The sequence below is a fragment of the Azospirillum oleiclasticum genome, assembly GCF_013423485.1.
Classification (GTDB): domain Bacteria; phylum Pseudomonadota; class Alphaproteobacteria; order Azospirillales; family Azospirillaceae; genus Azospirillum; species Azospirillum oleiclasticum.
In genome coordinates this window covers 1-41,583 of sequence record NZ_JABFFR010000063.1, presented here as the reverse complement: position 1 = coordinate 41,583, position 41,583 = coordinate 1, and the positions used below count along the sequence as shown (strand labels likewise).

General features: G+C 72.0%; 29 protein-coding genes. 15 read left to right on the top strand and 14 right to left on the bottom strand.

Going from position 1 to position 41,583, the window contains the following annotated elements; translation table 11 throughout:
- Nucleotides 1-153: 153 nt before the first annotated feature.
- Nucleotides 154-528, bottom strand: a complete 375-nt coding sequence (locus HL658_RS34940; protein ID WP_180285958.1) for a hypothetical protein — start codon at nucleotides 526-528, stop codon at nucleotides 154-156.
- A 444-nt stretch (nucleotides 529-972) separates the two neighbouring features.
- Between HL658_RS34940 and wecB the strand changes: the two genes are divergently transcribed.
- The 9 genes from wecB (at nucleotide 973) to HL658_RS34895 (ending at nucleotide 14,478) form a co-directional block, all read left to right on the top strand.
- Nucleotides 973-2,073 carry a non-hydrolyzing UDP-N-acetylglucosamine 2-epimerase gene (gene wecB, locus HL658_RS34935; protein ID WP_180285959.1) on the top strand — a complete coding sequence of 367 codons (1,101 nt, stop codon included), beginning with the start codon at nucleotides 973-975 and terminating at the stop codon, nucleotides 2,071-2,073.
- 13 nt (nucleotides 2,074-2,086) lie between these two features.
- On the top strand, nucleotides 2,087-2,971 hold the full coding sequence (locus tag HL658_RS34930) for a dTDP-4-dehydrorhamnose reductase family protein (RefSeq protein WP_180285960.1): 885 nt from the start codon (nucleotides 2,087-2,089) through the stop codon (nucleotides 2,969-2,971).
- Between the two features lie 90 nt (nucleotides 2,972-3,061).
- Nucleotides 3,062-3,814, top strand: coding sequence for a sugar phosphate nucleotidyltransferase (locus HL658_RS34925; RefSeq protein ID WP_180285961.1), 753 nt, complete (start codon nucleotides 3,062-3,064; stop codon nucleotides 3,812-3,814).
- Nucleotides 3,811-4,809: a GDP-mannose 4,6-dehydratase gene (locus tag HL658_RS34920; RefSeq protein ID WP_180285962.1), complete on the top strand. Its 999-nt coding sequence runs from the start codon at nucleotides 3,811-3,813 to the stop codon at nucleotides 4,807-4,809. The genes HL658_RS34925 and HL658_RS34920 overlap by 4 nt, the downstream gene beginning before the upstream one ends.
- Nucleotides 4,809-5,735, top strand: coding sequence for an NAD-dependent epimerase/dehydratase family protein (locus HL658_RS34915; protein ID WP_180285963.1), 927 nt, complete (start codon nucleotides 4,809-4,811; stop codon nucleotides 5,733-5,735). Before HL658_RS34920 ends, HL658_RS34915 begins: the two co-directional genes overlap by 1 nt.
- On the top strand, nucleotides 5,732-8,335 hold the full coding sequence (locus tag HL658_RS34910; RefSeq protein WP_180285964.1) for a glycosyltransferase: 2,604 nt from the start codon (nucleotides 5,732-5,734) through the stop codon (nucleotides 8,333-8,335). The genes HL658_RS34915 and HL658_RS34910 overlap by 4 nt, the downstream gene beginning before the upstream one ends.
- An 11-nt stretch (nucleotides 8,336-8,346) precedes the next feature.
- Complete coding sequence (locus HL658_RS34905) at nucleotides 8,347-9,411, top strand: polysaccharide biosynthesis protein (RefSeq protein WP_180285965.1); 1,065 nt, start codon at nucleotides 8,347-8,349, stop codon at nucleotides 9,409-9,411.
- Nucleotides 9,405-9,869, top strand: a complete 465-nt coding sequence (locus HL658_RS34900) for a hypothetical protein (RefSeq protein ID WP_180285966.1) — start codon at nucleotides 9,405-9,407, stop codon at nucleotides 9,867-9,869. Before HL658_RS34905 ends, HL658_RS34900 begins: the two co-directional genes overlap by 7 nt.
- Nucleotides 9,870-9,888: 19 nt before the next feature.
- A complete protein-coding gene (locus HL658_RS34895) occupies nucleotides 9,889-14,478 on the top strand; it encodes a glycosyltransferase (RefSeq protein WP_180285967.1) in 4,590 nt (1,529 codons plus the stop codon).
- 30 nt (nucleotides 14,479-14,508) lie between these two features.
- Here HL658_RS34895 and HL658_RS34890 read toward each other — a convergent pair whose 3' ends face one another.
- The 12 genes from HL658_RS34890 to HL658_RS34835 form a co-directional block, all read right to left on the bottom strand.
- On the bottom strand, nucleotides 14,509-17,052 hold the full coding sequence (locus HL658_RS34890) for a glycosyltransferase (protein WP_180285968.1): 2,544 nt from the start codon (nucleotides 17,050-17,052) through the stop codon (nucleotides 14,509-14,511).
- Between the two features lie 369 nt (nucleotides 17,053-17,421).
- Nucleotides 17,422-19,680 carry a glycosyltransferase gene (locus tag HL658_RS34885; protein WP_180285969.1) on the bottom strand — a complete coding sequence of 753 codons (2,259 nt, stop codon included), beginning with the start codon at nucleotides 19,678-19,680 and terminating at the stop codon, nucleotides 17,422-17,424.
- Nucleotides 19,681-19,813: 133 nt separating this feature from the next.
- Nucleotides 19,814-21,652, bottom strand: a complete 1,839-nt coding sequence (locus tag HL658_RS34880) for a methyl-accepting chemotaxis protein (RefSeq protein WP_180285970.1) — start codon at nucleotides 21,650-21,652, stop codon at nucleotides 19,814-19,816.
- Complete coding sequence (locus HL658_RS34875) at nucleotides 21,637-24,408, bottom strand: chemotaxis protein CheA (RefSeq protein WP_180285971.1); 2,772 nt, start codon at nucleotides 24,406-24,408, stop codon at nucleotides 21,637-21,639. The genes HL658_RS34880 and HL658_RS34875 overlap by 16 nt, the downstream gene beginning before the upstream one ends.
- Nucleotides 24,405-25,493: a chemotaxis protein CheB gene (locus tag HL658_RS34870; protein WP_180285972.1), complete on the bottom strand. Its 1,089-nt coding sequence runs from the start codon at nucleotides 25,491-25,493 to the stop codon at nucleotides 24,405-24,407. The genes HL658_RS34875 and HL658_RS34870 overlap by 4 nt, the downstream gene beginning before the upstream one ends.
- A complete protein-coding gene (locus HL658_RS34865; protein ID WP_180285973.1) occupies nucleotides 25,490-26,374 on the bottom strand; it encodes a chemotaxis protein CheW in 885 nt (294 codons plus the stop codon). The genes HL658_RS34870 and HL658_RS34865 overlap by 4 nt, the downstream gene beginning before the upstream one ends.
- Nucleotides 26,371-27,186 (bottom strand): CheR family methyltransferase, encoded by an 816-nt coding sequence (locus HL658_RS34860; protein WP_180285974.1) that lies wholly within the window; start codon nucleotides 27,184-27,186, stop codon nucleotides 26,371-26,373. The genes HL658_RS34865 and HL658_RS34860 overlap by 4 nt, the downstream gene beginning before the upstream one ends.
- Nucleotides 27,183-27,677, bottom strand: coding sequence for a response regulator (locus HL658_RS34855; RefSeq protein WP_180287729.1), 495 nt, complete (start codon nucleotides 27,675-27,677; stop codon nucleotides 27,183-27,185). The genes HL658_RS34860 and HL658_RS34855 overlap by 4 nt, the downstream gene beginning before the upstream one ends.
- Complete coding sequence (locus tag HL658_RS34850; protein WP_180285976.1) at nucleotides 27,674-29,260, bottom strand: methyl-accepting chemotaxis protein; 1,587 nt, start codon at nucleotides 29,258-29,260, stop codon at nucleotides 27,674-27,676. Before HL658_RS34850 ends, HL658_RS34855 begins: the two co-directional genes overlap by 4 nt.
- A 34-nt stretch (nucleotides 29,261-29,294) precedes the next feature.
- On the bottom strand, nucleotides 29,295-29,684 hold the full coding sequence (locus HL658_RS34845) for a response regulator (RefSeq protein ID WP_180285977.1): 390 nt from the start codon (nucleotides 29,682-29,684) through the stop codon (nucleotides 29,295-29,297).
- A gap of 142 nt (nucleotides 29,685-29,826) precedes the next feature.
- The gene (locus tag HL658_RS34840; protein ID WP_180285978.1) at nucleotides 29,827-30,579 is read right to left on the bottom strand and encodes a GntR family transcriptional regulator; all 753 of its coding nucleotides are present in this window, start codon (nucleotides 30,577-30,579) and stop codon (nucleotides 29,827-29,829) included.
- 153 nt (nucleotides 30,580-30,732) lie between these two features.
- Nucleotides 30,733-31,389, bottom strand: coding sequence for a glutathione S-transferase family protein (locus tag HL658_RS34835; RefSeq protein WP_180285979.1), 657 nt, complete (start codon nucleotides 31,387-31,389; stop codon nucleotides 30,733-30,735).
- Nucleotides 31,390-31,504: 115 nt separating this feature from the next.
- Between HL658_RS34835 and HL658_RS34830 the strand changes: the two genes are divergently transcribed.
- The 6 genes from HL658_RS34830 to HL658_RS34805 all read left to right on the top strand — a co-directional run bounded on the left by HL658_RS34830 (nucleotide 31,505) and on the right by HL658_RS34805 (nucleotide 40,296).
- The gene (locus tag HL658_RS34830) at nucleotides 31,505-32,749 is read left to right on the top strand and encodes a polyhydroxyalkanoate depolymerase (RefSeq protein WP_180285980.1); all 1,245 of its coding nucleotides are present in this window, start codon (nucleotides 31,505-31,507) and stop codon (nucleotides 32,747-32,749) included.
- 171 nt (nucleotides 32,750-32,920) lie between these two features.
- On the top strand, nucleotides 32,921-33,436 hold the full coding sequence (locus HL658_RS34825; RefSeq protein WP_180285981.1) for a sigma-70 family RNA polymerase sigma factor: 516 nt from the start codon (nucleotides 32,921-32,923) through the stop codon (nucleotides 33,434-33,436).
- Nucleotides 33,433-34,401 (top strand): FecR family protein, encoded by a 969-nt coding sequence (locus tag HL658_RS34820; protein ID WP_180285982.1) that lies wholly within the window; start codon nucleotides 33,433-33,435, stop codon nucleotides 34,399-34,401. Before HL658_RS34825 ends, HL658_RS34820 begins: the two co-directional genes overlap by 4 nt.
- Nucleotides 34,402-34,520: 119 nt before the next feature.
- The gene (locus tag HL658_RS34815; RefSeq protein WP_281378942.1) at nucleotides 34,521-37,007 is read left to right on the top strand and encodes a TonB-dependent siderophore receptor; all 2,487 of its coding nucleotides are present in this window, start codon (nucleotides 34,521-34,523) and stop codon (nucleotides 37,005-37,007) included.
- 163 nt (nucleotides 37,008-37,170) lie between these two features.
- Nucleotides 37,171-39,672 carry a carbohydrate-binding domain-containing protein gene (locus HL658_RS34810; RefSeq protein WP_180285983.1) on the top strand — a complete coding sequence of 834 codons (2,502 nt, stop codon included), beginning with the start codon at nucleotides 37,171-37,173 and terminating at the stop codon, nucleotides 39,670-39,672.
- A 426-nt stretch (nucleotides 39,673-40,098) separates the two neighbouring features.
- On the top strand, nucleotides 40,099-40,296 hold the full coding sequence (locus HL658_RS34805; RefSeq protein WP_180285984.1) for a hypothetical protein: 198 nt from the start codon (nucleotides 40,099-40,101) through the stop codon (nucleotides 40,294-40,296).
- A gap of 272 nt (nucleotides 40,297-40,568) precedes the next feature.
- Here HL658_RS34805 and HL658_RS34800 read toward each other — a convergent pair.
- On the bottom strand, nucleotides 40,569-41,583 hold a 1,015-nt coding region (locus HL658_RS34800), incomplete at its 5' end, for a cellulase family glycosylhydrolase (RefSeq protein ID WP_180287728.1).

Genomic DNA, 41,583 nt, shown 5'->3' with positions numbered 1-41,583 from the left:
CCTGCTGCGCGGCGGCGGCGGCGCGGTCGGCGGCGTCCGCCGCCTGCTGGGCGGCGCGATGGGCCGCGGCGGCGGCGTTCCGCTGCTGCTGGGCGGCGGCCCCCCGGGCCTGCTGCACGCCCTGCGCGGCTTGGTCGAGCGGGTTGGACGGGCTCACGGCGCGGTCTCCCCACCAAAGCTGTGGCCGCGGCGCCGCGCCAGGACGGCGAGGCGGCCGAGCTTCTGCTCGGGTGTGAGGGCGGCATCCCCGAGCACCGGGGCGGTCCAGCCCCGGTGGGGCGGCGCCAGCAGGTCGTCGCCGACGATCACCGACAGCCCGACGTAGCGCGCGACCTCCGCCCCGGTGGTGAAGCCCAGGAGCTCGGTCACCGCGATTCCGCGATCGGCGATCGCGTGGACGCGCCCGGTCCCCAGCGCGCGGACGCGGTCGGGGAAGCAGCGGGCGAGATGGTCGAGAAGCCGCGCCCGGTATCCGTCCAGATGCCGGGCGGCCATATGTTCGATCGTCCGATCCCTGACCACCAGCATCCCGCACCCCCCGCTTCCCGCATTCGATCCCATGGAACGGTGCCATAGAAATCGATGGTGGTAATGCGGCTTTTTCCGACGACGCGCGGCGACCGGAAACCGGCAGCCCGTCGCGGTCATCCATGTCGGAAAGGCGAGATTCATCGTTTCATTTCAACCGCGCTTCACGGTCTCAGAAAGAAAATCCGCCGCTCAGGACGCTATTGACATCCAACTTTGATATTCGTACACCGACGAATGTTGATTTCGTGGCGCAGCCGGATTACCGCTCACAAGTCACAGTTTGATACATTTTGCTGAAAATCGCTCTATTTTCTGTGACAATGGCATGGATCGGCGCAGAGCTTGTTCTGGAAAGCGAGGAATATTGGATATGATCTTCGATGAACGCAGTTATTTGGAAATTCGATCTTGACTGGGCTGGCTTGATCCTGGTGTGAGTGAATGAAAATCGTCACCGTGTTGGGCACGCGCCCGGAGATCATCCGGCTGTCCCGGCTCATTCCGCTGCTCGACGCCCATGCCGGGCACGTGCTGGTGCACACCGGGCAGAACAGCGCGGCGAGCCTGTCGGACCTGTTCTTCGCCGAGCTCGGCCTGCGCGCGCCGGACCACAGCCTGGGCGTGGCGGAGCCCGATTTCGCCCGGCAGATCGGCCGCATCATGACGGCCTGCCACGACCTCCTGCTGGCCGAGCGGCCCGACCGGCTGCTGGTGCTGGGCGACACCAATTCGGCCTTCGCGGCGGTGGTGGCCCGCCGGCTCGGCATCCCGGTCTTCCACATGGAGGCGGGCAACCGCTGCTTCGACCCCCGCGTGCCGGAGGAGGTCAACCGCCGCATCATCGACCATTCCAGCGACGTGCTGATGCCCTACACGGAGCGCAGCCGGCAGAACCTGCTGCGCGAGGGCTTCGCGTCGGAGCGCGTGCACGTCACCGGCAACCCGATCCACGAGGTGATGCGGGCGCACGCCGACCGCATCGCCGCATCGCCGGTGCTGGACCGGCTCGGGCTGGCGCCCGGCGGCTATCTGCTGGCGACGCTGCACCGGGCGGAGAATGTCGACCGGCCCGAGCGGCTGGCGGTCTTCGCCGAGGCCTTCCAGGCTCTGTCCCGCGAGCACGGCGTGCCGGTCGTCGTCAGCACCCACCCGCGCACGCGCGGCCGGCTCGCCGCCGCCGGGATCGAAGGGGACGACGCCGTGCGCTTCATGGAGCCCTTCGGCTTCCTCGACTTCGTGGCGCTGGAGACGCACGCCCGCTGCGTGCTGTCCGACAGCGGCACGGTGCAGGAGGAATGCTCGATCCTGCGCGTGCCCAACGTCACCCTGCGGGACGTGACCGAGCGGCCGGAGACGGTCGAATGCGGGTCCAACCTGCTCACCGGCTGCGACCGGTCGGCGATCCTGCGGGCCGTCGCCATCGCCACCGCCAAGCCGCCCGCTTGGCAGCCGCCGCCGGAGTATCTGGCGCCGGACGTGAGCGGCACGGTGCTGCGCATCCTGACCGGCCACCACCACGGCCTGCCGCAGCCGGCCAGCTGAGGAGGACGCGGCGATGAAGGTGCTGATCCTCGGCGGCAGCGGCATGCTCGGCCACAAGCTGGCCCAGGTGCTGACCGCGTCGGGCGTCGAGACGGTGGCGGCCTTGCGCAAAGCCGCCACACCCTGGCCGGGATGGCTGGCCGGGGTGCGCCGTGTCGCCGGACCCGAAGCCGCCGACGAGGCGGGGCTGGAGCGCCTGCTCCAGGCCGAGCGGCCGGACGCGGTGCTCAACGCGATCGGCGTGATCAAGCAGGTGATCGGCGGGGACGATCCCTCCGAGACCATCCACCTCAACGCCCTGTTCCCGCACCGGCTGGCGGCGCTGTGCCGGGCGCAGGGCAGCCGTCTCGTCCATTTCAGCACCGACTGCGTGTTCGCCGGCACCGAGGACGGCCGGCGCGGCCGGCTGGGCTACCGCGAGGAGGATCCGGCCGACGCGCGCGACCTGTACGGGATGAGCAAGCTGCTGGGCGAGCCGGCCGGACCCGGCTGTCTGGTGATCCGCACCTCCATCATCGGCCACGAGTTGCGCGGGCGGCACAGCCTGGTGGAATGGTTCCTGGCCCAGGGGGACCGTCCCGTGCGCGGATTCCGCCGCGCGCTCTTCAGCGGGCTGCCGACCGTGGCGCTGGCCGAGCTGGTGTCCATGCTGCTCCGGGATTTCCCCGGCCTGGACGGCGTGTGGCACGTCGGCGCCGACGCGATCAGCAAGCATGATCTGCTCGCCCTGGTGAGCGATGTGTATGGCCTGTCGACCGACCTGCGGCCCGACGATGATTTCCACTGCGACCGCCGTCTCGACAGCAGCCGATTCCGCGAAAGGACGGGATGGCGGCCGATGTCGTGGGAAGGTCTGGTCCGCCGGATGCATGACGATTCGACGCTCAATCGACGGTAGCGGGATATTGTTGAGCTTTTCTTCGCGGCACTTGGAACCGGGGGCCGTGGGCCATAGGGTTGCCACCGGCGGGCAATGGGGGGTGGAACGATGACGATGCGGGGTCTGATCATGGTCGGTGGGCAGGGGCAGCGGCTCTACCCCTACACCGCCCATCTGCCCAAGCCCCTGATGCCGATCGGCGACAAGCCGATCCTGGAATACATCATCCGGCGGCTGTGCCATCACGGGATCCGCGACATCACCCTGGCGGTGAGCCACATGGCGTCGCTGATCCAGGCCTATTGCGGGGACGGCGCGCGCTTCGGGGCCGCCATCACCTACCTGCACGAGAGCCGGCCGCTCGGCACGGCCGGGGCCATCGGTCTGCTGCCGGAGCCGCGGGGCACGCTGCTGGTGACCAACGGCGACATCCTGTCGAACCTCGACCTGGACGCCATGGCGGGCGAGCACCGGTCCAGCGGTGCCATGATCACCGTGGCGTCGAAGATGCAGGTCACCGACATCAGCTCGGGCGTGCTCGACACCGACGCCGACGGCTTCGTCACCGACTACCGCGAAAAGCCGCAGCTCCGCCACCGTATCGGCATCGGCACCTATCTGCTGGAGCCGGCGGCTCAGGCGCTGCTGGCCGCCGGCGAGCCGGCCCATATGCCGGACCTGATCCTGCGGGCGCTGCGGGCGGGGCAGCGGGTGGCCTCCTACGACCACGGCGGGGACTGGATCGACATCGGCCGGCCGGAGGATTACGCGCGGGCGCAGGCGGACATGCACCGCTACCTCGTGGGCGGGCCGGACCCGGACGCCGCCGCCCCGGTGCTGGCGCTGGGAGCCGCCCGGTGAGCGGCGGTGCGGGTGCTTCGCGGCCGGCCCTGGTGACCGGGGCCGGCGGCTTCATCGGGTCGCATCTGGTCGAGGCGCTGGTGCGCGGCGGCTGGGACGTGCGCTGCCTGCTGCGCTACGGCTCCTCGGGCGACACCGGCTTCCTGGGCGAGTTGCCGGCGGAGATCCGGGGCGCGCTCGACATCCGGCGCGGCGACCTCACCGACGCGGAGTTCGTGGCCGACTGCTGCCGCGGCATCGACACGGTGTTCCATCTCGGCGCCCGCATCTCCATCCCCTATTCCTACGTGGCCCCGCGCGACACCTTCCAGGTCAACGCGCTCGGCACGCTGAACGTGATCGAGGGGGTGCGCCGCGCCGATGCGCGCCGGCTGGTGCATGTGTCGACCAGCGAGGTGTTCGGCAGCGCCGTGCGCGTGCCCATGGACGAGGACCACCGGCTGAAGGCGCAGTCGCCCTACGCCGCGTCCAAGATCGCCGCCGACAAGCTGGTGGAAAGCTACGTCTGCAGCTTCGGGCTGCCGGCGGTCACCGTGCGGCCCTTCAACACCTTCGGCCCGCGCCAGTCGCCGCGCGCCGTCATCTCCACGATCATGGAGCAGGCGCTGCGCGGCGGCGTGGTGCGGCTGGGCTCGCTGTGGCCGCGGCGCGACTTCACCTATGTCGGCGACACCGTGGGCGGCTTCATCCGCGCGGCGGAGGTCGCGGAGGCGGCGGGCGGGGAGTTCAACCTGGGCACCGGGCGCGACGTCGGCATCGGCGAGCTGGCCGCGATGATCGGCGACCTGATCGGCACACCGCTGGAGATCGTCGCCGACGACCGCCGCGAGCGCCCGGCCGACAGCGAGGTCAGCCGGCTGCTCTCCGACAACGGAAGGGCCCGCCGCGTCCTCGGCTGGGAGCCGCGGGTGTCGCTGGAGGAGGGGCTGCGGCGGACGCTGGACTGGTGGCGGAGCCGCGACGCGTCCTTCGGCTGGGCGGACGACGCGCTCTGATGGACCGCGGGCTTGCCCTGGTGACCGGAGCCGGCGGCTTCATCGGCTCCCATCTGGTCGACCGTCTCGTGGCACTCGGCCGGCCGGTGCGCGGCCTGCGGCGGCGCGCGGCGGCGGCGACGGCCGATGCGGTGGAGATGGTCGCCGGCGACCTGCGCGACGCCGCCGCCGTCGGCGCGGCGATGGCGGGTGTCGACACGGTCTACCATCTGGGCGGCGTCGCCTCGGCCGACGCGGTGATGGCGGCGCCGTTCGATGCGATCGCGGTCAACGGGCTGGGAACCCTGAATGTGCTGGAGACGGCGCGCACCGCCGGGGTGCGCCGCGTGGTGCTGATGTCGAGCGGCCATGTCTTCGGCCGGCCCCGCCATCTGCCGGTGACCGAGGAGCATCCGCTGGATCCGGCGACGCCCTACGCCGCGTCCAAGATCGCCGCCGAGGCGCTGGCCGCCGGCTACCACCGCGGCTTCGGGCTGCCGGTGGTGGTGTTGCGGCCCTTCAACGTGTACGGGCCACGCCAGACGGCCGCGGCCGTCATCCCGACCATTGTGGGGCAGGCGGTGGCCGGCGGACCGGTGCGCGTGCGCAACACGGCGCCGCGCCGCGATTACCTGTACGTGTCCGACATCGTGGACGCCCTGCTGCTCGCCGCCGGGGCCGACGGGCGCGCGGTCGGCCGGGCCTTCGTGCTGGCGTCGGGACGGGCGGTGTCGGTGGCGGGTCTGATGCGCCGGGTGCTGGCCCTGACCGGCAACCCGATGACACCGCCGGAGGAGCCGGCCGACGGGGAGGACAGCATCCTCGGCGACGCCGCGCTGGCGCGCGACCTGCTCGGCTGGATGCCGCGGGTGGCGCTCGAGGACGGGCTCGCCCGCACCGTGGACTGGTGGCGGACGGAGCGGCCGGCCGGGGCTGTTCCGGCATGACCGCGCCGCCCGCCCCGGACGGCGCGCCGCTCGTCTCCCCGCTCGTCTCCGTCGTCATCCCCGTCTACAACGGCGCCAACTACCTGGGCGAGGCGATCGACAGCGTGCTGGCGCAGACCTACGCCGACACCGAGATCATCGTCGTCGATGACGGCTCCACCGACGGCGGCGCCACGGCGGCCGTGGCCGCCCGGTACGGCGACGCGATCCGCTACCTGCACAAGCCCAACGGCGGCGTCGCGACGGCGCTCAACCTCGGCATCCGGTCCATGCGGGGCACGCTGTTCAGCTGGCTCAGCCACGACGACGTCTACAAACCCGAGAAACTGGCGGTGCAGGTCGAGGCCTTCCGGCGCTTCGGCCGCGACTGCGTGGTGGTCGGCGACTTCGAGACGATAGACGCGGACGGGCGGCCGCTGGCCTTGATGTCGGCCGGCGCCAGCAACCTGCTGGCGCGCCCGCTCGACGGGGTGTTCTACGGCCTGCTGAACGGCTGCGCCCTGCTGATCCCGCGCGCCCTGTTCGACCGCGCCGGCCTGTTCGAGCCGGGGCTGCCGACCACCCAGGACTATCATCTCTGGTACCGGATGGCGCGGCTGGTCCCCTTCGTGCACAGCCCGCAGGCGCTGGTCCGGCAGCGGACACACCCGCTCCAAGGCTCCCGCCACATGCGGCATCTGGAGGAGGCCGACCGGATGTTCGCCCATCTGGTCGACGAGACGCCGCCGGCGCTGATGCGCGCCTACGACGGGTCGGAGCTGGCGTTCCTGACGCCGTTGCGGCGCAACTGGCGCCCGGTGTACCGGGGCGCCAGCGCCCATGTCGGCCACCGCATCGGCTGGCTGCTCGACCGGCTGCCGGTGGCGGTGGTTCCGCTTGGCGACGGGCCGGGATCCGCCGGCCGGCCGTCCTGGGCGGACGGGCTGCCGCCGGCCTGGACGGTGCTGGCGGACCCCTGTCCGGGCGGCACGGCGGAGGACACGATCCGGGCGGTGCTCGCGTCCTCCCCGGCGAACGTCCTGGCCTTCATCCCGGACGCCCATCCGAACCCGCGGGGGCTGTTGCGCACGGCCCTGGAGGATCTGTTCCTCTACGACCGCGAGCTGGTCCGTCCGCGCCCGGTCGACGGCGCGGCGCCGGGGGACGACCGGCGGTCGGTCCTCGACGGGCTGCTGCTCCGCCGCGCTGCGGGCGGTGCCGTGCTGGCGGCCTGCACCGGCAACCGCCTGGACGCAACGGGGCTGCGCATGGCCCCCTACGATCCCAGCGTCGCGCTGGCCGTCCAGACGACCGGCAAACCGGACCCGGCGTCCGGATCGACGTTGGGTCCGGCCGACGGCGACCCGTTGGACCGGGCGCTCGGCGGCGCTGCCGTGCTGGACTACCGCGACGGCCTCCGTGACGCGGTGCTGGCGCGGCTGGCCCGCCATCGGCGGCCGGGGCTGCCGACCATCCTGTTCCTGTGCCATCGCCATGGCGGCGGCACCTGGACCCACCTGCGCGACCTGACCGCCGCCCTGGCGGGGCGGGCCAACGCGCTGATCGCGCATGGCGGCCCCGACCGCCGCCTGATGCTGTGCCTGCCGTCCGCCGGCACCATGGACGGGGAGGGGAGGGGGCTGGCGTTCCGCATGCCCGGCCAGACCGGCGCCTTCGCGGCGCTGATGCGGGCGGCCGGGGTGGCGCGGGTCGATGCGGTCCACACCATGGGCTACGAGGACGACGCGCTCGCCGCGCTGGGAGCGCTGGCGCTGCCCTACGACGTGACGCTGGTCGATTACCACACGCTGGCCGCCGAGCCGCACCTGTGCGGCAACGACGGGCGTTTCGTCGGCATGGAGCGGCTGCGCGACCGCGATCCCTGGATCGTCCGCTCCCGGCCGCTGCCGGTGCTGGCGGGTGCCGACCGGGTGATCGCCATCTCCCGCCATGTGGCGGCGACGGCCGGCCTGCTGTGCCCCGGCCTGCCGCTGGTCTGCGCCGCCCATTGGGCGCGGCCGGCGCCGGAGCGGCGGCACGTGTTCCGGTCGCGCCTGTGGGAGGGCGAGCCGCTGCGGGTCCTGCTGATCGGCCGGATCAACACCAAGAAGGGCAGCGCCGTGGTGGCGGAGGCGGCGCGCATCCTGCACCGCCGCAACCTGCCGGTCCGTCTGCACGTGCTGGGCGACATCCATCCGCTGCCCGACGAGGCGCGCGAGGCCGAGCGCGCCGGTTTCCTGGTCCGTCACGGGCGCTACGCCGACGGCGGGCTCAGCGAGGCGGTCGGCGGCATCGCCCCGCATCTCGCCTGGCTGCCGGCGCAGGCGCCGGAGACCTGGAGCTATGTGCTGAGCGAGATCATGGAGCTGTGCCTGCCGCTGGCGGCGGGGGCCATCGGCGCCATTCCCGAACGCTGCCGCGACCGGCCGGCGACCTGGCTGCTGCCCTGGGACAGCCCGGCCGACGCGTGGGTGGAGCTGTTCCTGCGCCTGCACGCGACGGGCCTGCGGGCCCCTCCTTGCACGCCGCCGGCGGAAGAGATGCCGCCCGATGATCTGCCGGAGGCGCGGCCCTTCTATTTCGACGAGTACCTGCTTCCCCTCGACCGACACGAAGTCTGAAAGGCCCGTTCATGGCGATCTTCGACGGCAAACGCATCCTGGTCATCGGCGGCACCGGCTCGCTGGGCAAGGTCCTGGTCGGCAAGCTGCTTGCCGGCGAGGCCGGCCGGCCCGACCGCATCGTCGTGATGTCGCGCGACGAGGCCAAGCAGCACCAGATGCGCGTGGACTACCACAACCTCCGCTCGCCCACGGACGAGGTGGTCTACGAGAATTTCCGGCGCACGCTGCAGTTCCGCATCGGCGACGTGCGCGATTACAACAGCGTGGCGGCGGCCCTCCAGGACGTCGACATCGTGGTCAACGCCGCCGCCCTGAAGCAGGTGCCGGCCTGCGAGTATTTTCCCATGCAGGCGGTGCAGACCAACATCCTGGGGCCGGAGAACATCGTCAACGCGATCCGCAACCTGCGCCTGCCGGTCGAGACGCTGGTCGGCGTGTCCACCGACAAGGCGGTGGCGCCGGTCAACGTCATGGGCATGACCAAGGCGCTCCAGGAGCGGCTGCTGATCAGCGCCCAGCTCGCCCTGCCCGACACCCGCATCCTGATCGTGCGCTACGGCAACGTGCTGGCCTCCCGCGGGTCGGTGGTGCCGCTGTTCCGCCAGCAGATCCAGGCCGGTGGGCCGGTGACCATCACCGACGAGCGGATGACCCGTTTCCTGCTGAGCCTGCCGGAAGCGGTCGATACCATCGTCGCCGCGATCGCGTCCGGACGCCCGGCCGAGACCTGGGTGCCGGAAATCCCCGCGGCGCGCATCACCGACCTCGCCCGCGCCATGATCGGCGACCGCCCCATCGAAACCGTCGTCACCGGCATCCGCCCTGGCGAGAAGATCCACGAGGTGCTGGTCTCCGCCGAGGAGAGCGTGCGCACCGAGCGCCGCGGCAACTACTACGCCATCCATTCCCTGCTGCCGGAGATCGCCGCGGCGCGGCCCCCGCAGACCGGCGATTACTGGGAATACACCTCCGGCACCAGCCCGATGGATTTCGAGAGCCTGCGGGCGTTGCTCGACCGGCGCGGGCTGCTCGCGGCATCGGCCGGCTCGCCGGAGATGGAGCTGCTGTGCTGACCGGCCGGCCCGTCATCCTGGCGCTGGACGGGACGGAGGGGATGGAGGGTCGGGCGCTGTTCACCCTGTCCGCCCTGACCTTCGCCGGCGGCTGGAGCGCCGGCGTCGCCATCCGGATGATCGACGTCACCGACGACAACGTGCTGCTGGCCGCCGAGGCGCTGGCCTGGGACGAGGGCATCGCCGTCGAGATACGGCGGCCGGGCGACGAGGAGGAGCGCGGCTCCCCGCTGGAGGGCGCCGGTCTCTACGCCGGTGCCGCGTTCCGCCACGCCCGCCATATGCGGCTGGAGGAGGCGCGGCGGCGCGGCATCCCGGTGCTGGCCGCCATCCAGTACCCGGATCCCGCCGACGCCCTTCCGCCGCCACCGGGCGAGCCGGACGCCGCATTCGACCCCCGGCGGTTCGCCGCCGCGATCGGCCGTGCCCTGCGGGGCCGCGCCGGCCCGGTCCGCTGATCCGCCGCCCGAACCCGCCATGACCGCAGCGACGACGCCCCCGCCCCAAAGCCCGACCATGCCGCCCATCGACCGCGACCGGTTCGCCGGCACCGTGCTGATCACCGACATCCCGCCCTGCGCCAACTACAGCGGCGGGATATTCCTCGACCAGATCCTCGCGTCCATCGATTACGGCGTGCGGCACGCGGTCGTCATCCTCAATCCGGAGCTGAAGCCGGAGGTCACGCCGCGGGCGGCGGCGTCCATGCGCATCGAGCGGCTGTCCAAGCCCCACGAGTTCCACGATCCGACGGTCCTCACCACCGGCGCCGTGCGCGAACGGGAGCTGGGCGCGGCGGCCACCGTCGACACGGTGATCGTCCCGCAACTCGTGGCGAAGCTGAAGGCGATCGGCGCCACATCGCTCTGGGTGCTGCTGGAAGGGCAGACCCTGATCCGCGTGGCCCACCAGCTCCAGCGGGTCACGTCGCTGCCGATGACCGTGCAGGTCATGGACCCCCCCACCAACTGGCTGCGCGCCCACGGCGTCGATCCGACGACGACGGCCGAGCTCCTGGACCAGTATGACGCGGTCATCCGCGGCGCTTCGGCCGTCGCCGCCGCGTCGTGGGCGATGGCGGAGCTCTATCAGGAGCGCCACGGAACGCCGTCCTTCGCGGTGGTGCCGTCCCTGTCGCAAGAGCTGGCCCGGCCGCCGGCAGCCTTTCCCTCCGGGCAGCGGCCGTTCCGGATCGCCGTGGCCGGGCAGATCTACGCGCGCGACGAATGGTACGCGCTGACGCGCGCGCTGGACCAAATCGAGTGGCGGGTCGATGGCCGGACGATCGAGATCCACGCCTTCACCAGGGATCCCATCGCCGCAGACCTGATCGCGCTCGGCCATGTCGTCTGCCGGCGCTGGCTGCCGACGCCGGATCTGATCGGCGCGTTGCAGGACATGGATCTGGTGTACTGCCCCTACCGCTTCGGGGAGCCGTTCCGGGAAGAGGCCACGCTCTGCTTCCCGTCGAAGCTGACCACCTATCTGGCGTTGGGCCGGCCGGTCCTGTTCCATGGGCCACGCTACGCCTCCCCTGCCAAATTCCTCGCCCGGGAGGATGCCGCCTTCACCTGGCATTCCATGGACCCGGACGAGCTTGGCGGCATGCTGGCGGGCATTCTCCGCGATCCGGATGCCTATGCCAGGGTGGCGGCGGCCGGGCGCCGCCTGTTCGACGCAACGCTGACCGACCGGCATCTGGCCTCGGCGATCGCGGGGGCGTTGCTCGCCGCCGTGCCGCGGACACCGCATGACAACACGGACATGCCGGCGGCCGGCCGCCCGCCGGTGATCCTCGTCGTCGCCTTCGGCAGCAGCGTCCACACCGCGCGCTGGATGAACATGGTGACGCGCAGCGGCTTCCGCTTCGTGCTGTGCCCGACCGTACGGCTGCCGCTGTCGGAGGATTTCCGCGCCGTGCGCACGGTGCGCGACGCCGCCAACCTCGACGGCATGGCGCCGGGCGAACTGGGCTGCTTCGACCTCGACAGCGTGGATGAGGACGAGATCGCCGCGGTGGAGCGCGGCATCGGCTACCAGGCCTTCGTTCCCAGCTTCGCTTCCTCGCTCCGGCTGGCCAGCCCGGCGCATGTGGTGGCCGCGGTCCGGCGCTTCGCCCCGGTCGCCGTGCATTCCATGGAGGTGCAGTTCGCCGGCTACATGACGCTGGGGGCCAAGGACGTGCTGGGGCGGGCGATGCCGCCCTGGCTGCTGTCGAACTGGGGCAGCGACATCTACCTGTACCGCAAGCTCGCCGCCCACCAGGATCGCCTCGCCCGCATCGCCCGCTCCATCGACGCCTATCTGGCCGAGTGCGAGCGCGATGTGGGGATCGTGCGCGCGATGGGGTTCGCGGGGCCGGTCGGCCCGACCATGCCGGCTTCCGGCGGCATCGACTTCGCCGGCTTCCCGCCGCTCGACAGCTTCGAGCCGCCGTCCCGCCGGCGCGAGATCCATGTGAAGGGCTATCACGGCTGGTCCGGCCGCGGCCTGCACATCCTGGCCGCGGTGCATCTGGCGGCCCCGGCGCTGGACGGCTTCCGCATCCGGGTGATGCTGGCGGGGCCGGAGGTGGCGGAGATGGTCCGGATCATGCGGGAGCGCGACGGGCTTGACATCGCGTGCGAGCCCTACCTGCCCACCTATCTGGAGTCGATCCGGCGGCTGGGCCGGGCGCGGGTGGCGATCGGGCTCGGCATCTCCGACGGCATCTCCACCACACTGCTGGAATCCATGGCCGTGGGCGCCTTCCCGATCAAGGGAAGCTCCTCCTGCGCCGACGAGTGGATCCGCGACCGCACCGGCTTCATCGTGTCGCCGCACGACACCCGCGCCATGGCCGACGCGCTGGTGCGGGCGGCCACCGACGACGCGCTGGTGGACGCCGCCGCCCCGGTCAACCGCCGGATCGTCGAGGAGCGGTGGGACGGGGCGCGGAACAGCGGGGTCTTCCTGCGTTTCCTCCAGGATTTCCTGGGGATCGAGGCGCCGCCGGCTCCCGAACCGGCGGCCCCCGAACCCGTCGCCGCCCCGCCCGCCGCGGTCTGGCCGCCGGCCGAGCCGCTGGAGCCGCGGCATCTGGTGGACGCCGGCTGGTACCGCGCCGCCCACGCGGAGGCCCTGGCGCCGGAAGAGGACGCAGCCGAACATTTTCTGTTGCACGGCTGGCGGCGAGGGGTCGACCCCAACCCCTGGTTCTCCACCCGCTTCTATCTGGCCGCCAACCCCGCGGTGGCCGACGCGGGGATCTGCCCGCTGGTGGATTTCGTAGGCGAGGGGGCGGCGCAGGGCCGGCGCCCGCACCCGATCTTCGACGTCGCGTGGTACAGCGAACGCTATCTCGGCAGCCGGCCGCCGACGCCCGAGGCGCTGCGCCATTTCCTGACAGTGGGGCTGGCCGCCGGCGCGGTGCCGAACCCGCTGCTCGACCGGCCCGGCGTCCGCGAGCGGGTGGCGGCGGTGCCCGTGGCGGACCGCAACGCGGCCCTGCCCCGCCTGCTGGAGGAACGCCAGGAGCAGGACCGCCGGCTGCGCACCATGGTCGATGAGTCGTGGTACCGCGGCGCCTACCCGGACGCGACCGCCACCGGCATCCCGCCGGTCGCGCATTTCCTCTATTGCGGGTGGTTCGAGGGGCGGGTCCCCAACGCCGCGCTGGACCGGCTGGAGGTGCACCGCCGGCTCCTCGCGGCTCCTCCGGTGGACCGCTCCGCGGTCCTGCTGCGGCTGGCGGCGGGTGATCTCGGGGACCCCGACCCGCTGGTGGTGCTGGTGGACGAGGACTGGTACCGCAGTGCCTATCCCGACGTGGCGGCGGCCGGTGTCGCCCCGGCGGTTCATTACGTGCATCACGGCTGGCGCGAGCGGCGCGACCCCAACCCGTGGTTCTCCACCTCGGGCTACCTGTCGGCCTATCCCGACGTGGCCGAGGCCAAGCTGTGCCCGCTGCTGCACTTCGTGCAGCGCGGTGCGGCGGAGGGGCGGCGGCCCCATCCGGCCTTCGACATCGTCTGGTACAGCCGCCGCTATCTGGGGTCGGAGCAGCCGACCGCCGAGGCGCTGATCCATTTCCTCACCGTCGGGCGCGGCACCGGTGCCGTGCCCAACGAGCCGCTCGATCGCCCGGCAGCAGCAGCAGCCCCGCGTGCCGCCGCCCCACGCGCCGCCGCCGGAGTACGGCCGGAGCGGGAGGAGGAGGCGCTTCTGCTGGCGCTGGTCGATGCCGACTGGTACCGCACCGCCGGCTCCGGAACGCCGGTCTCCGCCGCCGACGCGCTGCGGCACTATCGGGAGGAGGGCTGGCGGCAGGGGCTGGACCCGAACCCCTGGTTCTCCACGACGGCCTACCGCTCCGCCCATCCCGACGCGGATGCCGGGCTGTGTCCGCTGGTGCATTTCGTGCGCCAGGGAGCGGAGCGGGGCCACCGCCCGCACCCCGGCTTCGACATCGTCTGGTACGGCCGCCACCATCTGGGCGCCGACCGCCCGACGGCGGAGGCGCTGCGGCATTTCCTGACGATCGGGCTGGCGGCCGGCGCGGTGCCCGACCCCGATCTGCACGGACCCGCCGTGCAGGACCGGCTTCTGGCGACCCCGCCGGCGGAGCGCACCGCGCTGATCGGTCGCCTGCAGGAATGGTCGGCGCGCGCCGCCGCCGGTCCCCTCGATTGGGAGGTGGAGCGCGCATCGCACGGGGAGGATGCCGGCCTGCTGGCGGTCTGGCTGACCCGCGGCCTCGCCCGGCAGACGTCGCCGGTGCTGATCCTGTGCGACGGCGCCGATGCCATCGCCCAGGCCCGGCTCGCCGCCCGCGTCCTGCCGCTGGAGGAGGCCGCCCTGTTCGGGATGGTCGGGCCGGATGGCGCGCTGGTGATCGGCGACGGGGTCACGGGCCTGCGGTTGCGCCTGCCCTATCACACCGAGGCCTTGAAGGACCTGCTGACAGCGACCGGCGTCCGGCGCGCGGCGGCGCTGGCGCCGGCCCTGTGCACGGGTCCGGTCGCCCGCGGCATCCGCGACGCCCGCATCCCGCTGCCCGCCGAGCCCTCCGTGCCCGGCTGGTCCTGATCCGGCTGGTCCCGACCCGGTGGGGGCGCGTCAGCCGCCGCCGGGATCGAGGCGGGTGAAGGGCTGGCCGTAGCGGCTGAAGGCGCGGTTCTGGAACGGGTCGCTCTCCAGCATGTCGCGCCATTTGCTGTCCATCTGGGCGACCACGTTGGTCATCGCGCGCGCCGCGTCCTCGCCGACCAGGTAGCCGCGGGTCTTGGACTCGAAATGGTACAGGCAGACCTCCGGGTCGTAGGCGACCAGCAGCCCGGCCCGCCGCACCGCCATGCAATAGTCGATGTCGTTCCAGTTCACCGGCATCGTCCGGTCGAAGCCGCCGACCGAGCGGAACACGGAGCGCGGGGTGACGAGGCAGGCCCCGGTCACCGCCGCCACCGAGCGCAGCACCCGGTTGCGGCCGAGATAGCCGCCGTCGCCCGCCGGCAGCCCGATGCCCTCGTGCGCCGGCCCCTGGGTCGGGCTGACCACGACGCCGGCGTGCTGGATGCGGCCGTCGGCGTAGAGCAGCCGCCCGCCCACCGCGCCCACCCCGGGCAATTCCAGCGTGCCGGCGGCGCGGCGCAGCCAGTCCTTCGCCAGCGCCACGGTGTCGTCGTTGACGAAGGCCAGCAGTTCGCCGGACGCCGCCTCCGCCGCGAGGTCGTTCATCACCGACCAGTTGAACGGCCCGCGAAAGGGCATGACCATCACGCCGTGCCGCTGCCGCATCATCGCCATCAGCGCCAGCGCGTCGGGATCCTCGTTCTCGTGGTCGATGACGATGATCTGCACCGGCGCGCCGTAGCGCGCCCGCACCCGCAGCAGCGACTCCAGGCAGCCGCGCAGCAGCGCCGGGGCGTTGCGGGTGGGGACGATCACGCTGGCCGGCGGCGGCGTGGCGACCCGCGCCTCCACCGTGCAGGGCTCGAACAGCAGCGGCCCGTCGTTGCCGAAGGCGCTGGTCACCGGCGTGGTGCGCACCGCGACGTCCAGCCCGTTGCGCACCGCCCAGCGGGCCACCGCCGCCGGATCGCCCGGAAGCAGCCGCGGCACCTGCGAGGCGGCGGTGAAGCCGACCGGCTGGCGCACCGTGTACAGCACATCGGGCAGATGCGTGAAGCCGGCCGCACCCACCGCGTCCAGCAGCCCCAGCACCAGCCCCTGCCCATGCGCCGCCCGGCGGTCGAGGTCGAGCGCCCGCAGCAGCGCCGGCGTCGCCGCGGCGATCACCGGCCCCACATAGTCGTAGGCCAGCGCCATCAGCGGATCGAAGCCCGGCTTGAACACCGGGATCAGCGTGCCGTCGCGCCCGTCGGGCATCACCAGCCGCACCTCGTGGTCGCTGTACGCGACCCCCGCCCCGGCGGCCCGGGCGAGGCGGCGCAGGGCGTCCGCCTCCAGCACGACGATGCCGCCGACCAGAATGGTGATGGCGGCCCGGACCAGCCGTTCGTCGGTGCGCAGCGCATCCGCCAATCCGGCGGCGGTGGTCCGGACCACCCGGCCGGCGTCCGTCAGCGGAGCGAGCATCGCGGCGCGCTCGTGCGGGCTGCTGTCGGGATCCTCCTCGACCACCACGAGCGTCCAGTCGTCCAGCCCCTGCCGTTCGATCCCGGCCAGCAGCCGGCCGAGTTCGACCGGGTCCATCTCCGGGCTGGTCAGCACCACCGCCACAGCGGGTGCGGCGTCCCCATCGGGCACCGCCGGCGCGCGCATCCGCAGCGCCTTGAAGCGCTCGTAGGCGTCGACCGTCGGGGCGACGCGGGCGAGCACCGGCGGCAGCTGCCGTTCGATGCGGTCCAGCGCCTCGCGGAGCTGGCCCACCTGACCGGACAGCCAGGACAGCCCGTCGAGTGCGGCCGGAAGATTGTCCTTGATGTAGAGCTCCGGGGCGACCGGCTGCTTGGACTGGGCGTCCAGCACGCGCAGCGTCGCCCCGCGCGCCATTCGGTCCTGATGCTGATGCGGGATGGCGATGGTGAAGCCGTGCAGGTCGCTGCCACCGATGCGCTTCTCCAGGCCGGGCACGGCCTCGTTGCAGCGCTTGGCCCCGATGAAGCTGTCGCCGAGGAAGACCTCGACGATCACCACCTCGTCGGGGTCCTTGAGGTTGGCGCACCAGCCCTCCAGGCGGCCGCCCCCCTCGTAGCGGATCTCGCCGACGAGCTGGCGCACCGGGCTGAAGGCCGGCAGGGGCTGTTTCGCCAGGGGGCCGCTGTCCGACAGCCACGCGCGCGCGGTCTCCGGCAGCGCCGCGACGAAGCCCGCGTCGCCCATCAGCCGCGTCAGCCAGAAGCGCCAGGACCGGCTGGCGCCCAACGCCGCCCGGGTCCCGGCGGACATCGGCAGCCGCCCGAGCGCCCAGCGCTGGAGCCCGTCGTCCAGCTCCGCCGCCAGCAGGGTGTGCGGGGTCGGGCGTCCCTGCGCCAGCCGGTCGATGACGGCGTCCGCGAACTCCCCGGAGGTGACGAGCCCGGCGATCAGCTCGCCGATCGAGCTGCCGGTGGCGGGCGGCAACTCCTCGACCGTCCGGGGGTAGCGTCCGAGAAACAGGCGGTAGGCGTTGATGCCGTCGTCCAGCGTTGCTCTGTCCATCGATTTCCTAATGAAACGACTTCCGGCGATCCGCTGCCACGTAGCCGGCCGGACCCGGGGAGACTAGCTACTCCGGCGCAGAACGCCAAGGTCATAGGCGATTCAGTATGGCAGAACGGCGCGACAGCGGCGTATCAATACCATCATGCTTTCGATTCTCGATCCAAATTTCTCAACTCATATCGCTGCATTCTGTGACAGTCCGGCCGGCACACGGCCATGGGCGGAGGAAGGCGCATGATATTACTGTGAGTGGAGTGGCCGGAATTCCGCAATCACGGAGGGCAGGCCCAAGGATATGGAACAATAGTCGCTTTTTGACCATAAAATACAATCAATGGTCATGGGCGGACGACACGGGCGACCGTTTCAGCCCTGCCGACGCGGCTCAGGCTCTGGCCAGCGAAAATCCACATGGCTCAACGGGCCGAGGGACAGGTTGGGGCTGTGGAACGGGTCGGCGAAGCGGTCCAACCGCCAGGTCGCGCGCAGCCATTCCACCTCCCGCAGCTCCCTCACGGCGTCGTCGGGCGAGCGGAGGGCCTTGCGGGTCGCGGACTCCCGATGGAGGAGCCGGGCGTGCGGGGTCCAGATGATCCGCCGGCCGAGCGCCCGCAGCTTCAGACACAGGTCCACGTCGTTGAAGGCGACCTGCAGGTGCGCCGCGTCCATGCCGCCGACCGCCAGGTAATCCGCGCGACGGCAGACCATGCAGGCGGCGGTCACCGCCGACACGTTCTGCGCAACCATCGCCCCGTGCAGATGGCCGTCCTCGCCATCGCGGAACGCGGTCTGGGCGTGGTCGGCGCCGCCCTGCTGGCCGACGATCACGCCGCCATGCTGGATCATGCCGTCGGGGTAGAGCAGCTTGGCCCCGACCGCGCCGACCTCCGAGCGGACGGCGTGGCCCATCATCTCCTCCAGCCAGCCCGGCTCGATGGCCTCCACGTCGTTGTTGAGCAGCAGGACGTAGGGCGTGCGGAGCTCGGCCACGACCGCGTTGTGCAGGGCGGCGTAGTTGAAGGCCCCCGGCCAGCGCCGCACCCGCAGATCCGGCTCGCCCGACAGGCGGTCGAGGAGGGCGAGCGTCGCCGGGTCGCGGCTGTCGTTGTCGACCACGACGATGTCGCAACGCGGGTAGCGCACCGTGGCGCGCACGCTGTCCAGGCAGGCCTTCAGCAGGGGCCCCTGGTCGCGGGTCGGGATGATCAGGGTGACGGCGGGCGCCGGGTCCGGCAGCGGCCAGCGTACGCGCAGCCGCCCCTGGCCGTATGCCTCGATGTCCGCACGTACGCCGCCACCATCGAGACACGCACGGACACGCACGGCGCGGCCGGGAAGCGCCGGGTCCTCCGTCCAGGCCCGGCCGTGGTGGAGCACGTAGGGCAGGTGATGCACGCGCTCCGGCGCCACGGTCAGCAAGGCCGTGTCGACCGCCGCCGCCGCCCAGGCCAGCGCGTCCGCCGGGCGTTCCCTCCGGGCGACCCCGGCCGCTGCGCCCGCCAGCCGGTGGCGCGCGATGGCGCAGGCTCGGCCGGTGTAGGGAAAGGCGCGGTAACGGTCGGGGTCCCAGCCGGGCTTGAAGCGGGGGCTGTGGCGCCGGCCGCCATCGTCGCCGCCGTCCTCGTCCGCATCGTCGTCGCAATAGACGATCTCCACGCCGCCCGCCATGGCCTCCTGCACCAGCGGCAGGAAGGCCGGGTGCAGGCGCGCGCCGGGCTCCAGAAGCACCACCGCGTCGCCGCCCGAACCGGCGACCACCGCGGCGAAGCCCTCGGCATCCCCCGTGGTCGGAACCGGATGCACGCGGATGTCCGGCCCGCCGCCGGGCACCGCCGCGACCCGCACGCCGATCACCGCCTCGTGCGCGGCCAGCCAGCGCCGGTAGCCGTCGGGATCGGCCAGATGGTTCAGCGGCTCGCGCGCCAGGATGAGGCGGCCCTCCTCCAGCGCCTCGCGGTGCCGGGTTTGCCGGTGGTCGAGCGTGCGGCGGCGCGCGGTCAGCAGGGCGGGCGGCAGCAGCACCTCCAACGGGCCGCCCTCCAGCGCCCGGTCGGTGTTGGCGTATCGGGCGGAGACGTGGTGCGGGCGGCCGTCGAACAGCGCCGCGGGCAGCGGGAAGCAGAAGCCGTGCCGGCCGTCGCTGCCCAGCGCCGCGGCCAGATCGGGCCGCTTCAGGTCGCCGGTGACCACACCCGCGCGGGCACCGTCGATGGTGACGACCACGTCCACGGGCTGCCCCGGCGCACGCTCGTCGATGGCCCAGCCATGCAGTGTGCCATCGACGATGCCGTCCAGCCGCCCGAGAAGGGGGGAGGGGTGGAAGAGGGAGTCGGTGCGTCGCGGCAGCTCGCGGCCGTCCTTCGCCGCCAGGATGGACAACCAGTGCGGACGGCCATCGGTCAGGCGGTCGGGCAGGCGCAGCGCGAAGTCCCAGCGGCCGGCACCGTCGGCGCCCGGTCGGCGCTGGTCGGCCAGGAACTCCCCCAGCACGCCTTCCTCGCAGCGCAGCCGCAGGCGCACCGGCGCGTCCGGCGCTTCCGCATCGAACGCCCAGCCCCTGGCGATCCAGCTGGACACGCCGGCACGCTCGACCACCTCGAAGACCCCCTGCACCGGCAACGCCACGCCCCGTATTTAATATGTCTACGAAACGTTGATACAGCAGGCGCGCGGCGGGGTCGAGGCGCTGGCGTGCAACCCGGCCATCCCGCCGGATGCGGCCGGGTTACGCGGGGGTCGGGTTACGCGGGGGGCCGGGTCACGCCGGGTCGGGGCTTCCGGCCGGGCCGCCGGCCACCGCCTCGGCGCGCTCGCGCGTCACCTCGGTCAGCGCGGCGAGGCTGCTCATGGTGGCGGCGATCTGCTCCGCCGCCGAGGCGTTGGTGTGGGAGATGACGGCGAGGTCGGTCAGCGCCGTCTCGATGCCGTCCATGGTGTGGCGCTGGCGCGCCACCTCGTCCACGATGGTCTGGGACAGCCGGTCGGTCTCGGCGATGGAGGCGGAGACCTGCTCCATCCGCCGGCCGACCGCCGCCGCCATGTCCAGGCCGCGGGCGATCCGCTCGTGGCTGCGCTGCGCCAGCGCCGCGATCTCCTGCGCCAGGGCCAGCGTCTGCTGGGCCAGCGAGCCGACGGCGCCGGCCACGACGGAGAAGCCGCGCCCGTGCTCGCCCGCGCGCGACGCCTCGATCGAGGCGTTCAGGGACAGGATGTTGGAATGGGTCGCCAGCTTGCCGATGGCGGCGGTGACCCGGTTGATCTCGGTGCTGAGGTCGGCGATCTCGCGCACGGCGGCGGTCATCGCCGCCATGTCGTTCAGCCCCTCCTCCAGCCGCAGGGCGGAGCTGCGGGAATGGTCCTGCCCGGTGTGGGTGACGGCGACCACCGCGCGCATCGCCTCCTGGGTGTCGAGGAAGGACTGGCGCAGCCGGTCGAGCGAGGCCATCTGCCCGAGCGCCCCGTCCGACACCTGGCCGACCGCGGCGGCGGCCTCGCGCGTCGCCACCGACACCTGCACCGTGGAGTCCACCACCGTGCGGGACAGGGCGCCCGATTCCTCCAGCGCCCGCTTGAAGCGCAGCATGGCGGCGCCCAGGGCCGCCACCTCGTCGTCGAAGCGGGTGGTCGGCACCGCCACCGTCGTGTCGCCGTCGGCCAGCCGCCCCAGCGCGTCGGTCATGCGGCGCAGCGGGCCGATCACCCCGGCGCGCACCAGCGCCACCACCGCGGCGAAGGCGACCAGCGACAGCAGGCCGCCGATGGCGAAGACCCGCAGCCGCTCGTCCTGGAGCCGCGTGATGCGGCCTTCCAGCAGCTCGACGAAGCGGGCGTTGGCCGACGCCCCGAAGCGGTCGATGGAGTCGAAGGTGCCGCGGACCAGGGCAGCGTCGCCGGTGCCGGTCTCCACCATGGCGGTGGCGTGCCCCATCATCAGGCTGAAGGGCACGAAGGTCTCGTCGAGCGTGGCCTTGAGCCAGGGGGCGCCGTTGGGCCCGGTGGCGGTGGCCATCGCGTCGTCCACCGCTTCCAGCAGGATCTCGATGCGGCCGTTCAGCAGGGCGCCGTCGACACGCCGGCCCTCGTCGTCCCCGGTGGCGTTGCGGTCGATCCGGCGCAGCTCGACGAACAGGTCGCGCAGGTCGTTCAGCCGGATCGCGAAGATGTCCCCCAGCGCGTAGGAGGCGGTCTCGGCGTCCAGGATGATCGAGGAGCGCCCCGCCACCTGCTGCGCCAGCCGGCGGAGCGCGCGGCGGGAGTCCGATTTGGTCGGGGTGAGATCCTTGGAGCGGACCAGGGCCTCGGCCTCCAGCGACAGCGCCTCGGTCTCCAGCAGCGCGCCATAGCGCTCGCGCAGCTCCATCAGCCGGTGGGAGAGGGCGGTGCTGTCCACCGGCTCGCGCAGGGCCGCGGTGCGCGCCATGGCCGACTGCACCGCCTCGATGCCGCGCAGATACTCCGCACCCGTCAGCTCCAACCGCGCCAGCGCGATGGTCCTGGCGGTCGCATCGTTCTGAATCCACAGCCCGTAGCCGACCGGGGCCAGGAACAGGCTGGCCGCGAGTGCCAGCCGGGTGGCGATGCTCAGGCGGCGGAGCATGGGTCCTCCTTCGGCGCGGGGCGGTGCTCCGCCCGCGGTGTTTCGGGTTCCAGCCAGCCGGCGGCCAGGTCGAACAGCGCCGCGGTGTCGAGCGCGAACATCACCTGCCCGGCGCCGATCACCGCGGCACCCGCGATCAGGGGGTTGCGTTCGATCAGCGGGTGGAGTCGGCGGAAGAACACCTCGCGCCGCGCCTCGATGCGGTCGACGCGCAGCCCGATGCGCGACTGCCCGTCGTCGGCCACCACGATGGTGCAGCGCCCCTCCGGCGCCGCATCACCGGCCGGCCGCAGGCCGAGCAGGGGTCCGAGATCGACCACCGGCAGGAAACGGCCGCGCAGCGGCAGCGACAGCCGCCGGCCGATGGTCAGCAGGGATCCCGGCGGGGCGTCCACCACCTCGCCGACGGTGCGTTCGTGGATGGCCAGGGTCTGGCCCGCCACCTCCACCGCCAGCAGCCGCTGCATGGCGGCCGACACCGGGAATTCGATGACCATGCGGGTGCCGGCCCCCGGTCGGCTGTCGATGGACAGCCGGCCGCCGAGCTTGCGGATGGCCGTCTGCACGATGTCCATGCCGACGCCGCGGCCGGAGGTGGCCGTCACCTCGTCGCGGGTGGAGAATCCCGGCAGCAGGATCAGCTCCAGCGCCCCGGCGTCGTCGAGCGCCGCCGCCTCGCGGGCGCCGATCAGCCCCTTGGCGACCGCCTTCTCGCGCACCCGCGCGGTGTCGATGCCGGCACCGTCGTCGGCCACCTCGACGATGGCGAGGCTGGCGGTCTGGCGCGCCCGGATGCGGATGGTCCCGGCGGCAGGCTTGCCGGCGGCGAGGCGGCGCCCGGGCGCCTCGATGCCGTGATCGACGCAGTTGCGGACGATGTGGGTGAGAGGGTCGACCAGCATCTCGATCATCGCCTTGTCGACCTGCACGTCCTCCCCGGCGGTGACCAGCCCGACCTCCTTGCCGACCAGCACGGCGGTGTCGCGGATCGGGCGCATCAGCCGGGTGAACAGGGTGCCGATCGGCACCACCCGCAAGGCCACGGCACCGTCGTAGAGCTGGCGCACCGCGCGCTCCATCCGCCGCATCTCGTCGCGCACCGCCCGGCCGCCGCGGTCGCCCTCCAGCGCCATCGCCAGCGAGGTCAGGCCCAGCCGGATGTCGCCGATCACGTCCATGAAGGCGTCGATGGAGGCACTCGGCACCCGCACCATCGCGTCGGCCGGCCGTGGGGCTGCGGTCGGGGCGGGGGAGGCGGCGGGAAGGGCGGGGGCCGCCACGTCCGCAGGCGGTGGCGGTGGCGGAGACGCCACGGCGGGTGGAGCGGCCGGAAGGGCAGGGGGTGCCACCGCCGGATGCAGCTCGGCCAGCGGGGCGGCGGCCTCGTCGCAGGCGCCGACGCGGCGCAGGCAGGCGCCGGCCGGGTCGGCGTCGGCCAGACCCGTGGCGAAGGCGTCCAGCCCGCCGTCCACCGCCACCGCGTATTCGAACAGCCCGTCGCCGAGGTCGAGCCGCGAGCGGTTGAACAGCGGGTGCGCGTCGCGCAGACGGTCGAGCACCGTGTCGGCCGTCGCCGGTTCGCTTTCGAGGTCGAGCAGCACCAGGGCGAGGGCGCGGCCGGACTGCCGCTCCAGCGCCATGCGCTCCAACAGCTCGGCCGGCCAGGGATGCGCCCGCCCAGCGGGCGGTACGGCCTCCGTCGGGTTGACCGCCGGAGTCGCGCCCAGCCACCGGGCACGCAGCGCCGCCAGCTCCTCCGCCGGCAGCTCCATGCCGGCGCTGACGGAGATGCCGATCAGGGCGAGCAGGTCGGCCAGTTCGTCGGCGTCGTCCCGGCTCTCCGCACCCTCGCCGGTGAGCAGCCGCGACGCCATGGTCTCGGCCAGCTCGACCGCGGTGCCGATCTCCAGCGCCGCCAGCAGCCGGGCGGCGTGCAGCCAGACGGCGGGATCGTCGGCGGCGCTCTTCAGCGTGCCGGCGTGCTCCAGCAGCAGGTCGGCGAAGGGCGCCTCCAGCGCCGCCGACAGGGCGACCGCACCCAACGTCCGGCCACTCGCCGTTTCCGCCCCGCGCAGCCGCAGCACCAGATCCGCCCAACCCCAGCGGTCACCGGGCGTCAGGCGCTGCGCCGCAACGGCGATGCCGGCCAGACTGGCGGCCTCCGCCGCCTCGGCCAGCATCAGGGCGGCGTCGGCCGGATCCTCGGCGTCGATGGCGCCGATCAGCCCGAGCACCGCGTCCTGCAACCCCTCCAGCGCAACCGCCGCGATGGTCAGGGCGGGGGCGTCGGCCACCTGGGGGGTTTGGGCGGGCGGTTCGGCCGGCGCGGCGGCGGGCGGCGGAAGCGGCGGCGGTGCCGAAGCCGCCGGCGCGTCGGCCAGATGCGCCTTGAGGGCGGCGACCAGGGCGGCGTTGACCGGCTGGTCCTGGCGCGTCGCCATCGCCGTGCCCTGGAGCCGGCGCATCTCGTCCACCGCCGCCAGCAGGGCGCTGACCAGCTCGGTTGACAGGGGTCGCTTGCCGGCGCGGACGAGGTGCAGCACATCCTCCGCCGCGTGCGCCACCGTCTCGATGCAGCGCAGCGCCAGCGCCGCCGACCCGCCCTTGACCGAGTGGAAGGCGCGGAACAGCTCGTCCACGCGGGCGGAATCCACCGGGCTGGCCGCCAGGATGGATTCGATCGCCGTCAGATACTCGTCCAGCTCGGCGCCGAACAGCGACCAGAACTCCTCGATCGGGTCGTCCAGCACGGTCATTCCCGGCGCCCCGTCATGAGGGCGACGCGGCGGCCGATGGCGGCCGGGTCCAGCACCTCGCTGGCGAGGCCGGCGTCGATGGCGGCGCGCGGCATGCCCCAGATGACGGCCGTCGCCGGGTCCTGCACCAGCACCGGGCAGCCGCGCTGCACCAGCGCCCGCGCGCCTTCCGTGCCGTCGCAGCCCATGCCGGTCAGGATGATCCCGACCGGGCGCCGGGCGGTCAGCGCCGCGGAGCGGAACAGGATGTCGGCGTTGGGCCGGTGGAGTGCGGCACCACCCTCGGTCAGCCGCACCGCCAGCACGCCGGGGCGCAGCCGCACCAGCTCGCCGTTGAAGCCGCCGGGCAGCACATGGACGGTGCCGGCGGCCAGCGGCTTGCCGTCCTCCGCCTCCACCACCGGGCACTCCACCGACACGGCGAGCGACGCCGCGAGGCTGCGGCTGAACACCGGCGGGATGTGCTGCGCCACCACCACCGGCACCGGGCAGGGGCAGAGCGGGCGCAACAGCTCCGGCAGCGTCTGCGGCCCGCCGGTGGAGCAGGCGACCACCACCACGTCCGGCACGCCCGCCGTGGTGACCCCCGCCGGTGGGGCGGCTGCCGGCCGGGACGGGCGTGGCGCGGCCACCGGGAGGGGGCGCGACCGGCCGTCCTGCCCGGCCAGCACCGCCCCGGCGATGGCGAGCTTGCTGCGCAGGAGATCGCCGACCTGCGCCAGATCGGTGCGGAAATGCTCCGACGCCTTGGGCACGAAATCGATGGCCCCGCAGCCGAGCGCCGTCAGGGTCAGGTCGGCCCCCGCCGTGGTGAAGGCGCTGACCATGATGAACAGCGGTGCGGTGCCGGGCACCGGCCGGAGCTCGCGCAGCACGCCGATGCCGTCCAGCAGGGGCATGTCGATGTCGAGCGTCACGATGTCCGGCCGGTCGCGACGGATCACCTCCACCGCCTCGCGCCCGTCCTTGGCCTCCCCGGCCACCGTGAAGCCGGGCAGGGCGCCGACGATGTGGCGGAGCGAGGCCCGCATGAAGGCGCTGTCGTCGACGATCAGGACGCGCCGCGGCTGGTCGTTGCGGGTCATCGGCCGCCGCTCCCCGGTTGGCCGATCAGGTCGCGCAGCAGCGCCTCCCCGGTGACCACGGCGTAGGGGCGCTCGTCCACGCGGGCCACCGCCGCCACCCCGCGCGACGCGAACCAGGCGGGGTCGCCAGCGTCGGGGGTCAGGGGCAACGGCCGGCCGATCCCATCAACGCGCAGCGCCAGCGGCCCGACCGGGGAGACGAGCACGACGAAGTCGCCGCGCTCCGGCATCCCGTCCGCGCCGGACAGGTCGAAGGCCGGCACCACCGCGCCGATCATCTCCACCGCGTGGCGCACCGGCGGCACAGCACCCGGCAGGCGGAACACGCGCTGGCGGTGCAGGATGCGCCCGACCTCGGGGTAGGCGGCGGCGTAGTCGCGCCCGTCGATGGTGAAGACGATGTGCATGACCCCGCCGCCGGCCGCGGCGTCCGTCGCGTCCACGGTCGCCGGCGGCGGGGCGGCGACGGCCGGCACGTCGGCCAGCCCGTCGGCACCGAACAGGAAGGCCTGGCCGACGCCGTCGATCACCGCCACCCGGCGGCAGATGCGCCCGGCCGGGACCCAGGGGGCCGGAGCCACCGTGGACGGGGTGCGGAAGCCGAGCACGCGGTCGCTGAGCAGCCCCACCGTCCCGCCGGGGCCGGCGATCAGGACGACGTCGCCCTGCGGCGACGCCGGCCGGTCGAAGACGCAGACCGGATCGACCACGGGGATCAGCAGGCCACGGTGCAGCAGCGTGCTCGCGAGCAGCGGCACCGGGTAGCCGGGATCGCCCAGCACCGGCTCCTCGACAATCTCCGCCACGTCGGCGACCGGGCAGCAGACGCTGACGCCGCCGCGCTCGAAGGCGAGCACGGAGGGAAGAGGGGCGTCGCTCATCGCACCCCTCCCTTGATGCGCAGGTCGGCCTTGATGTGCAGGGCGGCGCCGTTGCGGAACAGCGGGCGCAGGCCGTGGTCGGCCGGGTCGGCCGGCGGCGCCACATCGCCCGGCCCGAGCAGCAGCGCGCCGCCCGGCCGCAGCGCCGCGGCGAGCACCGACAGCGCCGCGGTGCGCGAGGCGCCGTCCATATGCACCAGCACGTTGCGGCAGACCACCGCGTCGAACAGGGCGGGGGCGGGCGGGCCGGTCAGGATGTTGTGCTCGGCCAGCCGGACCATGGCGCGCACCGTCGCGGCGACCGTGCGCTCGCCGCCGGGGGCAGGGGGCAGAAAGGCGACGTCCTGCTCGGTGACCTCCCGGCAGGGGGACATCGGGCCGGTGCGGTAGCGGGCGTTCCGCGCCTGCGCCAGGGCGGCGCGCGACACGTCGGTGCCGACGACCATGCCGGTCAGCCCGGCCTCCAGCATCAGGATGGCCAGGGAATAGGGCTCCTCCCCCGTGGCGCAGCCGGCCGACCACAGGGTGAGCGGCGTCGCGGAACCGGCCAGCAGGGCGGCGAGAGCCGCGAGCTGGCGGCGGTCGCGGAAGAAATAGGTCTCGCGGTTGGTGGCGCCGTCGATCAGCCGGGCGACGAGATCGTCCCGCGCCGCCCCGGAGTCCGGCACCGTGGTGGCGGCCAGCGCGGCGCAGGCCGCGGTCAGCCGAGCCGCCACCGGACCCGCCGGGTTGGCGCCGATGCGCCGGCAGATCTCCCGCGCCAGCCCGCCGGCCGGCTCCCCCGTAGGTCCTGGTCCGCCGAGGCCGGTCATGGCGCCTCCGTGCCGGCCGAAGGATCGCCGAGGGCCGCCCGCATGGCGTCGAGGATCGCCCGGCCGCTGCGCTCCATCAGGTCGGCGCTGACCGCACCCGACGGCTTGGACACCACCGCGGCGGCCCCCGCCATCAGGCAGGCCAGCCGCTCCGGCGAGCCGGCACCGGCGACGGAGGAGACTACCACCACGGCGGCCGGGCTGACGGCGCGGATCGCCGGCAGGGCGTCCAGCCCACCCATGACCGGCATCTCCAGGTCGAGCAGACAGAGTGCGGGTTGCAGGGCGGTGGCCCGTTCGATCGCCTCGCGCCCGTTGGCCGCCGTGCCCGCCAGCCGCCAGCCGCCGCCTTCCACCAGCCGTGACAGCAGCGTCCGCATCATGGACGAATCGTCCACGACCAGCACGCCGGGGGCCAGCACGCCGGGGGCCAGCACGCCGGGGGCCAGCACGCCGGGGGCCAGCACGCCGGGGGCCGGCTCCGCGGTCATGCGGCGTCCGGCTCCGGAGCGGTCCGCCGCACCGATTCGGCCGAGCGGCGGGTCCCGTCGGCCAGCCGCGTCAGCTCCACCATGGTCGCCGCGATCTGCTCCCCGGCGGTGGCGTTGGCGTTGGAGATCTCGGTCAGGCGTTGCAGGCTCAGCTCGATCTGGCGCAGCACCGCACCCTGCTCCTCCATCGACTGGGCGATGTCCTCCGACAGGCTGTCGGTCTCGGCGATGGCGGTCGTGACGCTGTTCATCACCCCGCTCACGTCGGTGGCGATGCTCACACCCTTCTGGATGCGCTCGGCGCTGTCGGCGGCCAGCAGCGCGATCTCGCGGGCGAGGTCGGCGGTCTGCTGGGCCAGGTTGCCCACCTCCTCCGCCACCACGGAGAAGCCGCGGCCGTGCTCCCCGGCGCGCGCCGCCTCGATGGCGGCGTTCAGCGACAGGATGTTGGAGCGGGTGGCGAGGTCGCCGATGCTCTGGGTGATGCTGTTGATGCGGGCGCTGGTCACCGCGATCTCGCGCACCGCCGCGGTCATGGCGCCGATCTGGGTCATGCCGTCGGCGAGCTGGGTGGCCGCGGCGCGCGAGCGGTCCTTGGCCGACAGGCTGACCGAGGCGATGGTGCCGATGATGGACGTGGTCCGCGACACCGAGCCGGTGATCGATTCCACCGACTGCATCTGGCGCTGCGATCCGTCCGACACCTGCTCGACCGCGACCGCGGCCTGGGCGGTCGCCGCCGCCATCTGCTGGGCGGCGGCGCTGGTGCGCTGGGCCAGCGCGTCGGAGGCGGCCAGCGTCTCCTTCAGCAACCGCACGGCGCGGGCGATCTCGCCCACCTCGTCGCGGCGGTCGAGCCCGAGGATGGGGCTGTCCAGCCGCCCGCCGAGCAGATCCTTGGCGGTGCCGATCAGCCGGTGCAGCGGGCGCACCACGGTGAGGCGCAGCAGCAGGAAGGCGAACAGGAACAGCAAGGCCAACGCCAGCGCCACCAGCCGCACCACCAGGGCGGCGTCCGTACGGGCGCCGTCGGCCGATGCGCGGGCCTTGTCGCGGGCGTGGGCCTGCGCTTTCTCGATCAGACCGGCCATCAGGCCGTCGAACTCCTCAACCCCCGCGGTCACGGCGCGGGCCAGGGTGCGCAGCTCCTCGCCGGGAACCCCGTCGGGCTGGGCGAAGCGCTGGGCCAGCACCGCGTCGATCCGCTGCCCGAGCCGGCCGAAGGCGTCGCGCGCGTTGTTCAGCTCGGCCGGCATGCCGGGCAGGCTGCGTTCGGCCTCGCTCATGCGCACGGCGAAGGCGACCGTCTCCTCCTTCACCCGGCCGGCGATCTGGCGGGCGCGGAATCCGCTCGGCTCGCCCAGCGCCTCGAAGGTCAGCCGGGCGGTGTTCATCGCCGTGGCGTGGGCGCGCGCCAGCCAGACGATGCCGGCGGCGTCGCGATCGACGATGTCGGAGACGGCGGCCTCCGTCTGTTCCTGGATGGCGGTGATGCGGGTCATCCCGGCGAACACCGCGACGGCCAGGATGGCCAGGATCAGCAGCACCTTGCCGACGATCGGCACCGACAGGCCCATCCTCATCGCCGCAGCACCCCCTCGCTCGCCCGGCGGGCCATCAGGTCAGCTTCCCGATGGCCGCCTCGACCCGGACCTTCAGATCCTTGACGGCGACCGGCTTGCGCAGGAACAGCCGCACGCCGGCGGCGATCGCCGTCTTGACGGAATGCTCCTCGGCGTTGCCGGTGACCATGATGATCGGCAGCTTCGCGGTCTTGGGATTGCCGCGCAGCATCTTGAACAGGGTCAGGCCGTCGGTGCCCGGCATGTTCCAGTCCAGCGTCATCAGGTCGAACTCCTTGGACAGCACCGCGTCGACCGCCGCCACCGCGGAGGTGCATTCGGTCACGTCCCGGATGCCGATCTGTGCGAACGCGTAACGATGCAGGCGCAGCATGCTCTCCTGATCGTCCACGCAAATGACCTTCACGAGCTCGGCGCGCGGCATCCCATGCCCCCCGTTTGCTGGCCGTTTCCCCGGCCGGCAGGCTTCAAACAAACAGAGGGAAATATTAAAAAAATGCGAAGCTTCGTCTACGGCGAAACCATCCGATGTCTTGAGCGCGGGCGGCAGGGACGGCGGGCCGCCGTCAGTCGGGTCCCGCGGCCCCGGTGAAGAATTGCGGGGCGGCGTGGCGCAGGTCGTGGATGGTGACGCGCAGCCCCTCCAGATGCGCCTCCAGCGCCGCGACGGCGCTCGCCTCGTCGTGGGCGGCGATCGACTCGAGGATCGCCTCGTGCTCGCCGATCACCTTCCCGATGTGGCCGGGAACGGGCAGGGTGAGGCGGCGGCAGCGGTCGACCTGCACCTTCACCTGCTGGGTGATGGTCCAGAATCCGGGATAGCCGGCGGCCTCGGCGATCAGCGCGTGGAAATCCTCGTCGGCCTGGTGGAAGCCCTCCTCGTCGCGGGCAGCGCTCAGCTCGTGCTGGCGCTCCACGCAGGCGCGCAGGCGGGCGATCTGGCTGCGGCTGGCGTTGCTTGCCGCGAGGCGGACGGTGGTCCGCTCCAGCGCCTTGCGGATCTCCGTCGCCTCCGGCAGGGCGTCGAGCGGGATGCGCGCCACGAAGGTGCCGGACTGCGGGAACACCTCGATCAGCCCCTCGTCGGCCAGCTTCAGCACCGCCTCGCGCACCGGCGTGCGGCTGACGCCGTAGGCCTGGGCGATCTGCTTCTCGCTGATCGGCTCGCCCGGCTTGCGGGCGAGCGACACGATCTGACCGCGCAGCTCGCGGTGGATGGCCGCCGCGGCGGTGGCGCCGCGCTGCGGGGCGCGGGGGGTCGGCGCCGCCGGCCTGACCGGACGCGACCGGGCGACGCCGTTCTCGGTGCTGGCCGTCATGGCCGCGAAACTCCTCGTTGCGGGCCCGGCCGGCCGCCGTCGCCCACTGGCATAAGAATATTAATATATCAGCGGCGGATTCAAGCGGCTTGCGCAGCCCGCAGGTTCGGCCGCGCCAAAGTGGCGCGGCGCGCGGGTGTCCTCGGCGGATGTTCAGAACTCGGCGTCGAGCTCGTCCAGCTCGTGCGGCTCGTCTTTGGCCGCCTCCACCCATTCCGCCATCGGCGCCCACTCCATGATGGTGGCGCAGTAGGACGCGCAGAGCGCGTCCTGCGGCACGTCGTAGGTCAGGAAGCGCGTGCACACCGGCGCGAACATGGCGTCGGCCATCGAGGGCGCGGCCCCGAACAGGAAGGGGCCGCGGTAGCGCTCCAGGCACTCGCGCCAGATGGCCTGCACCCGCGCGATGTCCGGCTGGGCGCCGGTCCAGATCTTGAAGCCCTTGTAATGGGCCCGCAGATTCATCGGCAGCGCGGAGCGGAGGTTGTAGAATCCGGAATGCATCTCGCCGCTGACCGAGCGGCAGTGCGCCCGCGCGATGCGCTCGGCCGGCAGCATGGCGGCCTCGGGCGCCAGTTCGGCCAGATATTCGGCAATCGACAGCGTGTCCCAGACATGGGCGCCGTCATGCTCCAGGCAGGGCACCAGGGTGCTGGGGGAGAGCAGCAGCAGCTCCGCCCGCGCCGAGGGGTCGTCGATGGGCAGCACCCGCTCCTCGAACGCCAGCCCGGCCATCCGGCACAACAGCCAGCCGCGCAGCGACCAGGACGAGTAGTTGCGGCTGGAGATGGTCAGCACAGCCTTCGTCATCGTGTCGTTCCTCCCGCCCGGTGTCCGGCCTCTGCCGCGTATTGTCTCGCAGTGCGGGAGAATTTGCATTAGCCTTTTGGACATCCGCGACAGCGACGGGGCCGCAGGCGCGCGCATGCTGTACCATGCCTATCAGACGAAGCTCGATCTTCTGCAGCCCGTGCTCGCCCTGGCGCGGCTGGCGGGCGCGGCTCTCGGCCCCTGGAACGGGGCGGCGGAGCTGCCGCCGCGGGCACTGTCCGGTGCGGTCTCCATCCCCCTGCGGCACATGGTGGCGGCGCTGGAGCTGGTGTCCCGAGTCGGGCTGACCCACCACCGCCCCTCCTATGGAATCGACCGTGTCACCTGCGGCACCCGCGAGGCGGCGGTGACGGAGGTGCCGATCCACGTCACCCCCTTCGGCACGCTGCTGCAATTCCGCAAGGACGTGGACCTCGCCCAGCCGCGGGTGCTGGTGGTGGCGCCGCTGTCCGGCCATTTCGCCACCCTGCTGCGCGGCACCATCCGCACGCTGCTGGCCGACCACGACGTCTACGTCACCGACTGGCACAACGCGCGCGACGTGCCGCTGGACGCCGGCCGGTTCGGCTTCGACGACTACATCGCCCACGTCATCCGCTTCCTGGAGGTGATGGGGCCGGGGGCGCATGTGCTGGCGGTGTGCCAGCCCTGCGTGCAGGTGCTGGCCGCCGCCGCCCTGATGGCGGAGGACGACAACCCCGCCCAGCCGCTCAGCATGACGCTGATGGCCGGGCCGGTGGACACCCGGATCAACCCCACCAAGGTCAACGAGCTGGCGACCTCCAAGCCGATCGACTGGTTCGAGCGCACGCTGATCGCGCGGGTGCCCTGGCGCCACGCCGGGGCCGGGCGGCGGGTCTATCCCGGCTTCGTCCAGCTCATCGCCTTCATGTCGATGAACATCACCCGCCATGACAAGGCGCACCGCGACCTCTACGACCATCTGGTCAAGGGCGAGACGGAGCAGGCGCAGGCGATCCGCGACTTCTACGACGAGTATTTCGCGGTGCTGGACCTGCCGGCCGAGTTCTACCTGGAAACCGTGCGCTGGGTGTTCCAGGAGGCGCGGCTGGCGAAGGGGGAGCTGACCTGGCGCGACCGCCGCGTCGATCCCCGCGCCATCCGCCGCACCGCGCTGCTGACCGTGGAGGGCGAGCGCGACGACATCTGCGCGCTCGGCCAGACCTCGGCCGCGCAGGATCTCTGCTCCGGCCTGCGACCGTACCTGAAGCGCCACCACATGCAGGTGGGTGTCGGCCATTACGGCGTGTTCAGCGGCCGGCGCTGGGAGAACCACATCTACCCCATCGTCCGCAACCTGATGCTGTCGGCGGAGTGACCCGCCCGGCAGCCCCACAGGGCTGCCACCGTTGTTGCGGCGGTCAGCCCCGTGTGGCTGACCGCTGTTGCGCCGGTCAGCCCCGCGGGGCTGACCGCTGTTGCGAATGAAACTCATCTGCGCTATGGTTTCCATTCCCCAACCGACGGACAGCCATGGGGCGTGGTTCCGGTGGCATCGCTCGACGTCAACAGCCTGTTCCGCCGCTACCGTGACGAGCTCATGCGGTTCCTGTGCCGCCGGGTGCCATCGCGGGAGGATGCGGCCGACCTGATGCAGGAGAGTTTCCTGCGCGTGATGCGGGCCGCACCGGCGGCGGGGGAGGTGCAGGACGCCGGGGCCTATCTGTTCGCCACGGCGGCGCGGCTGGCGCTGGATCACCACCGGCACCGCCGCGTGGCCCGGCCGGAGGAGGACGACGCGGTGCTGGGCTCCCTTGCCGACCCGACCCCGACGCCGGAGGTGGTGGCCGCCGACCGGCAGGAGCTGGCCCGTGCCGCCGCCGCCATAGCCAAACTTCCGGAGCGCACCCGCATCGCCTTCGAGATGCACCGGCTGGGCGGTCGCACCCAGACCGAGATCGCGCGCGAGCTGGGGGTGTCCGTCACCGTCGTGTGGCGCATGATCCACGAGGCGTACGCCGCCCTGCGCACGGCCCTCAACGAACCGCCGGACGGACGGCCATGACCGCCGCCCACACGCCGCCCGATGACGTCGATTCCGCGGACGTCCTCTGGGGCGAGGCCATGGAGGCGGTGATCCGCGTGAAGGCCATGCCCGCCGGGCCGGAGGCCGAGCGGGCCGCCCGCCACTGGCGGGCGCGCAGCCCCGCCCACGCCGCGGCCTGGGCGGAGGCGGAGCGTGTCTGGCGCGTCGCCGGCGCGCTTCCCGCGGCCCACGCGGCACGGTGGAACCGGGAGCCCGCCCGCCCCGGCCGCCGCGCCGTGCTGGCGGGGGCCGGCGCGCTGGCCGCCGGGGGTGCCGCGCTGCTGCTGGCCCCCGATGCCTGGCACCGGCTGCGCGGCGACGCGGTGACCGGCACCGCCGAACTGCGCGAGCTGGAACTTCCCGACGGAAGCCGCGTGACGCTCGGCCCCGGCAGCGTGCTGCGCGCCGTCATGACGCCGGGCGAACGCGGCGTGGTGTTGGCGGAGGGCGTCGCCTTCTTCACCGTGCGGCCCGACCCCGACCGGCCCTTCGTGGTGGATGCGGGGTCACTGAGCGTGCGCGTCCTCGGCACCGCCTTCGAGCTGCGCCGCGGGGAGGGGCGGGCGACCGTGGCGGTGCAGCACGGCTCCGTGCGTGTCCAGCCCGCCGGCTCGGCCGCGCCCGCGACCCTGACGGCGGGGGAGTGGCTGAGCGCCGGCGAGGACGGCGCGGTGGCCCGCGGTGCCGCCTCCCCCGACCGGATCGCGGCCTGGCGCGACCGCATGCTGGTGGTCGACCAGCGCCCCATCGCCGAGGTGGCGGCCGAACTCGGCCGCTGGCACCACGGGCGGATCCTCATCCTCGACGACGGCTTCGGCCGGCGCCCGGTCAGCGGCGTCTTCGACCTCGACCAGCCGGAAGCGGCCCTGCGCGCCCTGGTGCGGCCCTATGGGGGGCGGGTGCGCCGGGTGACCGGCTGGCTGCTGCTGGTGGACGCCGGCTGACCCGCCAAGTTTTTTTCGCACCCGCTGTTGAAAGCCATCCCCCTCGCGCGTCCTGGGTTCATGAGAATGCGTCGCAACAACAATGCGGCGCGACGAATGAGTCGAGGCGAGAGGGGCAGATGGGGTTCGGGAAGCGGAGGGGGGGGCGCGCGGGCCGCGCGCTGGCGGCGCTGTGGCTGGGTACGGCGGTCACGGGCATGACCATGGGGGCGGTGCAGGCGCAGGGCACGGGCGCGCAGGGCACCGGGGCGGCGGAGACGGCGCCACGCCGCATCGCCTTCGACATTCCGGCGGCACCGTTGGGGGACGCGCTGGCGTCGCTGGGGCGGCAGGCGCGGCTGCAGATCGCCTACGCGCCGGACACGGTGGCGGGCCTCGGCAGCCCCGGCTTCCGCGGCACCGCCACGGCGGAGGAGGCGTTGCGCGCGCTGCTGTCCGGCAGCGGGATCGCGTGGCGCTTCTCCGGCCCGGACGCCGTCACCCTGTCCCGGCCGGTGAACGGCGCGCTGATGCTGGACCCGGTGACGGTGGTCGGGCAGGGGCGCGGGGCCGGCGGATCGGGGGCGGTGCCGGGCACCGTCGCGACCGACAGCGCCACCGCCACCAAGACCGACACCCCGATCACCGAGATTCCGCAGTCCGTCTCGGTCGTCACCCGCAAGGAGATGGAGCAGCGCGGCGTGACCACGCTGAACGGCGCCATCGCCTACACGCCGGGCGTCCGCGCCATCGACTATCCGGGCGGGCCGGGGGCGCCGGACATCCTGCTGCGCGGTTTCCGCGACACCGGGCTGTTCAGCGTGTACCGCGACGGGCTGCGCGCCGGTTTCAACGCCTACGACGCGGAGTTCGAACCCTACAGCCTGGAGCGCATCGACGTGCTGAAGGGGCCGGCGTCGGTGCTGTTCGGGCAGGGGTCGCCGGGCGGCATCATCAACCTGACCAGCAAGCGCCCATCCGAGACGCCGATCCGCGAACTCCAGTTCCAGGCGGGCAGCCACGACCGCATCCAGGGCGCGGCCGACTTCAGCGGCGCCATCGACGCGGAGAAGCGGGTGCTCGTCCGGCTGACCGGCCTGTGGCGCGACAGCGGGACCCAGATCGACCACGCGCCCGACGACCGCGTCTATGTCGCCCCGGCCATCACGCTGCGCCCGAACGACCGTACCTCGCTGACGTTGCTGGCCAGCCATCTGCACAGCAAGGTCAGCGGCTCCGAACAGAGCATCCCCATGGTCGGCAGCCTCTACGACAACCCCAAGGGGCAGATCGGCACCAACATCTACTTCGGCGAGCCGGGCCTGACCGACTGGACCGTGGACAGCACCTCCATCGGCTACGCCTTCGAGCACAAGTTCACCCCGGACTGGAGCGTGCAGCAGAACACCCGCTACACCCGCACCCGCGTCGATTTCCACGCGGCCTTCCCGATGAGCTGGCCGGTCGATCTGGTGGACGGGCAGTATTACCCGATCGGCGTGCAGGACCGGCCGAAATCCACCACCAGCTTCCTGGTCGACACCAACGTGCAGGGGCGGGTGGAGACCGGGCCGCTGGTGCACCGGCTGCTCGCCGGTCTCGACTACGCGCGCTATTCGGGGAAGGAGACGCGGCGGAACTCGCTGAACACCGCGGTCATCGACATCCTCAACCCGGTCTACGGCACCACGGATTTCGTCTATGGCGACGCCTGGGTGAAGAGCCGCAGCACCATCGACCAGCTCGGCGTCTATCTCCAGGACCAGGTCAAGCATGGCGGCTGGGTCCTCACCCTCGGCGGCCGTCAGGACTGGGTGATCAACAAGGAGAAGGATTACCTGGGCGGCACGGAGCAGAAGGCCGACAACCAGGCCTTCACCGGCCGCGTCGGCCTCGCCCATGTCTTCGAGAACGGCCTGGCGCCCTACGCCAGCTACGCCACCTCCTTCCAGCCGGAAAGCGGCAGCTACGCGCCGGAGCGGGGCGGCGGCATGTTCAGCCCGACCACCGGCACCCAGTACGAGGTCGGCGTGAAGTACCAGCCGCCGGGTCGCGAGAGCCTGATCACCGTCTCGCTCTTCCACCTGACGCAGCAGAACGTCACCACCAACGACCCGGTCTACAGCGGCTTCTCGGTGCAGGACGGCGAGGTGCGCAGCCGCGGGCTGGAGATCGAGGGCAAGCTGGAACTGACGGAGGAGATGAGCCTGATCGCCTCCTACGCCTACATCGACGCCGAGATCACCAAGGACAACGCCGCGGTCGGCAGCACCACCAGCCGGGAGGGGCTGACCCCGTCCTCGGTGCCGCGCCACACGGCGTCGCTGTGGGCCGACTACACGGTTGCCAACGGTGTCCTGCGCGGGCTGGGGCTGGGCGCCGGGGTGCGCTACGTCGGCAGCTCCTACAACGCCGCCAACACGGTGAAGGTGCCGGACTACACGCTGGTGGACGCCGCCATCCGCTACGAGCTGGGTGAGCTGCGCTCCGAACTCGCCGGCACCACGCTGGCGCTGACCGTCACCAACCTGACCGACAAGGAGTATGTCACCCCCGGCTTCTACGACAACACGGTGTTCTACGGGAACCGCCGGCAGATCCTGGGCACTGTGACGTATCGCTGGTGAAGGGCCACCGGTAACCAGGCACCCCGCCGCTCCGCCGCCCCTCGCGGGCGGCGGTATGACAATGGAAGGACATAATTTTAGGAAAGGTAACATAGTATTATCGGTAAATTTTCATTAACTGCCGCCGTCGATGGTCGCGCCGTGAACACATGGAGAAACGCTCATGGCCACCATCGTCCTCAAACCCGGCATGTCCATCCAGGCGGCGATCGACGCCAACCCGGCGGGCACGACGTTCCTGCTTGAAGCCGGTGTCTACCGTGGCGCCCAATTCACGCCGAAGGACGGCCAGTCCTTCATCGGCTCCGCCGGGACCGTGCTGAACGGCGCCGTCGAGGTGAACGGCTGGCAGTCGTCCGGCAGTTACTGGAAGGCGTCGGGCCTGCCGGCCCCGTTGCAGCCGGCCGGCATCGGCGCCAACGGCAGCACGCTGCCGACCCTGCGCGAGGACCTGTTCGTCAACGACACCCTCTACAAGCGCGTCGGCTCGCTGGCGGAGGTGAAGGACGGCACCTGGTACTACGACCAGGGCAGCCGCACCGCCTACCTGTCCAAATCGCCCGCCGGGGCCAAGGTGGAGATGAGCTCCACCGCCCAGGCCATCCGCGGCGAGGCCGACAACGTCACACTGAAGAACATCACGGTCGAGAAATACGCCAGCGCCGCCCAGACCGGCGCCATCGACATCGACGGCGACAACTGGTCCGTCGAGCATGTCACCGCCCGCTTCAACCACGGCGTCGGTCTGGTGATGGGGCGCGGCACCACGGTGACCGGCGGCCATTACAACGACAACGGGCAGGTCGGCATCGGCGCCTGGAAGGCCGACGGCGCCAAGGTGACCGGCGTGGAGGCGGCGCGCAACAACTACGCCGGCTTCGACACCTTCTGGGACGCGGGCGGGCTGAAGATCACCGAGTCCACGGGCGTGACGGTGAAGGACAGCTACATCCACCACAACAACGGCGTCGGGCTGTGGTTCGACATCGACATGAAGAACGTGCTGGTGGAGAACAACACCATCGCCCTGAACAAGCAGGTCGGGCTGGCCTACGAGATCTCGTGGGACGCGGTGATCCGCAACAACGACTTCATCCGCAACGGCACGCCGGAACCGGGCCAGCCCGGCAACTGGCTGGTGGGGGCGCAGCTCGGCATCCAGAACAGCACCAACATCCAGGTCTACGGCAACACGATGGAGGCCGCGAACGGCGCCGGCGGCATAGCGCTGCTGCACGAGAACCGCGGCGGCAGCACCTACGGCACCTGGACCACCAAGAACATCACGATCACCGACAACGAGATCACCTATCTCGGCAACAACATCCTCAGCGGCTTCCAGGTCAATTACCAGCAGAGCCAGTCGCACGGCTGGAACATCGTGTGGAACAACAACGACTGGATCGTCCCGGACGGGTCGAAGCAGCTCTGGATGTTCGACAGCTCGCTGCGTGAATGGGCGAGCGCACGCACCATTCCGGGTTTCGAGGCGAACGGCCACCTGATCGTGGAGACCAGCCAGCCCGGCACCGTCGCCCCGCCCACCGGCTACGACCCCGGCCACGGCACCACCACCCCCACGGTCCCCACCACGCCGACCACCCCCACCACCCCGCCGCCGTCACCGCCGGCCGGTCCGGACACCATCGTGGTGCGCGCGGCGGCGCAGAGCTGGAACGGCGACCCGTCCTTCAAGCTGATGGTCGACGGCGTCGCGGTCGGCAGCGCCGCCACCGTCACCACCCAGAAGGCGGCGGGCTGGCAGGACATCACCTTCAAGCTCGACCTGCCCGACAATGCCGCCAAGATCGGCGTCAACTTCTTCAACGACGCCTATGGCGGGGCCGGCAAGGACCGCAACCTCTATGTGGACAGCGTCACCGTCAACGGCAGCAAACTGACGCTGGACAAGTCGGCCCTCACCTCCAACGGCACGGCCAGCGCCGGGCTGCCCAGCAGCGGGCCGGACACGGTGACGGTGCGGGTCTCCGGCGACCTTTACAAGGGCAACGCCGGCTTCAAACTGGTGGCGGACGGTCAGGAGTTGACAGGTCCCGCCTACACCTCCACCGCCAAGGGCAGCGGCTGGCAGGACGTCACCGTCAAGGTGGACCTGCCCGACGGGGCGAAGTCGCTGGGCGTCACCTTCATCAACAACCTGTATGAAAGCGCCAGTCAGGACCGCAACCTGTATGTGGACAGCGTCACGGTGAACGGCACCAAGCTGGCGGTGGACAAGTCCGGGCTGATGAAGACCGGCGACACCGCGACGGCCACGCTCGGTTCGACGTCCGGCGGCGGCACGGGCGGCGGCACCGGCACCGGCGGGACGGGCGGCGATGTGGTGGTCATCAAGGCGGCGGGCGACGCTTACAAGGGCGATCCGGGCTTCAAGCTGCTGGCCGATGGCGCGCTGGTGGGTGGCCCCACCTACGTCTCCACCGACCATGGCGACGGCTGGCAGGAGTTCGTCTACCGCCTGAACCTTCCCGACAGCACGAAGACGCTGGGCGTCGATTTCTTCAACGACTTCAGCGAGGGGCCGGGTCTCGACCGCAACCTCCACCTCCACTCCGTCTCGGTCAATGGGCATGAGCTGCTCGATCACGACCAGACCATGACGCACAACGGCATGGTCGGGTTCGACGTGTCGAGCCTGGTGTAATTACGCCACTATACCGTGCGGCCCGCGGATCGATGCACTCCGCGGGCCGCAGCCATGCGTACGGTACGGTACAGTCCCATTCCGCACATCCGCGGCGACTGGCAAATCCTCCCGCCATCGATGGAGAAGGGATGCACGATCCGTCACGGCACGCGCATGGATTGCGTTTATTGCGAGATCGAAAGCCGGTGCGCGCACTCCGCATGGATTCATTGTGGCGAGACGGATCAAATCTTACTGCGGTATCAAAAGAAAATCTCTCGGTATTTTTGTAAACGTCGATGCATTTCGCAATTTGCAAGTCTTCAGCGTTTTTCTTCGGCCATTGTTTCAATTCTGAAAATTACGCGGCAAGAAACTGGTAACGATCTCGGCGCAGACTGTTCGTAGAACGATGAACGATTTGCTGCGCGAGGCGCTCCGACCATGCTGATGTCCATCACGATCGCTCCGAGCCCGAACCAGCGGCATGAACGTGGGCAATTCAGCCGGGTGCCGCTGCTTGATCTGGCGGAATTCATCTCCGACGACTGCGGCGGTGTTCCCGTGACGATCCTGGACGGCGGCGGCCATGTCGCCGCCCGGGTCGGCGGCCCCGCCGATGATGATGTGGAGTTGTTCTGATGGGCATGCTTGCCGCCATCAATGGGTGCGCCCCGCCCTTAGGTGACGCCCGGCCGGCCGCCGGCCCGGGGTCCGGTCCGGATGCGGCGGGCGATCCCGTGGAGCGCCGCCTGGCCGCAGCCCTGTGGGGTACGGCGCCGCGACCCCGCCCGCGGGTGCGCACGGTCTGCCCCACCTGCGGTTGAACGGCAACAGTTGAAACGACAGGGGCCCCGTCCTCCGACCGGAGGACGGGGCCCCTGTTGTTTCCGTGGATGCCGTCGCGGTGATGATCAGGCGGCGTCCTGCAGCGGGTCGATCAGCAGCAGCCCGTCATAGCCGCCGTCCGTCGCCAGCGACGCGCTGTCGACAGCCATCAGGGTGGAGGCGGCCTGGGACTGGCCGGCGACGTGGTTCCACAGCGTGACCAGCCCGGTGTCGTCGGCGATGCCGGCGTTCACCGCCCCGCCCAGCTTCAGGCTGAAGGTCTCCGTCCCCTCCGCGACGCTGTCGCCCAGCACCGTCACCTTCACCTGCTTGGCGGTCTCGCCCGGCGCGAAGGTCAGGGTGCCGCTGGTGGCGAGGTAGTCCTGGCCCGCCTTCGCCGTGCCGTCGGCGGTGGCGTAGGTCAGGCTGACCGTCTGCGTCGCCGCCTTGGAGAGGGAGACCGTGAACACGGCGTCGGTTCGGCCCGCCACTTCCGTGTCCGTCCCCTGGTAGAGCGCCGGCTTGATGTGGTTCATCTTGGTCTGGTCGATCGTCTTCCAGTCGTCCATCAGGATGCCGCCGGTGTCGCCGGAGTTGGGGTTCCAGGACCAGTAGGTCCAGCTCATCCCCTGCTCGTTGGCGGCGATGTCCTTGGTGCCGTTGCCGTCCAGGTCGCCGTTGATGTACTGGACGAATTTGCTGATCCAGGCCCGCTCCTGCGCGTCGTCGAAGCGGCCGCCGAATTCGCCGATCAGGATCGGCGCGGTGTCGTTCTTGTAAAGATAGCCGAAGGACTCCGTCAGCTTGGCCGGCAGGTTGTTCGGGAAGTCGTTGGTGTTGAACCAGGACATCTGGTAGAGGCCGGGTCCATAGGAGTGCGGGGCGTAGACCAGTTTGTTGTCGACGTTGAAGTCGATGCCCTCGTTCTTCGCCCCCATCAGGTTGCCGCCCCACCAGTCCCAGTTGTTCTGGTAGATCTCGATGCCCTCGACCATCAGCAGCCAGTTGGGGTTGACGGACTGGATGGCGTTGCCGATGCGCTCGGCGGCGGCGGCCCAGTCGGTGGCGCGGTTGCCGTCGCCCCAGGTGGCGGCCCCGTGC

What these genes read in the sequence shown, in the direction of transcription:
- HL658_RS34940 (WP_180285958.1), bottom strand. Translation starts at nt 528, where the DNA reads ATGCTGGTGGTCAGGGATCGGACGATCGAACATATGGCCGCCCGGCAT.
- wecB (WP_180285959.1), top strand. Translation starts at nt 973, where the DNA reads ATGAAAATCGTCACCGTGTTGGGCACGCGCCCGGAGATCATCCGGCTG.
- HL658_RS34930 (WP_180285960.1), top strand. Translation starts at nt 2,087, where the DNA reads ATGAAGGTGCTGATCCTCGGCGGCAGCGGCATGCTCGGCCACAAGCTG.
- HL658_RS34925 (WP_180285961.1), top strand. Translation starts at nt 3,062, where the DNA reads ATGACGATGCGGGGTCTGATCATGGTCGGTGGGCAGGGGCAGCGGCTC.
- HL658_RS34915 (WP_180285963.1), top strand. Translation starts at nt 4,809, where the DNA reads ATGGACCGCGGGCTTGCCCTGGTGACCGGAGCCGGCGGCTTCATCGGC.
- HL658_RS34910 (WP_180285964.1), top strand. Translation starts at nt 5,732, where the DNA reads ATGACCGCGCCGCCCGCCCCGGACGGCGCGCCGCTCGTCTCCCCGCTC.
- HL658_RS34905 (WP_180285965.1), top strand. Translation starts at nt 8,347, where the DNA reads ATGGCGATCTTCGACGGCAAACGCATCCTGGTCATCGGCGGCACCGGC.
- HL658_RS34895 (WP_180285967.1), top strand. Translation starts at nt 9,889, where the DNA reads ATGACCGCAGCGACGACGCCCCCGCCCCAAAGCCCGACCATGCCGCCC.
- HL658_RS34890 (WP_180285968.1), bottom strand. Translation starts at nt 17,052, where the DNA reads ATGGACAGAGCAACGCTGGACGACGGCATCAACGCCTACCGCCTGTTT.
- HL658_RS34880 (WP_180285970.1), bottom strand. Translation starts at nt 21,652, where the DNA reads ATGCTCCGCCGCCTGAGCATCGCCACCCGGCTGGCACTCGCGGCCAGC.
- HL658_RS34875 (WP_180285971.1), bottom strand. Translation starts at nt 24,408, where the DNA reads ATGACCGTGCTGGACGACCCGATCGAGGAGTTCTGGTCGCTGTTCGGC.
- HL658_RS34870 (WP_180285972.1), bottom strand. Translation starts at nt 25,493, where the DNA reads ATGACCCGCAACGACCAGCCGCGGCGCGTCCTGATCGTCGACGACAGC.
- HL658_RS34865 (WP_180285973.1), bottom strand. Translation starts at nt 26,374, where the DNA reads ATGAGCGACGCCCCTCTTCCCTCCGTGCTCGCCTTCGAGCGCGGCGGC.
- HL658_RS34860 (WP_180285974.1), bottom strand. Translation starts at nt 27,186, where the DNA reads ATGACCGGCCTCGGCGGACCAGGACCTACGGGGGAGCCGGCCGGCGGG.
- HL658_RS34855 (WP_180287729.1), bottom strand. Translation starts at nt 27,677, where the DNA reads ATGACCGCGGAGCCGGCCCCCGGCGTGCTGGCCCCCGGCGTGCTGGCC.
- HL658_RS34850 (WP_180285976.1), bottom strand. Translation starts at nt 29,260, where the DNA reads ATGAGGATGGGCCTGTCGGTGCCGATCGTCGGCAAGGTGCTGCTGATC.
- HL658_RS34845 (WP_180285977.1), bottom strand. Translation starts at nt 29,684, where the DNA reads ATGCCGCGCGCCGAGCTCGTGAAGGTCATTTGCGTGGACGATCAGGAG.
- HL658_RS34840 (WP_180285978.1), bottom strand. Translation starts at nt 30,579, where the DNA reads ATGACGGCCAGCACCGAGAACGGCGTCGCCCGGTCGCGTCCGGTCAGG.
- HL658_RS34835 (WP_180285979.1), bottom strand. Translation starts at nt 31,389, where the DNA reads ATGACGAAGGCTGTGCTGACCATCTCCAGCCGCAACTACTCGTCCTGG.
- HL658_RS34830 (WP_180285980.1), top strand. Translation starts at nt 31,505, where the DNA reads ATGCTGTACCATGCCTATCAGACGAAGCTCGATCTTCTGCAGCCCGTG.
- HL658_RS34820 (WP_180285982.1), top strand. Translation starts at nt 33,433, where the DNA reads ATGACCGCCGCCCACACGCCGCCCGATGACGTCGATTCCGCGGACGTC.
- HL658_RS34815 (WP_281378942.1), top strand. Translation starts at nt 34,521, where the DNA reads ATGGGGTTCGGGAAGCGGAGGGGGGGGCGCGCGGGCCGCGCGCTGGCG.
- HL658_RS34810 (WP_180285983.1), top strand. Translation starts at nt 37,171, where the DNA reads ATGGCCACCATCGTCCTCAAACCCGGCATGTCCATCCAGGCGGCGATC.
- HL658_RS34805 (WP_180285984.1), top strand. Translation starts at nt 40,099, where the DNA reads ATGCTGATGTCCATCACGATCGCTCCGAGCCCGAACCAGCGGCATGAA.